This window comes from Rathayibacter sp. AY1A7 (assembly GCF_002930845.1).
In the GTDB taxonomy this organism is placed as follows: Bacteria; Actinomycetota; Actinomycetes; order Actinomycetales; family Microbacteriaceae; genus Rathayibacter.
Window position 1 is genome coordinate 1 of sequence record NZ_PSTL01000015.1, and the last position, 56579, is coordinate 56579.

A 56579-nucleotide genomic window follows, 5' to 3' on the forward strand; every position below is an offset into this window, starting at 1 on the left:
CCCGGTCTGATCCAGGTCCGCACGAACGCCGGCCTGAAACCCCGACACCGAGCAGAGGAAGGCGATCACGACACCCGACGCGAGCAGGCTCACGCCCTTAAGCACTTCCACCATGACCACCCCCGGTCGTGAAGCTACCGCAGAGTGTTCCACCCCGCGACCGCCTCGCCCCGTAGGAGGATCGATCAGCGGGACGCTTTCAGCGGACCGCTCGAAGAGGCTTGGCGTCGTCGTCGCGTGCTGGTGATGCCGCCAGGGTTGACCGCAGGTCTTCTCGTGCTCGTTGATAGCGGGTGCGTGCGGTGGACGCGGGGAAGCCGAGGAGTTGTCCGGCTTCGGTGATGGAGAAGCCGTCCCAGTGGATGAGGCGGACGAGCTCGGCCTGTTCTGGCGCGAGCCTGGCGATCGCGTCGCGCACGTCGACTCCTTCGTCGGCGGGGCGTCCTTCGGTGGGAGCGGTCGCGAGGACGCCGCGGAGCCGGCCGGAGAGGTCGGTTCGTCTGTTCGAAGTGCGGGTGCTGTTCGAGAGGACGTTCCGGGCGATGCCGAAGAGCCACATCCTCGACTCCTCCGCGGTGCGGGGGAGGGCGCCGACACGGCGCCATGCGGTGAGCATGACGTCCCCGAGCGCGTCGGCGGCGTCCTCGAGAGGGAGGCGGCGTTGCAGGTACTTGAGCAGGTCGGGCGAGGCGACGCGCAGAGCCTCACTGAGTCGCTCCGCCTCATCGGACTTCTGGCGGGTCACCAGGTCGCTCCGGGGCAGTGGGCCTCGCCGGCGATGCTGAGGTTCGCGGCGTCGACGGCGACGTCCTGCGCAGCAAGTTCGGCGTCGAGAGCGTTGCTGATGATGCGCCCGACGGCGGTCGAGTACTCCCGGTCGGCGTTGTAGAACTCGGTGCCGTAGCCGGCCGGCGTGCGGGATCCGTCAGCGTTGATGAAGGATCGGTCCTCGGTACGCAGCTGCGCGATGGTCGCCTCGAGCGCGCCGTCGCTGAGGAGGGCGTCGACGTCGGTCGTCTGGTAGAAGTTCTCGACCACGGCGACGGCCGCCGGATCGGTCCCTTGAACGTCTCCCATGCGCTCCTCACACTGGACGCCGCTGGGCAGCGAATAGGTGATCGAGGCGTCCGGCGTCTCCGCCCACGGCGACCACGCGCCCGTCGCCGCGGCGGCCGCGGTCGCCATGCCACCGAGCAGTACCAGCGACGCCACTCCGGCGACCGCAGGACGCGCCCAGCGGTGACGGTTGACGCGGGCCTCTGCCGCCGCGAGCTGCTGAAGCTCGGCCAGCTCGACAGCGACGTCGTTCGTCACTGTCGATGTGCGGGGGCTGGACTCATCCAGCAGGACGTCCAGGGGGTCTCGGTCAGGGGCGGCAGTCATGACGGGCTCCTTCGAAAGCGGGTTCATCCTGTACATGTCCACCCCACCCGCAAACGTCTGCCGCAGCATGAAACCGGCTCGCCGCCCTCGTCGCGGTGCCAGCGCCGACGCCGGACGTCAGGTCGCGAGGGAAGAAGCGAGTTCGGCAGGCGCTCCTGCGGAGCGGGGCTGCCACGACTCGAAGACGCCGTAGGCGATGATCCGCTCCGCGGTCGACAGCAGCGGATTGCAGCTCGTCATCGTGATCAGACGATCCGTCGGAACGACGTCGCTCGTCCAGGGGACCGGATCGATGACCTGCACTTCGGAGGGCTGCACGTATTCGAGGTTCCGGAACCGATAGGTGTACCAGCCGTCGGCGGTCTCGATGTAGATCGCGTCACCTAGTTGCAGCTCATCGATGAGGTGCATTCCTCCGCCGGCGGCGGAGCGGTGCGCCGCGATCGCGAAGTTCCCCATTTCGCCGGGCATCTGCGTTCCCGGGTAGTGGCCGATGCTGCCCACGTCGAGCACGTTCTCCGCGTCGACGCCCTCAGCGATCGTGCGCACCCACCCCTCGCCGTACCGGGGGATGTAGAGGTTGCCGAACGTGGTGTCCAGAGCTGCGACCGGCGCGATCACCGGGTCACCGGGGACGGCCGGCTCAGCGGTCGGCTCGGACGGCGCCTCCGCGGACGGCGCGTCATCGCCCCAGCTCTGGCGCAGCTCGGCCGCTTGATCTTCCTGCCGCCCTGCGATCACCGCATCGTTCCACCACAGCTGCCAGGCGAGGAACAGCAGAACGAGCACCCCTGCGGTCATCAGCAGCTCACCCAAGACGCCGAAGAAGGACAGGCGGCGACGAGCCGGACGACGTCGGCGCCGCGACACGTCCACGGATGACGAAGCAGTCATGCGCAGGAGTCTAGGTGTGCCGCTCTCACCCGCATCGCTGCTGGAGATCGTTCACCGAACGAGCGATCGCCCTAGTGAAGCTAGCTGCGCGGAGAGGCGTCGTTGTGCCAGTACGCGGCAATTGCCGAGGTTCGCCGCACTACCGCGTCCGCCGAGGCAGGCGCCGGCCACAGATACAGCGCGTACCGGTCAGGCGCCGGATGCGCTTCGTCGGCGACATCTTGTCGCCGGCCCTCTTCCATGCCGGAAGCGCACCACCGGGCCCGATAGGCGGACGCCGTGAGCTGGAACGACGCGGCGGAGTCCCCAGACCATCCGCTAAGCACCGCATCCGGTCCTTCGGGCTGGAAGCTCGCCTCGACGATCTCCTCCCACAAGCCGAGCTCAGGCGCTGTGTCCAACGTGCTGACTCGAACCTGTACGTACCCGGTGTGGATACCTGTCCGCATGAAGAGGGCGCCGGGCAAACTCGCTCCGCACAGCCCATTCTCTTGTCCGTCGAACGCATCACGAGGATCCTCAACCGACGCAGCGCCGGTTGTGAGTTGCAGCTGGGAGTAGTGCGTCCACACGGTTCCATCGAAGACGACTGGCATAACAGCCATCCTCCTCGACGTTCCCAGCGTCGCGTCCCATATGGGGATGGTTCAGCGGGCTGCTGAGCCGGCGGGTGCTGCTCTCTGCCGCGCTGTGCGTCGCGGCCGAGAGCAGGGCGACACCGACGGCTCCCCGCCGGTCTGGCGCGTGCGGCGTCAGCAAAATCCCCACTTCTCGACCGCACCGCCACAGTGGAGCCACCTGCGCACTGCCCGAGCGTCATCCGAGCTGGATGCTGCTGCGCAGTTCACCGCCACTCCGCGTCTCGAGCGTTCACCGGTCAGGTCCGGGCGATGCTCCTGGGGAGTGATGCCGTGTCAGCTGGTGGGGGAGACGTCCGGTGCGACGGTTTCCGGGAAGTCTGCCGGGGTGTGCGCCGTCTCGTGCGTGAGGGTGTCGACTGACCAGGTGCCCGCGTGTAGGCGCAGCGTCGCCTCCTGCGGGAACGAGTAGGCGTACTCCGGAGCCGCTTCGCCGGTCTCGTACGGGCTCCGCTGAAGGGTCGTGCTCTCGGTGAACGTCACCGTGGCCGAGTCGCCCGTGATCTGCACCGAGTCCAGCGACACGTCGGTCTCGAACGCCGTGAAGGACTCCCCGAGCTCGAGGTAGCGGTCTCGCTGAACGCGCAGCCGGGCGTCATCCTCCATGATCACCGCAAGCCGCCCCGGCGTCGAGGTCGATTCCGGGACGCCGAGGCCGGTGAGCTGCGGCGATCCTTCGACCAGGCTCTGAGCGTTCCGGTGCTCGAGGTCTGAGATCAGTGCCGTCGAGATAGCCTGGTTCTGCGACGACGAGGATGCGAGGCCGGCGATCACCGCTGCGCCGGCTCCCGCGACGCACACAGCGCTCAGGGCTAGGACAAGCACTCTGGCAGGGCGCACAGCTCTCTCCTCACGGGAAGCCGATGACCGGCTGCTGCGAGCCTATACACCACGGTGTGACTACCCGAGGAGGGACAGCGTCGTCGCCCCGATGAACGGGCTATGACGACGTCGGTTCGGAGGGCGTACGGTGACGGGCGTGGACGACTCCAGCGACCGAGCGAACCGGTGGGCGGTCGGCCTCGGTGTCGTCGTGCTCCTACCTGCCGCTTTGTGGACGATGGTGAGCAGCGTCCTAATGGGCTTCGCGACGGACTCGTGCGCAAGCGCGAGGCCCTGCGACCGCGGACTGGCTGATGCGGGCATGGCGGTCGGCTTCTTCGGCGCCCTCGGCGTCTCCGTGGCTGTGATCGCGGCGTTCCTCTTCAAAGTCGGGCCGCGCGGGGTCAGCGCGTGGATCCCGTGGACGGGCGTCGGGCTCATCGTCCTCACTGGCATGGCTGCCCAGCTCCTGGTTCACGCTGCCACCTGAGCATTGTCGCGGCCTTGAATGTGCACGCTGCGGTCCCTGCCTGCCCTAGCGTTGCCTCATGGTCGCGTCTCGGCCTGAAATGCGCAGCGCCGTTCCGAAAGGGGAGTGTCTGTCGCGGGTCATCAAGAAGCCCACCGGCTCTTAGGCTGACCCGATGAGTTCCCCGGCACCGACCCGCCCGTTCGTGGGCGCTGCTCGCGTCGCCGTCGGTGCAGCGGCGATCGCGGTGATCCTCCACACCTACGCCTTGAGCATCGCGGCCGGCGATCCGAATCCGTTCGACTACTTCGGCTACTTCACGAACCAGACCAGCCTCCTCGCGAGCGCGGTGCTCATCGTCGCCGGATCGGTCGCGCTCGCCCGCCGTCCGACGCCGGTGTGGCTGAGCTACGTCCGCGGCGCGGCGACGGCCTACTCGATCGTCGTCGCCGTGATCTACAACACCCTCGTTCCCGGTACCGGAACGGCTCCGCCCTGGGTCAGCGCCGTCCTGCACGTGGTGCTCCCCGCGCTCGTCCTCCTCGACTGGATCGTCCTCGCCGACCGCGGACCGCTCTCCTGGCGCCGGCTGTGGGTGGTCCTGCCCTACCCGATCGTCTGGGTCGTCGTCGTGCTCGTCCGCGGAGCGACCGACGGGTGGGTGCCGTACGGTTTCCTGCTCCCCGAGAACGGAATGCCGTCGCTCGTCCTGCACGTCGCCGGGCTGACCTGCGCGGTGCTCCTCGCCGGCGCACTCGTCTGGGCACTGAGCCGACGCCGCACCTTCCACCTCATCTAGTTGATGTCCCAGCGGAGTAACTTCTTGACTCAGCTCAGTTCACAGATCAGACACTCACCCGCAGGTAGGGGCGCTGACCGGCCGCGGCGATTGAGGCGAGTGTCGAAGCGAGATCCTCGACGAGGCGGTGCACCTGCTCGGGTGACCATCCCTCGAGCTCGGACGACGCATCCTCCCACTGCCGCGCTGCGGCGGCACGACCCGTCTCACCTGCGGCGTCTAGCGCGCCACCCAGGCCGGTGCTGACTGCGATGACGAAGCTCTCGTAGTCATCGGTCGCCGCAACCGGCTGGTACTGCGCCGCGGGAACCTCGAGCGCTGGTGTCGAGGTCAGGATGCCTTCGAGCTCCCAGAGTCCGGTCGGATCTATGTCGCAGACGAGACCGTCCGATCCCGACAGCGCCGCGCCCGCCTCTTCATCGGAACCAGCACCAAACACACTCGCAAGAATTCCCATAGCAGTCAGCGTCTCACATAGCACCCAGCGTCTCACGTAGCACCCAGCGGTGCGCATGTGGCGGGGGACACGCGGTCGTGCGGTGCTACCTCACCTACGCCGAGGAACCAGGTCCGCAGGCTTCGCACGGCGGCTAGCGGAAGCGGTGACCCACCGTTCGTAGCACTGGAACAGCTGAATCGCGCCGACGGCTGAGACGACAAATCCGATCAGAATTCCCATGAGCAGGACTGGGCTGAGCTGGCCCCCTGTCTGATTCAAATCTGCACGAACGCCGGCCTGAAACTGCAACAGCGAGCAGATCACGGCGATCACAACACCCGACGCGAGCAGGCTCGAGCCCTTGAGCACTTCCACCATGACCACCCTCGGTCGTGAAACTACCGCAGAGTCTCCCACCCGACACCGCCTCGACCCTTATGGAGATCGTTCAATGGGCCGCTGCCGGCGGGTGTTGATCTCAGTCGCGCTGTGCGTCGCGGCCGAGAGCAGGGCGACACCGCCCCCCGCCGGGCTGTCGCGTGCGGCGTCAGCTCAGCGATGCCAGGATCTGGCTGGCGAGTGGCAAGCGCGCTAGGTCTCAGGCGGGTATTCTCCGCGCGTGGACCTGAATGACCGATCGAGCGCGGAGTTGGAAGAGATGATCACGGCAGTGTGCCGTCGAGTGCGTCGACGAGCGCGGGCCAGTTTTGACTTCGGTCTGGCGGCCGGTCTCGCGGGAGGCCTGCTGCTGGGCAATCTTTTCTTCGGGGGCCCCTCCACGCAGGCTCTTACCCCGATTTCCGTCGGCTTGCTCGTCATTACGGCGCCGCTCGCGGTAATCGCTACCTACATGAACACGGTGAGGCGTGCCCCGGACTTACAAAGCATCCATGACCTGCAGGAGATTCTCTTGCGCCGAGAATCTGCTTCCTGAGCGCGCCAGGTCCACATCGAATCGTTAGGCTTCTCACCTGCTGTCTGGCGACCCTCCTCTCGGCCGCGGTTGTTAACCAGTAATAGGGTCGGCTGGTGGTCGTGCCGTGCCGTCATACTGAGCACGTGTCCATCAGTTCGCGGGTGTTGCGTTACGCATCCGCCTATGCGCTACTGCTCGTCGTCGTCGCGATCGTGTCGCTGAACACGTGGCCCGACTTGTGGGACGAACCACTCGTTCTCGTCGTCCTCGTTCCACTCATGATCATGGCAACGGCTTACCCGAGCTTGCGTCACCAGCTTCCTCCTGAGAGGAGCGTGCGCGAAGGGCAACAGGAGGGCCGTTCCATCCGCGCCGCTGCGTCCAAGGGCGCTCACTCCGCTGACCTAGAGCCGGACGAAGCGCCGGGGCTTTTCGACTCGCCCGCTCGCCAAGCACTCATGGCAGCAACAGTCACCGCCGCCGTGGTGATCGTGCTGGCTCTCATCAGCGTCGTGCAACCGGCGCTAGATCGAGGGTGACGTCACTGTCGCTCCTGGAGCCAGGAACGTCCCGTTACGGGATCGTTGACCGGCAGAGGGGGCGCTGCGCTATGTCGTCGCTCGTTCTTCCTTCGACTCGGTGATGAGCTCCTGCTTGCGTTCGGCTCTGAGCGCGACGACGGTTCCCGCGAGAGCGAGTGCGGCGGCTGCGGTGAAGAGGGCGGTGGCGTCCCACCTGTAGTGACGGATGGTGATGCCTGGTGAGGTCTCGCTGGCTGCGTAGGTGCAGGACAGGCCGAGCGGGTAGAGGATCTTCTCGCCCGACACGCGGCTGGAGTAGAGGTCGATCCCGTCGGGGTACTCGCTGTGCTGGCACTGCACGGCGGCCGGGTCCCAGCCGGTCTGGATCCAGCCGATCGTGTGGGTGAGGAGGGCGACTGGGGTGCCGATCACCATCGCGAGGATGCCGAGGGTCTTCGCGGTCCGCAGTTCCATCCCGTCAGAGTAGGGCGGACGCTACCCACCACGCGCGTCCCGAAAGGGGATGGGTGGCCGGTCACCCACTGAGCAGCCCGGTGGCTGTGGCGTATTCGGCGCAGTACCGTCAGCGAATGTTCTTCCACTCGAGTAAGCGCGATTCGCCGCAGTTGCGTCCTGAGCTCGAGCGGTTTCGCGAGGCTGTCGCTGAGGCGTCATTCGAGGGTGAGCTAGCGGGCTACTTCTCGGTGCAGGTCGGTGCTCACCTCGCGGCCAGCGGCCCGTGGTGGAGGCGGGAGCTGAGTGATCCGCGATGGGGGATCGCGTGGACGTTTTTCTATGAGCCTGCTTTCGATGAATCCCATCCGCGCGTGGGCCCGCCGTACGAGGACGGTTTCGAGCTGGGTGATGAGTCGGTCTTCGATGAACTACTCGGAGGTTCGGTCGACGTCCGGGGTCGGGTGTACTCGCTGCGTTGGATCGACCGCGCGAGCGAGCCGGAGCTGTGGGCGGACAACTACGGGTACATGCCAGCGAAGCCCGGAGTTGGAATCCCTGTACGCGTGTCGAGAGTGCGTCGTCGAGACCGTTGAGCCGGATCTCTCGTCGGCAGGCGGCGTCCCGTATGGGGGTCGTCCACCGCGTCACTTCGGCGAGCGGGATGCGTCGCGCGCGGGCGCGGGCGGCAGTGTCCCGTTGGACCCGCCCGATGAAATGCCCGGTGACGGGGCGGCTATCGGGACACTGGAGTGGTGGATCAGAAGGCGATGCTGCGCACCCGGGCCGAGGCGCTGGATGACCTCGAGCAGCAGATGCGTTCCGAGGCCGACTTCGCGGGGGAGCGGATCGTGCGGACGGAGAACGGCTTTCGGCTGCAGGAGACGGAGACCTTCACGGTCGAGGTGTGGAAGATGCTGTTCAACTGGCGCCTCGTGGTGATGCCGCCGCACCAGCAGGTCGAGACGACTCACGGGTACTGCTACTTCGGTACCGGCCTTGAGAGCTTGGCTCGCGCGGTCGCCGCCGGCCTGCAGTGGGCAGACCCGATGAACACAGCTCCGGAGGGGTTCGACAAGCAGGCGTTCTGACGTCGCTCTAGATTTCGGTCGTGGCGAGTTCGTCGGGTTGGGGGAGTGCCAGCGCTCGGTAGAGGGTGGTGCGGTCGACGCCGAGCTTGCGTGCCACTGCTGCTTTCGGGATGCCGGCGGTGATGTCCGCTCGAGCTGCAGCGATTTGGTCGGCGTCGAGCCGGCGTTGCCGGCCCGTGTACTTCCCCGCGGCTTTCGCGATGCGGATGCCTTCGGCTTGCCGCTCTCGGATGAGGGAGCGCTCGAACTCGGCGAACGCGCCGAGCAGGTGCAGCATGAGCTGTCCAAGTGCGTCGTCGCCGCCGGGTCCGTAGGTCTGTTGTTCCTTGATGAACTCGACGGAGGCGCCCTTCGCGACGATCTCGTCGACGACGTCGCGGAGATCTCGCAGCGAGCGCGCGAGGCGATCCATCGACGCGACTCGGACGAGGTCGCCATCTCGGACGTAGCGGATGCAGTCCGCGAGGGCGGGGCGGTCGGTACGGGTGGCGCCGGAGACCTTTTCTTCGAAGATCCGGTCGACGGCGCCGATCGCCTCGATTTGCCGATCGAGGTTCTGGTCGGTCGTGCTGACTCGGACGTAGCCGACGGTCTGCGTTCGTTGCGTCACTCCTAGACCTTGACACAGATGTGTAGCGAAAGGGGGAGAAGCGACCCTACTGCTACGCGCGTCGCTTGGTCTCGCTGGTGTTGCTTTGGGGTGTACCCCAGTCATACGCGAGTGCCCGCATATTGATGTGTCCCGATGTGGAGGGGGGTCGGGCGAGAGCATGTCCGAGTAATCTGCAGCGGCTGGTGCACGGGCGGTGATGCGGTGGTGGTGGCGGTCGGTATGGGTTTCGCGGAGGAGCTCACCGTGCGGGGTCTGCTCCTAGTCGATAAGCGCGGCTACCTGGCGGAGGGGTGGGTGCGGTTGATCGTGTCCGCCGGGTTCGGGGCCATGCAAGGCATCGTTGCAATGGTCATCGCTCCGATGATGGTGGGTATCGCAACGAGGATCGCGGGCGTGCCTTCGACTACGGCTCCCGTGATCAGCAACGCAATCGATACGACGCATACGAAAACGATGGCGAAGCTCAATTGGCGACGGCTACGCAGAGTCGGCCGATGGCGATGAGTCTTCGGAGTTGTCACTAATCTCACCCCGCTTTGTTCGTCTTACCTCGATGACGTTCCACTCGGTGGTCGCGTTGTGTCCTCGCTCCTTGGCATGAACCTCACGTACCTTGATCCAAAATATGTCGTTCTTATGGATGGCCTGGCCAGGTCTGTCCAGAGTCGCCAGGAAAGCCGTGTCTTCAATAGTAGCCTGACGATTGCCCTCGTCGGTGGTCTCTATGCGCCACTTCTTGTTGTTGTCGAAGTCCAGACTTCGAATCCGTGCTTCCGTCTCGAAGAATCGCTCGTTTTCGAACGGCGAATCGACCTCAATAGACGCTTCGAGGTAGTCTTCACGACGAGCCACCGCCTCGGCCGGCTTCTTGAGGATCTCTTCAGTGCTGGCGTCGACAGTTGCGTCCCTTAGTTCAAGCTTGGACGCCTCGCCGTCCAGCGGGGTTAGCAACTTCTGGAGCGCCTTTCGCGTTGGGCGCTTCATCTGCTGCAACTTATCCCATGTCTCTTTTCGGACTTCGCTTACCGAGTCGTCTGGCCACTTCACCTTGACGTCTCCGTCCGCGAGCCTCTCGAAGTCGACGGGCTGCTCTCCTCGTAGGCGTCGGATACCAACTGACACTGCGTCAACGACGGCTTTGCCGGCCGCTGTGCCGACCTGCTTGGCTCCAGCAACCCCTGCGACACCGGCGAGTGCAACTCCGGTGCCAGTGATGGGATTTGCCTGTAGCCACACCAGAGCTTCGATTACGAACGAACCCTCGCTGGGCGGGCGAACGCGAAGTATGGGGGTGGGACCGGATCCGAACTCTCCAGAGGAGTTTAATTCCCTCGTCAGTTCGACGAGACCCTCGAGCGACTGAGCCAGCGCGAGCGCCCCGATCTCGTTGCTGTCGTCGCTCTCTCCAACGAAGCGCAGCTGAACCACGCCGTTCGCGATCTCCTCGCGATCTCGACCAATCGTCACCATGGTGCCCCCTCATGCATGAAGATCCAATCTATCCCGCTGGGCCGACATCGGTCCCTCAGACACTGCGCACGCGAATCCTCACGGGTCGTTCCTCGGAACTCGTCCCGCACCCGCTGCACCGCGGGTGATCGGGGAGGACGTTGGCGCCGTGATTCCGGTTTCGACCGCACGCCCGGCATCAGTAGATCAGGCGTGGCAGGTTGACTTTTCTGACCCGACTTTCACTAGTTCGTTCAGGCCCCGCCGAGCGGCTGCGCGCGGAGAGTCCCGGACCGGCCTACCTCAACCCGTTGGCGCCGGGCGCTACATGCGGTGAAGCTGGGAACCCGTCTCTCCAACTGACCGCCAGAACACGAGACGCACCAGCCCAACACATCATGCGACGTCGCACACACTCGCACCCCTGAACACATGTTGAGGTCATGACGTGCTGGTGGTACTCAGTGGCTATTTGGACCCGTTTGGCCAGTTCTCGGAGATTTGTCGCTTTCTCCGAGTCGCTTAACAAGCCCCGGGTTTGGAACGCAGTTTCCTGACGAGGTTCTGATCTGTCCTTCGGGGCAGGGCTTGTCATTTTTTGGCATTATTACTCCATGATCTCGACTTGTACGGGTTCGGGCTGAATCGGAACTACTGAGGTGGCAACACCAATTGTAACAGCTACTCCGAAGCCGATCGCTAGAGCGATAAATCCGACGACGGTAAGCATGGAACGGAATCTGACAACTGCGGCAGCCTGTTCATTCGCTTCCAGCTCTCGTAGGAGTACTACCTCCAGAAGGTCGACGGGTAGCGGATAAAGAACCTGCAAATCGTAAATTTCTCGTGTGGGAACCGCGGTGCCGACCGTGGGTATCAATGCCCAAATTCCGGCACCCACCGCAATAAAATACCCGAGTAAAGGAATCCAAGAGAAGCCGGACTCAATTGTTACTGCGGTACCGACGAGGCCAGCGGCGCCGATCAACACTCCGGCACGTGTTTGGGTGGCCGCTGACCGCGTGGCCGTCAAGTCGCGTTCGCGGCGCGTGGCGTCCAGCAGCACCGACAACTTCGTTTCGAGCGCGGCAGCTCGGTGGCTACTACGACTCATCAATGCGCCCCGGCAGTGACCACGAGGTGCTCTCTGCACTGCGAGTGCAAGCTTTATACCCGTTCGGCGGTGAGGCAGGCCCATGACCGGTGCGACGCGAGCGGGACTGGCGTCTCCGAGGCCGGCGCTGCCACGAGACGGACCCATCTTGAATGTTCACGCGGCCAGCGTAGATCGCTTGCGGCAGTTGCGGCGGTCTCCGTGTGGCCTATGGGCGGTTGTTGAGCATGGTGGGGATTCTGGTGCGTGCGCCGATCCAGGTGCGTAGGTCGGGATCAATGGAGCCGGTGATGTCGAGGATGTCGTTGTACCTGGCGGTCAGATCGAGCGCCCAGATGCGGTGATGGTGACCGATTCGGTTTCGCAGAGCGCGCAGTCGCGCCGTGGGGTCGTGGATGGTGGCTTGGCTGCGGTTCGGAGCGTATGGAAAGGCGGCTGCGAGGTCGGGCCAGAGCGCGCGACGTGCTCTGGACACCATCTGGTGCCAGAACCCGAAGGAGATCTCGGAGATGATCTGGCCGGGGTCGAGGGGCATGCCGTTGCGGCGGACGCGGTCGATGGCGGTCTGGACATCGGTGTAGGGCTGGTTGTGTCGACCGGGGCCGCGGGCGTCTCGGCCGAGTTCTCGTGCGTCGTCGAAGATCCAGTGACCGGGGCGCATTTTCGTGGCGTGGATGACGGTCATGCGGGCGTTGATGGCGTTGCGCAGAGCTACCTCGAGGTAGCTCAGCGACTCCCAGAACGCGGCGGAGGTGGCAGTGTTCCACTCGTAGAGCGCGACGGCTCGGGTGTGGTCGCCGCTGCTGTCGGTTAGGTAGTGCCGAAGGCGGGCAGCGGCGAAGTGCTGTTCGTAGAACGGCCAGTCGCTCGCGTTGACTGAGGTCACATCGCCACCTAAACTCGTATCGAACACCCCGGAGCCGTCCCTGTAGCTCTCCTCGGAGAGCCGATCACACGACCGGGGTTCTGCTTTTAACGCGATCACGCCATCTCAGGCCCGGTCGTTCCGCACCAGGTGTCAGCGTTACGCGGTTCAGCGACGCGACATCTCCTGGGGTCACGGCGGCCGCATCGCATCATCCCGGAAACCCTTGCTCCTTCACGAGGGACGTGCAGAGCAGCAAGGTGATCTGCGGCATCCGCGGTCCAGTACGGTCAGGGCATGTTCGTGACGACCGGCTTCCTCAGCAAGGACGTCAAGACTCCCGGTTCATCCATTGGCGCGTTCCTGCGCGAACGATTCCCTCAGACCAGGGCGTTACAGGTCGAGCACAAGGCGCGGGCTGGCAAGCTGCTCGTACCCAGCGCTGATACCGCGAGCAGCAGCACCGTCGGCGCAGGCATCGATCTGGTGTATCGGCTCCTCCTGGACCCCGACGACATTCCGTCTGCGCTGACCCGCTTGTTCCCCTTCAACGACGCCTACCAGGCCGCGATCGCCACCCTGTGCCATTGCGTGAGCTTCGAGAAAGACCGCGAGTACCAAGCTCGAGCGGCGTGGGCGCTGGGCCTCACCGTCAACAGCTACCGGGCGGGACCGCTCCAAGCCCCGCGCATCTTCGAGATGGTCAAGCGCGGGATGTACACGTTCCCGTACCTCATGGCGGAGGCGCCGGAACCCGCCGTTCGCGAGTTGACGAAACTGCGCAGCTGGGGCGAGAAGCGGCTCCTCCCGAAGCTGCACCGTCCCCTGCAACTCGGACCCACTTTCGATCTCTCCACGCCCGGTGACGAGCAACGCATCGCCGCGGAAGCGGACCTCATCGCCGACGGTCTCCTCCTGGACATCAAGACCACACTCGGCCAGAAGGCCAGCGACGGCATGTACTACGACGCGCTCAAAGCCGATCAGCTCTACCAACTCATCGGCTACGCACTGATGGACCATTCCAACGCCTACGCCATCCGCGACGTCGGCATCTACTCAGCGCGGTACGGGACGTTAACGACGTGGCCGCTTCAGCAGCTCCTCGACAGCACAGCGGGCCGACTTCTCGTCGTTCAAGACGTGCGCGAGGAGCTGTGGGCTCTGATGCACCAAGAGCACCAGTTCCTCTAGGACGCACCCGCGTCCGACGTGTCCGGACGCCCTAGTGGGCGGCGTCGAACGCGGCCTGCACGTCGGTGGGGACGCGTCCTGAATGGGGGATGTCGTGGCCGTGGCGGGTGGCCCAGTGGCGGATCGCGGCAAGGGTTTCGGGGCTCTTGCGGCCGGCGCTTGCGGGCACGGCGGTGACCCGGTGGCGCGGTCGAGTGACGCTCGCTGCGTTGGCCGGACGTGCCGCGGCTATGTAGGGGGCGAGGGCTCGGTGTAGGTGCGCGACATTCGCGGGCCGAAGGTCGATCTCGTAGTGGTCGTCGTCGAGGGAGAAGGTGATGGTGCCACCGCGACCGGCCTTGATAGGGGTGCCGTCGAGGTCGTCGATGAGGGCGATGCGCTGCGCCATGGGGGTTCTCCTGAGAAGGGTCGTGCCTATTCGGGCCAGCTGGCCAAAGGCGGCCGCGGCGAGAAGGTGCCGCGGACGGCGTTGTCGTCTGCGGTGGTGAATTGGGTGTAGCCGGCGCTGTGCGCGAGTGCGATCATCACGAGCTCCGCGTGCTCGTACTCCAAGGACGCGAGGAGGGTGCGCAGCTGGAGCGGAGTGTCGTCGGCGAGAGCGGCGGCGATGTGGAGGATTGCGAGATGGGAGGGTGTGAGGTTCCATTCACGTTGCTCCGCGGTGAGTGCCCGGGTGGTCTCGGTGAGGGTGTCGAAGTCGACGGCCCAGGTGTCCCAGGCGCGGTCATGAATGACCCACGGGTAAGTTTCGTTCGCAAGGCCGGTGCGTAGGAGGAGCTCGACGGCGGCGGAGCGTGCGTTGTCTCCGAACGCCCAGTGCCGTAGTTCGTGTGGTCGATCGGAGGGCACGGTTCCTTTGCTCCCAGTAGAAGATCGAAGTGGAGTGGCACTGCTGGAACCGGTACGTCCGCAGTGTCAGCGCTCGGCCTGGTGGTGATGTCTGTAGTGCTCTCGGGGTCCTGCTGTCCACCTGTGTGCAGGCCAGCCCGAAGGTGAGAGCTGGGCTGTGCACAGGTGGTCAGGGGGCGTCTTCGCTTTAGTCCACCCGCGAACGACCTCGGACGTTACTCGCCGTACGTCTCGTCCGTGGTCGAGACGTGGTCTGCGGCCGGGGTGGTCTGCTTCGGAGTGCGCTTACTGCGGGTGCGCTTGATCTGGTCACCGGGTGCGCGTGCACCGGTCGCGCGCAGATCCTTGTCGCTCCATCCGGAGGCGAGAGCTGCGTCCCACGCCTTGCTGTGAGCGTCTCGCGCATCCCGTGCAGCTTGGTCAGCGGCGTCGACGTCGTTCGTCGCCGCGACGAGGGAGCGCACAGCCGCGACCCGCTCCTCTACCGATTTCTCGAGGAGCGCCCGCGCTGAGGCGGCTGCGGAATCGGGATCAATCGTTCTCTCTGTCATGCCCCCAGATTAATCGACTCCGGTGCGCACCGCGATCACAGATCGGGCTGCGCGGAAGCGACCACATCCACCCTTGGTGCTGTGGTGCGCTTGGTATTGCTTTTTGGAGCAAGCTGTCCGTTTACCGCTGGTAAATGGCTTGCCGGGCTGGCGCTGCGCTTGGCCCGGGTGCACACTGGTCGTGTGGTCCCCGCTGGTTGGCGGGTTCGCTGCGCTGGCTTGGAAGGGCGGTGGTTCAGGTGTCGGATGGGAATCCTCGACGGCTGTTCGCTCGGAAGCGCCGCGAGAACGCGACGGAGGGCGCACGTGAGAAGTACTACCGCGTGTACGTCACCGCCGAGGAGGACGCGGCGTTGCAAGCTCGTGCCGTCGTAGCCGGCGACATCACCGTGCCGCGACTGCTGTTCGAGTCCGCGATGAACGCCCAGGTGCGCACCGACGCGGAGTGGAAGAGCGTTGTAGCTGAGCTGATGCAGGTGCGCGCCGATTTGGGCGGCATGGCGAGGAACCTCAACCAGCTCGCCCGGTTCGCGAACGCGGAGGGTCAGTTCCCGGCGCAGGTCGAGGAGTTCCGTGCGCAGTTCGCGGAGTTGGTGCCGCAGATCAGTGCAGCGTGCCGGTCGGTGGCGGGCAAGTGATCCCGAACGTCACGTACGGTTCGCAGATGGGCGGGCTGATGAGCTATCTCGCCGGCCCGGGCCGTTCGAACGAGCACACGGAGCAGCACTTGATCGCGGGGGATTCCGCGATCATGGCGCTGTACGGGTACGAGGTGCTGGACCGTGCTGCCGCGTTGGCGATCGCGCGCGATCTTGACGAGCCGGCCGAGCTCTACGGCACGAAGGTCATGCGGTCCGTGAAGCAGTTCGACCGCGAGACGGGCGAGCCGATCATGGACCTTGCGACGGGCAAGCAGGCCGTCGTGAAGCAGGACGCGCACGTGTGGCACTGCTCGCTCTCTCTCAGTGCCGAAGAGGGCACGTTGACGGATGAGAAGTGGGGAGCGATCGCCACCGATTTCGTGCAGCGCATGGGTTTCGCCGGCGACGACATCGGGAAGGCGAACGCGCGATGGGTCGCCGTGCGTCATGGTGCGTCGAAGAACGGGAACGACCACATCCACATCGCCGTTTCCCTCGTCCGTGAGGACGGTACGAAGGCACACATCCCCTACGACAAGCGCCTGAGCCAGAAGGTCAGCCGCGAACTGGAACGCGATCACGGACTGACGCAGCTCCACCCCGAGGGGCGCGAGCTGGGAGAGCGCGGGGTCGTCCCCGGAGCGCGCGAGGCGGCACGCTCGCGCAGCGCCGTCGAGCCCGACGTGCGCCGCTTGGAGCGCAGCGTCCGAGCTGCTGCCTCGTCCAGCGTGGACGAAGGCGAGTTCGTGCGCCGGATGCGTCAAGAGGGACTGCTGGTGCGCCCGCGGTTCGCGGTCGGACGCAACGACGTCGTGCAGGGTTACAGCGTGGCACTGCGACCCGAGAAGGACGAGCCGGTGCGCTGGCACGGAGGCGGCACTCTCGCCCGCGACCTCACCCTCCCGCGGCTGCGCGAGGGGTGGCCGGACGATCCCGCGAAGGCGTCGGAGGCTGCCGATGAGTGGCGTGCGACGTCGAAGAACCCGTGGCGGTACGAGCCCGTCAACCCGGGCCGTGAGATCACCGAGCCCTCGCCGGAGCTGTTCGAGTCGTACGCGGCGGACATGAGCCGGCTGCACGACTACATCAACTCCGTGGACCCCACCGATCGGGCGACATGGGCACACGTCGCCCGCGAAACCGCCGGCGCCTACGCGGCATGGTCGCGTCGGATGGAACCGACGCCCGGACCGCTCGCGGATGCCGCGCGATCGCTCGCCCGGTCGGCGCACCTGCGCGCGAACGAGTCCCGACCCAGGCCCGCAGGGATGCCCTCCAGCGCATCGTCTACCGCGCTGATCCTCGCGATGGCCGGAACGAAGAACACCGCCGCCGCTGAGCTGCTGCTCTTTCGTCAGCTCGCCGTCACGAGCCGAGCGATCATGCGCGCTCACAAGGCCGCCGGAGACGCACGACGCTCGGCCGAGCTCGCGTCGACGCTCACCCGCCAGCTGTCGCAGGTTCGCGACGGCTACCAGGGAGCCATCGTGACGCAGCGCGCGGCGGAGAACGAGCAAAAGTGGCAGGCGCTTCCGGAGGAGCTGAAAGACATTCGCCGGCTCTCCGAGGCCAATTTCGGAACGGGTAGCCCCGTTCCGAACACGCTCACTCCGCGGGAGAAGGAGAGCGAGGAAGCGACCCTCGCCCGGCGTGCTCGAGAGCTGCGCGAGAGGCCCGGTCAGGACCGCGGCGACCGCGGCCGCTAGAGGATTCACGAAGGCAAGGGGGAGGACGTCATGAGTGACGACGAGGTCGGCCAGGAAGTCGGTCAGAACGTGAGGGTCGCGTTGACGATCGCGATGCAGATGGGCGAGAAGTTCGCCCGACTGCGCGAGGAGATGGCCCGCGACGCGCAGGCACGTTCCGCGGCGCAGGCGCGCGAGCTGTCGGCCCGATTCGACGCCGAGCGCGGCGCTGCACGAGCGAGCTTGCAGGTCGTGGATAGGCCCGACTGGTGGGAGAAGGCGAGCGTCCAGGACATCGCGAAAGTCGCCGAGACGGCGCAGGCGTGGAAGAGTCACGACCCGATCGCGGAGCGCGCCGCGGCCGTTGTGCAGCGCGAGGTGCTCGACCGGTACGGCGTCGACACCGCCGTACTCCGCGACGCGGCCGGTCAGGGGAAGTCGGAGTTGGACCTGGCGAAGGAATGGGCCAGCACCTCCGCGCCCGAGCACTACCACCGCCACGAAGACGATCGCCTCACCATGCAGGTCGGCGACCGCGCCGAGCCGGACGTGAACGCGGAGCGCGCCCTGCTCACCGACTACCGCGCCGCGCTGGCCGGCGATGCCGCTACCGTCGAGCTGTCCGCGGCCGAGGAATGGAAGCGCGACACCGACCCCGCCGGGTTCCAGGACTACCGGGTGCAGACGTCGATCGACTGGAACGATGCCGGCCAGGTCAGCACCCCCGACCCCGCCGCCGTCGCCACCGCGCGAGCGGCGCTGGTCGAGGAGTGGAAGGATACGGTGGCCCCGGAGCGCGCCCGTGCCGGCGCCGACGTGACCGAGGCGCAGCAGCTCATCGCGGAAGCCGATTGGCTCGACCGCGCCAACGACGCCCGCAGCGAAGCCGCCGCCCGAGAAAACCCCGGCGCGGCCGATGTCGACAACGGTCCGGCGAACATGGCAGCCGAGCTCGAAGCGCGCGCGAACGACTACGACCGCGATGCCGCCGCCGGCGGCACCGCTGACGCGACTCCCGACGAGCTGCGCGAGCTCGCCGTCGACGCACGCGCCCAAGCGCAGCTCTTCCACGACGATGTCCCTGTCGAACGCCAGGACGCCATTCAGAGCACCAATACATCGGCCGACTCCGCGCCCGCGGCGGCCGATCCTCGCGCGTCAGCGGCTCGGGAGGCCGGCGAAGTCGCATACGACAGCGCCGAGCGGCGTCAGTCGACCATTCAGGCGATGGAGGCCAAGGGAGTGCCCCCGCACGTCATCGAGGCGAGGATGAGCGCGGATACCGCGCACGCCACCCCGCCCAGCGCCGCCGTCACATCGAAGGCGCCGATGAGCACTGTGCCGCAGACGCGCCGAGGCCGCGGTCAGGGGCAGGGTGCCGACCGCGGAGACCTTAGCCGGTAGCCGACCCGCCACAATGAAGAAGGGGAGTACCAGTCGGTACTCCCCTTCTTCGTGCTCAGGCTTACACGCCGCCCGTTAGCTTTCAGACGCAGCGAGTGTTGTCGACGCCAGCGGCTGGCTGTGTCAGGGCCGGGCAGTCGCCGGCACACGGGCCTTCGACGAGCTAGCGGCTAGTTGCGCTTCTCGACAAGGATGTGCGGTCCGCCGGGAATGTCGTTCCAGAGCCACCCGCCCACGCCGCACGTCGCGCTCGCCGGCGTTCCGGCATTGCGCCAAGTGCCGTAACCGGTGTACCCGTAGCCGAGTGTCTGCCACGACTTGCACGGAATCCCGAGCCGGTACTGCCCGCTTCCTGAGGAACACGTCCCGTACGCGACACCGTTTGAGCCCCAGCCCGTGGTGCAGTTGCCGGGCGCGGCATTCGCCGCGATCGGTCCCGCAGCAGTGAGACCGGCAAGGAGCAAGGCGAAGATACCTGCTCGAGCGAAGACTGATCTGATCGACATTTGATCCTCCAGGGGGCATTCGTTGAGTGGTTGGGCAGTGTGTGGGGTTCTCGTTCGCCTGTTCGTGGCCGACCCACGCATCCGGTGGGTCAGACGCTAGTTCCGACATCGACGCCGTTGTTGACGCTGAGGTCGTCACCGGAAAAAGACGTTGTTCCTGGAAAGCGCCGGAATTCCGTTTCGGCGCAACAGGCGCGGCTTTGAGCGTCTTGCGCCCTCGTCAGGGCTTGAATGGCGACGCGCCTTGACCCGCGTGCGCCCCCTGCTCCGTGAACGAGGATCTGCCGGGCTACGCCGACGAACGACTCGACCGCCGTCTCCCATCAGGACCCGCCGGCCGTCCCGATAGCGGATCGCTACCCGGGCGGCTGGATTCAGGAGTGCGTCTCTGGTTGACGCTGCGCTCCGGGATCCGAGCCGTACCTTTGACAGATGATCGTGGCGGTGGAGGGCCGAGTACCGCGGGAGAGACCACATGCTGTCGGGTTTTAGGGGGGTGACTTCGGGCCGGAGTACCTTTCCACGGGGCAGGAGCCGGGAACGGTAATCGAGATCGCGTACAGCAAGCGGCTCAACAGGACCAGCACCTCAAGGGACCAACGGGCTGCGAGCACCTGGGTGTCGGATAGCCGGTGGGCGACCAGGCGATTCGGTGCGGGACGTCATCCGGCGCGCGCTGCTGGCGGAGCGACCGCTACTCGATCTGCGGCGGGGTGGAGTGTCGTGGGACGAGTGATTGGTCACGTGCAGAGGGGATCGCCCATGTCGATCGTGACTCCGTCGAGCGTGACACTTCCCTGCGCGCAGAGGCGCGTGTCCCCGTTCGTCCGAACGATCAGGTGGGTGTAGGCGCCCTGTACGTCCGCGACGTCGGCTTCTTGCCGCTGACTGTCTTGACCCTCGTTTCGAGGGGCGATCTCGACGTGAACGCTGTTGCCGCTGCTCTGGTTGTCGTACCGAGTGAGGCGGCCCCACGCGGCCTGGCAGCGTTCCGACCACATGACCTCGAGGAAATAGTCCTCATTTCGGGTCTCTCCTGCAGCTGTCTCCGCATCGTCAATGCAAGAAGTCGCTGCGGGGTCGACCCCGGTAGCAACTGGGATCAACGAACGGCCGTTTGTCGTCACACCCGTGTCCACGACCGTGCCAGCACCATCATTCAGCGTGGTGACGGCGACGGTGGCCGCGATGCCGGCGCCGAAGGCGAAGACCATGAGTAACGCGGCTGTTCCCATCGACAACGTTCGCCGAAGCGGGCGAGGCTCTTGTGGGTCGGGTGAATCGGCTGCCGATCGGGGCTGGGGTGGGAGAGCGGCCGCTCGAGCACGGCGTGCCAGCCACTCGGCCGGTTCGGCGCCTAGTGTGCGGACGAGTGAGGCCAATGTGCGCTCAGAGGGGAGCTGCTTGCCCTTTAATGCCTCGGAGAGGACGGATTTGGAGATGCCCGAGCTCCCCTGAAGTTCCACCAGCGTGGGGTTGCCTGCCTCTAGCCGAAGCCGACGAAGATCGGCGGCCATACCCTCGACACTTGTGTCCTGTTCTGACGAACGTTCTTCGTTCATTCTTGGACCCCTTCAGACCCCAATCACCCGCGTGGCGCATCCAAAGTACCGTCCGGCAAGTTGGCGTCACCGCGAGACACTGCGTCTGGAGCGCCGCATCTCGCGTCGCGTTGCTGACCACTGTCCGTCTCGGTATTTCAACTATCAACATGCTCGCTAGCTCGAGGCGGCGAGACGGTAGGTGCTCCTCGAGGGGCAGCGCGGAGGAGCGGCGAACCCGCAGGCGCAACATCAGTGCCGATACTCGTAGCTCCCGGCTTCCGGCGGTCGAGGTAGCACTCGTTGACCAGCGCCGCGGTCGCGGTCGCGAGCCCGTCGTGCCGCCGCGCGGCGGAGGCGCGAAGTTCCGGCCACGCAAGAATCACGGGGCGAGCAAGGTCGATCGTCCTGGTGCCATGCAGAGAGCCACTCGGACGGTCCCGCGATGAAGCCGTTGCACGAACCTCAACTCAAATGGCGCGCCCATCGTCTCAAGCGGGACGCCGGCGTAGGCAGCCCGCCGTTCATCATTCGATCTGCCTCCGGCGTCGTTCCTCCGCACGGTTGGCGCAGCCCTTGCTGCGTCTACCAGCGGCTGATCACTGGCCTGAGGCGGTCGTTGGTGGGTGCTCGGCAAACGCGCCCCGGACGAATCGTGATTCGGAACGGGGTGTCATCGCCCGCGGTCACGCCGTGCGAAGAAAAATCCGACCGTCACTGCCGCGAGGGACTGGAGGGGCGCGAGTGCCGCCACCAGCTTGATCGAAGACTCGACGCTGAGGGCGTCGATGATCACGGCAAAGACGAGACCGGCGTAGATGACGACCGTGGAGCCAACGATGCCGATCGCGAGGCCGCGACGCGTGTCCGCGTCGTGCTTCCAGCGCTTGGGCTTCAGCGCCTTGATGGGGGCCTTCGGACCGAGGGAGGAAACGGGTACGGGATCTCGACTCGGGTCATCGGCTTCGTTGAACTCGTCAGCGGTCATCGTCGGTCCTTAGCTGGAAGGAGATGATGAAGGGCATGACCTCGGCCGTGGGCGTGATGTCCTCGTCGAACTCGTCGATGGAGTAGGTCGGATGCGTATTCGCGGTGGAACCAGAAGAGTCAGGAGTAGGTGACGCCCCTGGCCCCGTCGCGATACGGATTTCCTCGATGTCGTGCGTGTCGAGCTCGTTCAGCAGCGGCCCGAGGATCTTCATCGGGATGTCACAGGGTCCGTCGTGCCGACCTCCGCTCGCTCCGTCGACGACCGTGAAGATGCCGAGCTGTCCAGGCGCGTCGGGAGGTTCGTCACAGAGGAAGTGAGCATCTGGCTCACTCGGCGGCCGGGTGAGCAATGCCGTGCAGGTGGAGGGGCTGGCGCGGATGAGGAGTGAGGTCGCGTTGTTCGCAGCCATCCACTCGAGCAGGGGCTTGAGAAGGGGTCTCAGGTAGAAGTTCGGGTCTTCGGCTGTCACGGGAGCTCCAGGGTGGGGGCGGTCTACGGTTGTCGGGTCACGTCCTCGAACGTAGCAGATGCACATCGGATCCACACGCGATGTACATCCAAAATGTAGAACTCTGGCAATCCGGTGTGTACTGTGGGTACATGCAAGCGTGGTGCCGCCTACATTGCACACATACGCAGACCCCGACAGCCCCTGGTCGAGTAGGACTCGATTCGGCGTAACTGATCCTGGTTCCATATGGAACCCGGATCACACCCGCTCTTTGCAGAGAGCGGGCCTGCGGCGTACCAGGAATCAGAAAGAGGAGCCAAGTGCCCAACGCAGAGACCACCCCAGGAACCACCTCAGGCCAGGACGCCACGACGACCGAGCAGCTCGTTCGCCTCAGCATCAACATGAACCCGGAAACCGCCGCTGCCCTGAAGGAATTTGCTCAGGCCAAGCGACTCTCGTACACCGAGGCGGTTCGACGGGCGATCGCCATCGCCAAGTACATCGAGGACGAGGTCCGAGAGGGGCGAAAGATCCAGACAGTCGACGCAGACAGGAACGAAGTCCGGGAACTGATACTCATGTAGTGGTTCTGCCCAACGTCTTCCTCGACGCCGGCATGAGGCGCCGTACCGCCGCGATCCAGAGATGCGGAGAAGCCATGGAACCTTCAGATGCCGCCAAGGTGCGTGAATGGACACGCAGCCGCTCGAAACGGTTGGGATACTGTCCTCGACATCCAGGCCTTTTGCACCTCAGATCGCCGGCCCGGCGACGTAGCTCACGGCCCGGCGTCGTTTCCCCAATCCGCCAAATGCCCGCTTCGGGATCGTCTCGGCGAGGGCGGGTACGGGGAGCCCCGCCCCCGCGGTCCAGCCACGGCTCTTCGGGAGCAAGTAGCGCTTCGCGCTACGCGGCAGCACACAGTTAGTCGGGACCGCAGTGACTCCGAGAGGGAACGTGCGCCGAAGGCGAGCTCTGCGCGAGCGTCGACGACTATTCACGAACCGACGAACAGGTCTTCGACACTCGGCGACTCGGTCTTCGAACACTCTTCACCCCTCGCGTAGCGTGGATCGGTTGCAGGGTGATCACGCCCCAAATTCGGTCCCGTGCGGCCTCAGGGGCCCCACTGGCGCCCTCAAATCGTCTTCTGAGACCGATTTGCATCCGTATATCGGAAGCGCCGCTTAAACAGGCATGCTCGCCCGCGGGCGGAGGTCCACTCTGGTACCCTTAAACAGAAGAACCCCGGCGACACCGCGTCATCTGGGGGGATGCACGGCCACACGGGGTCCTGATGTTCTGTGGAAGGAACTCTCCAACCCTACCTGACCGGTAGGGCTCGTCTACAGATGGACGAGCCCGAGCCGGTCAGGGTGGTCGGGCGCGAGGAAATGATCATGGCCCGTTCTATGTTCGCCTGCCCGCACTGCGGGGCAACCTACGCTGCAAGGATCGTCCGGCACGGACCCGTTCTCTGCAGCAAGTGCCGCCGGCCGTTCCGGATCTAGCTACACGCGAAGGGGTGCAGTCCTGAGGGACTGCACCCCTTCCTCATGCCCGGGCGGGCAACGGTGCGCGGCCGGGGTGTGAGTGGTGCGGCTACCGGTGGCGGTGGTCTGGCGGACGATGCTTGGCAAGCTGGTTACCCAGCCAGTCTCGAAGGGCCGCTCCTACCGGGCAAGTTCTCGCGCGCGGTCTCGAACATCTGAGGCTGTCGACCGAGCTTCCTCGTTCTGTCGGGGTTGGTATGCGCGAAGACCGACCACGCAGGTGAAACGCTCTGCAAGTTCGCGCCTGGCGATCAGATCAGCCGCAGTCGCGGAGGTCGAACGTTTCCGCGGGCCGTCTCCCACGCGCGCGCGGCTTCGAGGTACGGGCGAGACCAGTCGGGGAGGTCGTCGGTGTCGCGCACAAGCTCGCCCCACAGGTCAGGTTCGTCGCTGAAACCGAACCCCTTGGTGCCGCCATGTGTTCCGTCTGCGCGAACCCGCGCCCCTTCGATGAAGACGTGCAACGCTCCGGGGGAGTCGTGCGCCGCCCAGTGCTCCACCCGCAGTGCTTGCGGTGAAACCACGAGCCGGCGGCCAGGACTCTCCAGGCCTGCACAGTCAGGCAGTCCGCCGGGGAGCTTCCAGGAGTACACGACGTCACAGTGCTCGATCACCACTTCACCCACCCACGTCACTAAGACCTGACCGTTTCGCGTCCGCCCTCACTATGGCGCACCAGGCTTCGCACGAGGGTTGAGCCATGCGGACGGCGCGAACTCGATTGCGCTCGTCAAAGACTGTCTCCGTAACTTCAGTTGCGCCTCGCACCTGCCACGTGATGGCCGCACAGCCAACAACTGAGATACCTGAGCCTCTGTCATGCAACCGAGTGCGTGTCAGTTCGCTTTTTCGGAGCCCGAAAGAATTGCGCTTGGAACGGCTTTACTGGTTTCGCGTGCGCGTCAAGATGTAGGCCACTTGTCCCCAATATGAGCACCGATTATGGTTAGCGTGTGCTCGCTAGCAGGCGCAGTGAAGCGTGGTACTTCTTGATTGAGATAGTCAACGCCCCGACGAATGTCGATGCCCGCAGGGTAGCCCATCGCTAGGGAGAACAGGCTTGCACCCATTAGCGTGGGTTCAATCGAGTAGATTTTCTCTTCGCGATCAATCCATCCCATTCTTCCGATGAGTCCCTCGCGTGCTAGTCCTCCCGTCGCCACGCCCATTCCGCGGGCGCTTGCCATGTCGTCAGGTGCGCGACACGCCGCTCGAAAACTGTTAATTGGCGCTCGCACGGAAAGAGCTGAAAGGTCGCCGGCGCGGGTGAATTGAAGTTCGGCTGTGGCATCGTAGCTTCCCCTGTATGCGCTATAAATGGCGAAGTGAAGACGGAGTTGGGAAGGCGTCAGAGCGGAGATTATCCGCGCATAGTAGGCAGCTTCTTCTGTCGTCTCTGTAATAATCGCTGAGAAAAGCATGCCCGCATAGTAGTCTTGCTGAAGCTCGTCGTCGATCCAAGACGCATCTTCGACTAAATCTTTTGCTAGTCGAGGGTGTATGGACGGTTGGGCTGGCTGCGTATTCAGTTGAGCTAAGCGATCCTGAGTCTTTTTATCGATGCGGAGGAGGTTTCGCATGCGGTACTGGGTCCATTCGCCGAACGCGTTTCCAACTGCTTTCAGAGAGGGGCCCACAAGAAAGTACAGGGCTAACGCGCCAGCGCCGGTTGCGCTGGGTATTCCAATTTCGCTGAGATCTGGAATATCTTCTTCGGCCATGTCCCTACTCCACTCGCTGCAACGCCGGCTTCGTCTGCAAGGCGGTAGCTCGGCAACCGTCTTCCCTTTGCCGAAGCGTACTGGTGCGCGCCGCATCCCCGACCGGTACGACGCATTCGTACATCTAAACGTGTTGGCGTCGTTGCGCAGTGGCACTACTCGAGCCGTCAGGCACGACAGTTAGGCCCCGATGCCGGTTTCCGGAGTGGGGGCAACGATCTCAGAGGTGTCCGCGGTGCGAGACGATGCGCTTGTACCCGACAGCAGCGGCGTCGGCGCACGACGTGGGACTGCCTAGCGCCCGGAGGTGACGGCCGACGTCGTCGACCGCGAAGAACTGGACGAGCATCAAGACGAGATCCACTGCGGCGACCCGCACTTCGACGCCGGCGAAGTCTTCCCCGATGTCCAGGACATCGCTCAGACGCTCCGCGAGATACGCCTGGCTCGCCTGCCGCCCGTCCTTCCCTCCGCGGCGCAACCGCGGCTGCAGGAGGTTGCCCGTTCGCGTGAGGCGCCCTGCGAGCTGCGACCGAAATCTGGTCTTCACCTCGAACGCCACCAACTCGCCCTCCATGATCGCAACCAGGTCGAGATCCTGACGACCCGCCGTCCGCGGCAATCCCGCATCCCCGAGAGCGACGATCGTCGCTCCCAGCTCCTCCTCCAAGAGAACAGCGACCGTCTCCTCACCGAGGCCACCGATCTGCGCATCCGTCGCGCCAGCAAGCACACCCGCGAGCTCGTCATCTCCGGCGCCCACCGCGTCGAAGCGATTCTGGAAGGTTCGCGTGTCGACCGAGGCGTCGGAGACCAAGCCGAGCTGGATGCGTGCTGGCATCGCAGACAGATCCTCGTAGATGGGTCGCGCGAAGAAAAGTGATCCCGCCGGGCTCGCGACCGCTCGCCGCTCCAAGGCCCGATACTCCCGCCCGTCCACGGACCACCCGCGGTTCAATGCGCGATCCTGCGGGAATAGATTCGGGCCGTAGCCGCCCCCGGACGCATGAGGGAAGAAATGCCCGCGGTCGAGGGGCCGACCCGCGGACATTTCGGGGATCGGGTGGTCGCGCTGATAGCTGGCCTCCCGTGACCGAGGCGGCGCGGAGGGAGTTCCGCAGACAAGGACACTGCGGTCGGTCTCCATGTCGAACAGGTAGGAGGCGCCATGGTGGTGGAACTCCACGAGCATCGAGTCCGGGAACTCAGCCTGGTAGAGATCTGCGACCGCATCGCTCAGCCACTCGGCGACGGAAGCGCCCTGGTCGGTCGCCTGGGAGACCAGCGCGCACACGTCGAACTCACGCTCGTCCGAGTTCGAGGACGGTACCAAGTAGCCACTCCAAGGTCTCGAGACACAGAGAATTAGTCGAAGAATATCGTTGTTCCGCTCGAGGCGGCAGCTGTTTTCGGGCACCTAGAGTGCGATTTAAGTTCGCTGAGCCGAATTGTAAACTCTCCGCCAGCCCCGTTCGAGGTGCGAGTAAAGGGCCGACATACAGTGGTGCCGGCTTTCTGCCGGACGGCCTGCGAGGAGTCGGCCGGGCCCGTGGTGCCGCCGCCGACCCTAGCTAGTGTCTGTCGCGCGCCAAGGCGGCCACGGATACCCGTTGAATCACCTACAAAATTCTCCGTAACAGCGGGAGGGCCGGGTCGCATCGACGCCCTGGCCCTCTTCGGTGGACGTGCCTCTTCCGCTCGGCGGCGGGTTCTGCGGCACACCTCATGCACGACCGATCCAGTGCCGTGGAGGGTCCACGTGTCGCAGCGACGCCGTGTGAGCCGCGTGGTCGTTGTACCCAAAACGTGGGTCAGGCACCGGCGCCCAAACAGGGAGACGAGGTTCGGCTGCCCCTGCAAACTGGCACATTTCACGAATCCCGAGCGCTACACGCAATTTCAATCCGCAGTCCCCAGGTCTTGCTTCGAGAAGTCTCAGGAGCATTTACGCTGCTGCTACTTATGCTCAGGCTTGGGGATGCATGTGAGAGGCGCTACCTGTCTGAGTTTTATCACAGGTAGGGGTAATGAAGTGGCTTCACGTGCGTTTCGCCGAGGCGTAATCAACAAGCACAGCCGTATTCAGGGTTTGGCGCTAATCACTGTCACGGCTTTGACTGGCGTGTTGATGGCGCCAATTGCCAGTGCAACTTCAGAGCATGCTGCACAACAGCCGGCCGCAATCGGGCCGGTGGATTCATCGGGTGCCTCGACCGCAACAGACGCAGCGGCGATCGCAGCGAAGTTCGATCACGATGTCGTGGTCAGCAGCATGACAACCGCGACTGAAATCACGACAGCGCTGCCTGATGGCACCATGCAGTACGTCACGAGCACGGAACCGCAGCGTGTCGAAGAAGACGGCTCGTGGATTGATGTGGACACCACGTTGTCTCGGACACCGAGTGGGGCGGTCGAACCCGAAGTGGCTGTGGTGCCCGTTCAATTCTCTGGCGGCGGTAACGACACTCTCGCGCAGATCCAGACGATCACGGGTGCCTGGCTGACGATGACGTGGGATCACGGTGTCCTGCCGAAGCCCGTTCTTGATGGCTCGACTGCACTGTATGAGGACGTGTTTCCTGACGTGGACCTTGAGGTCGCGTCGACGAACGTCGGTATGTCTCAGGTTCTGATCGTGAAGACGCCGAAAGCGGGGGAGAACCCCGAGCTGGATGCCGTTCGCTTCGAATTCGATGGCGGCGAGGTCTCGCAGGCCGACGACGGCGGCTTGTCGGCAGAGGTTGACGGCGTGGACTCGGCCCTCGTCTCGAGCGAGCCCACATGGTGGGACTCATCTTCCGTCGATGTGGACGAGCAGCCGACAGGCGACGCACCAGCGCCGAGCTCCGTTCCCACCGAGACGACCGGCGACTCGATTTCTCTCGACGTCGATTCGGTACTCGAGACACCGAACCTCGAATACCCCGTGTACATCGATCCGGACTTCAACGGCGCCAGCATCCACTCCTGGTGGATCGCTTCCAACCTTGCAAGTTCGTCCTTCCTCGACGGGCAGAACAACGATGGCCGAGGCCAGTCCGTCGGGTCGGTCAACGACCCGGCCGGCAACATCCGCAACGCGCGATCCTTCTTCCTGATGAACACCAACGGCATCAAGGGCGCAGACATCATCAGCGCGAGCTTCAGCGCACACGAGATCTGGTCCTGGAACTGCACGGCAACCCCGGTCGAACTGTGGTGGACCGGCAGCATGCGCGAGGGCGCAACCTGGAACGAATCAGGCGGCGGGAACTGGATCCAGAGACTCGACACCGTCAACGCATCAGGACGACGCGGCGCCTCCGACTGCCCGGAGAAGAACGTCGGATGGAACGCCTACGAGGGCGCGAAAGCCGCCGCTGGAGCCAGTGCTGACTCCATCACCTTCGGGCTGAGGGCACCGAACGAGGGCGACTACAGCCAGTGGAAGCGATTCGAGCCCTCCGTCTCCATGACCGTGAGCTACGACCGCAGGCCGGACACTCCGACCAACGTCACCATGTCGACGCCCGACCGAGGCTGCGGCGTCGCCTCCGACCCCGCCTGGGTCACGAACAACACCCCCCTCGTCCTGCGCGCCAAGATGCACGACACCGACGGCGACCAGATGTACGGACGCTTCCAGATCGTGACCGCCAACAGCGGGGGAAACGGCCACGACGCTCCGCCGAACTCCTCCCGGGTCTTCTTCTCGACCACACCGGTCGAACCCAACGACTGGGACCGGAACATGACGATCAACGCCGGCACCCTAGCCGATGGGAAGTACGCATGGTCCGCTCGAGCTGACGACAACCGCCTCCAGTCCGACGACTCGCCCTGGTGCTACTTCAACGTCCGCAACAACGGCCCCTCGAATCTGCCTGAGATCAAGAACGACTCCAACCCGACCAGCTACACGGTCGGTCAGCCGTTCAACGTCCACTTCGAGGCCAGGACCGACGACGGAGTGGACCGGTTCCTCTACCGTTGGATTCCCACCAATGGCGTACCGAGCAACTACAACCTCAAGACGGAGGCAGGACCGCTACCCGCCTGCGGTTCGAAGACCGGACTGATCTACGTCGTGTGCCCGGACTCCTCCGGACGGTCCGCAACGATCACCGTCGCGCCGATCTCGGAGATCTCCACCCTCATCGTGACAAGCGTCGACAAGGTCGGCAGCTGGGCGAATGTCGGCAACTCCGACGGCACCCGATCGACTGTCGCGCAGCTGAAGATCGGCGCATCCATCGACCCTGCAGCGGCCAGCTACAACGGCGGTCACGGATGGCTCACCCAGAAGCAAACCTCGCTGAGCTCCCCGATGGCCGACGAGAACACGAACAACGGCACGGGAACCACGGCAGCACTCCCGCTCTCCTTCGGCGTGGGGACGGACCTGACGAAGAAGGCGGACCTCGCAGCGAACACGGTGACCGGGTTTGGCCCGTCGCCGGCAAGCGTCATCCAGGCCTCAGGCGCACAGCCTCTGACGAGGTGGCTCGCCGGCTCCTACCACCGCGCCGAGATCGGTGACGGCTCGGGAACACTCGGAAGCTTCACCTTCCAGGGCACGACAGGATGGCTCGCACCCCCTGGATCGACCATCACCGGGACGACCGCGCTCTACCGCTGCGCCGGCACGAACTCTGCATTCGTCTGGACCGACTCAGGCTGCCGCGGCGTCACCTCGACGTCGAAGCTGCTCGGATACTCCTGGCCGAGCGCCGCCGCCACCGGCGACGCAGCCTCCGGTAAGGAGCTGTTCCTCTGCCAGAACGGTAGCAACGCGGGCACCGCCGACTACCTGCAGTCCACCGCCACGGACTGCGAGGGCCTGACGAAGGTGAAGTCCCTCGGCTTCATCTGGTCCAAGCCTGGATCGACGCTGGAGCACTCACCGATCAACGGCACTACCGGCCCGGCAGTGGACACGACAAAGAGCTTCACGGTCAGCGCCTGGCTGAACCCCGACGCCTTCGTCCCCGGCGAAGACATGAACGCGATGTCTCAGGTGGGAACGACGAACGGCGGCTTCTACCTGCAGCTGATCAACAACGGAACGAACAACGGAAACGGCACCTGGCGGTTCTGCGTTCGAGCACAGGTCGCCGGAAGTGGAGCTGACTGCGCAACGACGCCGAACACCAGCGGCACCGACTGGACGCTGCTGACCGGTGTATACGACTCCGTCAACCGCCGCATCCTCCTCTACACCGGCACAGTGCTCGCCACGACGGTGCTGCACTCCGTGCCGGCAGGGGACTCATCCGCGACGGGCCCACTAGTGATCGGCACCGGATTCTCGGCAGGGACATACCTCGCATCCTGGAAGGGCCAGATCGCCAACCCGGCGATCTTCCCGGGCGTGCAAACGCCCACCCAGATCTCCTCCTTCTACAACGTCTCCCACTAGCCCGTCTCCGACGGCACGTACTCGAGAAATGGGCAGTTCCGTGGCATCTCCGCATTCCCTCCTTCGGCGCGCTCGCATCCGCCGCAACGTTGCTGTGACGATCAGCGCTGTATTGGTCGCGACCGTCCTCACTGCGACGCCGGCATTCGCCGCTGATGCCGTGCCGCCGGTGGATCGTGGCGTGCTCGTTGACGTCGACTCGATCGTCGGCAGCACGCCTGATGTCAAAGCGGTTCCGGCGCCGCTGTCGGAGGAGGCGACCCTGCCAGAACCGGAGTCGTTCGACGTCGACTTGTCGACGGACGAACCGGCGCCGACGGATCTGGCGGAGGGCGGCGAGGAGCCGTCTCCGTCGGCCACTCCGGCGCAACCGGAGCCGACGACCAACGGGCCCTCCTCCGAGGACCCGTCCTCGTCACCCTCGTCCTCTCCCGCCGATTTGTCGACTCCGGCCATGCACCTCGAAGCCTTCCGCGAGACGTCGGGTCAGACTGCCGAGGGAACGGCGTCTTCAGAGGAGCTGGGAGACACGGGTATCACCGTTCAGGCGGTGCCTTCGGATGGCGCCTCCGCGGTGGACTCTGTGTCGGTTGCGATTCTCAGTGCGGAGGATGCCGCGGCGAAGGGCGCTACCGGGCTAACTCTCGAGGTCACGCGGACGGACGGTGCCTCGACGCCGGGAACGATCGAGCTCTCCGTACCGGATGCGCTCACGTCCGCCCTCTACGGCGGTGACTACGCCTCCCGGGTGTCGTGGGTGCAGATCCCGGCCACGTCCTCGAAGAAGACGGCGGCGGCCACGCCTCTCGAGACGGAGAACTCGGAGGGCGCGAATGTGATGAGCGTCCAGACGAGCTCGACGCCGACTCTGGTGACGGCCGCCGCGGCGACGAGCTCGACGCAGGGCAGTGGGGACTACAGCGCGACGTCGCTGGCCTCGTCGAGCACGTGGGACGTCAGCGCTCAGACGGGTGCTTTCGTGTGGAGCTATCCCCTCGCCGTGCCGCCGGCCGCGGCCGGCCCAAAGCCGGATCTCGCGTTCGCCTACAACTCGCAGAGCATCGACGGCCGCACATCGTCGACGAATAATCAGACTTCCGTTGTCGGTGAGGGCTGGGACCTGGCCGGCAGCGGCTTCATCGAGCGCAGCTACATCCCCTGCGCCCTGGACGACAACGCCTCCAGCGACGCGAAGGCGTCGGGAGATGAGTGCTGGAAGACCGACAACGCCACGATGTCGTTCGGTGGCCACTCCGGTCCGCTCGTGCGGGTCGGGACCACGAACGTCTGGAAGCTCGAGCAGGACGACGGCTCCCGGATCGAGAAGCTCACCGGCTCGAGCGAATGCGCGAACAACGGCGCCAAGGACGCCGAGTGCTGGCGGATGACGACCACCGACGGCACCCAGTACTTCTTCGGCCGAAACCGTCTCCCCGGCTGGGCATCCGGGAAGACCGAGACGAAGTCGGTGTTCACAACGCCCATCTTCGGCAACGACACGGGAGAGCCCTGCCACGCATCGACATTCGCGGCCTCGTCGTGCTCGCAGGCATGGCGGTGGAACCTCGACTACGTCGTCGACACGCACGGCAACGCGGAAGCGTTCTATTACGCGCAGGAGACGAACCACTTCAAGTCGACGGCCGGCACCGGGTCGACTGGCTACGTCCGCGGCGGCGTCCTGATGAGCATCGAGTACGGCCTGAAGGTCAGCAACGTCTACACCGCGAACGCCGCGACTGGGAAGGTCAGCTTCGGCTACAACGCCAAGGGTCGCTGCAACGCCTCGGACACCAGCCAGTGCGCCCCCCTCGCTCTCGGCGGCGATGTCGAAACCCCGGGCGTGAACGGTACGGCGGGAAGCGCGAGCGTCTATCCGGACGTTCCCTTTGACCTGAACTGCAAGACCGGCACCTGCGACAGTCAGCGCTCACCCACGTTCTGGTCGACCGCGCGCCTGGACACCGTCACCACCCAGGTCCGCACCGCCTCCGCCTACACGACGGTCGACACCTGGACGCTCGGTCACTCCTTCCCAACCACGGGAGACGGCACCGACCCCGCTCTGTGGCTCGACTCCGTCGCCCATGCCGGCGGCAGCGGCGCCAGCACGCTGCAGGAGGGCACGACGACCTTCACGGGCGCGCAGTTCCAGAACCGGGCGCGGGCGGCTATCGGCTACGCGCTGCTGAATAAGATGCGCTTGAACGCGGTGAAGCTGCCCACGGGTGGCGGCATCAGCGTCACCTACCTCGCGCCGGAGTGTGATGACGCCACGGTGCAGTCCGCGGTGCTCGGCAATCTGACCGGGAACACGAAGCGCTGCTTCCCGCAGTGGTGGACGCCGAAGGTCACCGGCGCCGTACCGCGGCTGGACCTGTTCAACAAGTACGTCGTCAGCACCATGCTCGAAAGCCCCCAGACCAATGGGGCAATTGATGCGACGAAGGTCTCGACCTACGAGTACAGCGGGGGAGTGGCCTGGCGCTACGACAAGAACCCGCTGATGCCCGAAGCCAAGCGCACATGGTCGGACTACGCCGGCTACGCGCAGCTCACCATTCGCGTCGGCGACCCGAACACCTCCGACAAGCGGATCCGGACGGACTACGTCTTCTACCGCGGCCTGGACGGCGACAAGGACAAGTCAGGCACCCAGACCGTCCCCGGCACGAGCGTCACCGACGACCGGTGGTTTGCCGGGCGCGTGCGCGAGGTGAAGTCTTACGTCGACACGACCGTCCTCAACGACACCGTGACAACGCCGTGGGCGTCCGCTGTCAGCGCCGCTGACGGCGTCCGCCAGTCGCGCAAGCTCGGCGACGGCACCGTCCAGGTCACGGAGCCACTCGCGAGCGGCACCAACCGGGTGACGACCACCACGACGACGTTCGACGCGACCTACGGTTACCCGACCAAGGTCAGCCTGGCGGCGCCGACCGGCGAGCTTTCCACCTGCACTACGACCAGCTACGCGACCCCGAACACCACGGCTTGGATCATCGGACTCTCCAGCGAGGTTCTTAAGGTCGGGAAGGTGTGCGGGACGCCCCCGAGCTACCCCGGTGACGTCATCGTGGCGACCCGGGCCGCCTACGACGGCGCCGCGGTCGGAGCTGCAGCGACGCTCGGCGACACCACGGCCAACTGGGTCGCGAAGTCCTACTCCGAATCCACGGCCACCTGGCTCAAGACCAGCGACACCAGCTACGACAGCCTCGGACGCGTAACCTCAGTCGCCGATGTCGGCCAGCACACGACGACCACGGCATACACACCCGCTGCGAACGCGGCCGCAGGATCCGGCGCCCCGTCGCAAATCGTCGTCACGAACCCCAAGGGGTGGCAGACCACGAACGTCCTCGACCCTGCACGCGGCCAGGTGATCACCAGCACCGACCCGAACGGCCGCATCACCTCGACCGACTACGACGCCCTCGGACGGCTGAAAGCGGTCTGGCAGCCCGGATGGCTGAAAGCAGACAACCCCGACTACCCGAGCGTCAGCTTCACCTACGCCATCAACTCCACCGGCATCTCTACCGTCGAGACTCAGACCATCAAGGCCGGCCGGATCCTGAAAAAGCTCGACGTGTATGACGGGCTCGGGAAGATCGTCCAGTCCCGCACGCCGGGACCAGAGAACAGCACGATCGTCGCCGACACCCAATACGACTCGCTCGGACAAGTCACCGCCACCAATGGCCCCTACGGAGCCAACACCGCCTACTCAAGCAGCGCGGTCGTGCTCCAGGCTTATTCCTCCAACAACATCCCCACCCGCACAGTCAATACCTACGACTCCGCCGGGCGCATCACCACTGCTGCCCTGTATGAGGTCGGCAACCACCTGCGCTCCAAGACAACGACCGCCTACTCCGGGGTCGACCGTGTCGACGTCACGCCGCCAGCCGGCGCCACAGCGGAGACCACCTACACCAATGCGCAGGGCCTCACCAGCAAGCTCGTCCAGTGGCAAGGTGTCGTGGGATCCGCCTCACCCGTCACCACGACCTACAGCTACAACGCCCAGGGCCAGATGGCGACGATGAAGGACCAGAACAACAACACCTGGTCCTGGACCTATGACGTCCGTGGCCGCACGACCGCCTCCAGCGACCCCGACACCGGCTCGTCGAACTTCACCTACGACGACTCGAGCAACATGCTCACCTCCGTCGACGGACGCGGCATCATCCTCAAGTACACGTACGACGAACTGAACCGAAAGACCGCGCAACTCGATGGCTCCGATGTGGAGCTAGCCGACTGGACCTACGACGCCCGCGCCAAGGGTCAGCTCACTGCCTCCTCGAGCACGGCTGCAGGTAAGACCTACACCAAGACCATCAACACCATCGATGACGGCTATCGGCCCACCAGCATCACCACCGCCATCCCCACCGGAGCAGCAGCGTTCGCCGGCTTCACCTACACCGAAGGCGCCGAATATTACGCAGACGGAGCACTGAAAAAGACGATCCTCCCCGCCGTCGCCGGCGCCGCAGGACAGCCTGGACTCCCTGCCGAAACGGTGCAGACGACGTACGACTCCCTAGGCGCCGTCGCCGGGTCGACCGGCCTCCGCGATTACGTCGGAAGCGTCGTCCTGACCAACGTCGGTGAAGTCGCACAGTTCCAGAGCAACCCGGATCCGAACGCCGCCGGCCGCACCACCATGTACACGACCACCGACCACGACGATGCAACAGGGCAGATCACCGCGATCCGTAACCTGACCATCGGCACCAACGGAGTGTTCACGGTCGCCGACCGGACCATCGGACGCAACCTCGCCGGCGGCGTCACCTCGATCCTCACCAAGATCGGCGACCCCGGCATCGACACCGTCGCACCGTCCTCCGCAGACACCGCGGCACAGGAGATGCAGTGCTTCGCCTACGACCCGCTGCAGAACCTTAAGGACGCCTGGACTCCCGCCTCTTCCTCGGGAGCATGGTCGTGCGGCTCAAGCGGAGCGGGAGCAACCCTCGGCGGCTCGGCTGCATACCGGACTACCTACGCCGTAGATCCGATCACTGGCAACCGGACGGCGCAGTCGACGGCGGCTGCAGCCAGTGGAGGGGTCGCTTCCACCACGAGCTACACATACGGCGCAGCCGGACACGCACACGCAGTCAGCGCCGCCGCGAAGACCGTCGGCACCGCTTCACCGGCAACCAGCAGCTACACCTACGACGCATCCGGCAACACCCTGACCCGCCCCGGCCAGACACTTACCTGGGACGCACGAAGCAAAGTCAGCACGATCACCGCCGGCTCCGCCACGCAGTCCAATATCTACGACGCAGACGGCGGCCTCCTAGTTCGCATCGACTCCGCGGAGGGCGGACGACTCCTCCTCGGCAGCACGGAACTACGCCGCAGCCCTGGCTCGTCGACCACATTCGGCACCCGCACTTACAGCTTCAACGGCGCCGCCGTAGCCGAGAGAACGACAACAGCAGCGGCACCTGCAACAAACACCGTCGTCTGGCTTGCGACCGACACCGTAGGGACAGCATCAGTCTCGGTCGACCAGGCAACCGGATCGATCCGGCGCCGTTTCATGGACCCCTACGGTAATACCCGCGGAGCCGGAATCGCCTGGACGTCGAACCATTCATACCTGAACGCATTGCTATCAGCGACTAGCGGGCTTTCGCATCTTGGTGCTCGCGAGTACGACGCCATCCTTGGGAAATTCATCAGCCCAGATCCAATCTTGGCGCCGTTCGAGCCGCAGCAAAACAACGGCTACTCCTATAGCCAGAACAGCCCGATTAGTCGATCAGACCCATCAGGACTTCAATCCGCTGATTCTGCGGAGCGTTCACACAGCACGGCCGCCGTCCCCGCAGCGAACGGAACAGGCCAGATGGCTCCTCCCGGTCCTGGCCCTGCAAACCCACACAATGTGCCCGGCAGTAAAAGCGCGCCGAAGTGGCTTACCCAGAAGGTCCTGAACAATTGGAACTGGAAGTCTGGTGCAACACCATACCCGCGGGTAGGTGTCTACAACGACAATCAATACTGGGTCAATGAACAGTGGGCGCACGTTCTTGAACAGCGATCCATCGCAAGCATGCCCGACTGGCAGCAAGACCTTCTTCTGAAGAACAAAATGGCAGCCGATGCCGCACGCCCCGCGGTCTCGCTACTTCTGGTGGCTCTTGGTGGAGTCGGAGGGAAAAGTGTTTCTGCTGAGGCACAAGCATCGGAACTGGGTGGGGCCCTATCTTCAGCGAACAAGAACCCGCAAAGCTTCACAAACCTCGCCTCCGGGTATCGAACGAAACACATTATTGATGGCCATATGGTACCAGGCGAGCCCGGCAACTCTCTCTTTCCCGAATCATGGTCAGCCGAGAAAATAATGCATGAAGTCTCGGATATCGCTACGGATCCTTCTTTAAAGTGGCGGAAACAGACCGGGTCGGGCGGAGACTACACGAAGCGCGGTGACGCCGCTAGATTCATAGTGACCGGTGAGCGGGATGGCGTTGTGATCGATGTGATTGTCGAGCCTGCCGGCGAAGGAATAATTTCCGGGTATCCCCACAGATAAAAGGTGAGAAAATTGAATGAAGAACTATATTGGATGATATCTATTCCCAATCTGCTCACTGCAGACGAGGTTGAAATTGCCAAATCTCTCGTAAGAGCTGGAGAATTTCAACTGGCATACGAAGGCATAATTACGCAGGGTTTCGAGCGAGATGTAAGGCTGACGACATCACAAATTGAACGTATATATGCGTTCGGCGCTCGCTATAACTTCGACACTGAACGAGGCGGAACTTGGCTGAGTGATACGAAGCTTCGCAACAACTACTAGAGCTCCGTTCGGAGTATGTTCGCTTGGCCGCCGACGTCGGTACACCTGGCCGCACACCAAGCGCCAAGTAAACCTCCGATAATTGATATTATGTCAGTTTGTTGCCGCTCGACCGGGGTCGAACGGCCCTACCGCCGCGGTCCTGGCGTTCCTCCTCGCGTCCGGCTCTCTCCTGCGCACGACGAAGGGCTGCCACCCGGCAAGCGGGTTGCAGCCCTCCGTTGCATCGCTTTGGGATCGGTCAGAATCGCCCAGCCATGACGAAGCCGTTAGCGTCGACGTGCTTTTCGATGATCGTGATGCCGAGAGCGCCGGCGATGGACGTCCACGCGTTGAGCTCGTCGCGGTTCCCCATTCCGGTGCTATGTGGGGGTCCAGGTGGAAGAACGGCAGCGAGCCCCTCCCCTGCCGAGAACGCAGTATGCAATAAGTGAGATTATGTCAGTTGTGCGATGCGCGATGCCCAGAAAATAGTGCTGCCTGGTCGGCCGCCAGGGTCCCCTGGTCCGTCGTCCATACCCAGTCGCTTAGGCGCTGATCGGCGCGCTAGCCTCGGCCTCGGCAGCGAGATCTCGTTCAGCGCGGGGCGCAGGGCACACCTTTCCCATCCACGAGCGGATCTTCCCGCTGCACGTCTCGTTGAGATTCGGTACGCGGTGTCGGTGCTATGGACGGCGGCTTCAAGCAGCTACCGCACGCGCACCATCGGTCAGCTTGCGCGACTGAATTAGATCCACGCCCACGTCCAATTGGTGATGTGGATGTCGGGGACGCTGGCTAGGTAACGACCGTTCATCTGCTTATAAGCGGTGCAATTGCTGGTCCAGTTGGAGCACGTGCGCTCGAATCTGTTAGGCACGGTCGATGCCTGGGCGGAACTCGCCACCCCTCCAACGAGGAGGGCGGCGCTCAGCCCGAGAGCAGCAGCGGTCTTGGTGGGGAACTTCATCTGAGGACCTTCCGTCGTGCGTGCAGGCGCGGGACCGACCATCTACGGACAGGTTGAAGCCAGGCATCGTGGAGGTCAAGTTTCGACGGGTAACGAACCCGTCTCAACTGGGGGTGTTCCTACGCAGCCAGGGGCCACAGAGCATTTGCCGACGCAACGCCCCCAGCAACCGATCCTCGGGCGCCAGCCATACGGGAGCCCGGCGAGGTCGCCGACGACGGGCCTGGCTGGCGTCACTCGGCTATTGCTGTGGTGGAAGCAGAGGGAGTACCCACCCCCACGTCGTCAAGGCGCGTATGAGTGCCGACACCGCCCACGCGATGCCGGCCAGCGCTAATGTCACATCAAAGGCGCCAATGCGCACGATGTCCACATCCGCAGAGGCCGCGGTCGGGTACATGCCACCGGTAGTGGTTGCTTCAGCCGCTAACCGAGCTCCGGGAACGAAGAACGGGGAGCACCGAATAGTGCTCCTCGTTCCTGATTCGCGCTAACGATCAGTCGTCTTCGCCCGCACCATGAAGGAGCCATTTTGCGCCCCAGATGTGTGCGGCAAGGAAGACGATCGCGAGACCGATGAAGCCGACAAGGAAGAAAGTCGGGTCCGTGTCTGCCGATGCAGGGTTGGCTAAACTCCATGCCACCTCAGGTAGAGCGTAGGAGGCCATCAAGCACAACGCAAAGGTCAGCATCAAAGGCAGAATTACGACGATCTTCTTCATCAACTGATTCTCTTCTTTAGAGGACGGTTCTCTCCGGTTGAACGGAATGTAGCACCTCAGCAGGCGTAGGTGTGCATCGTGTAGTTGAAGCTGTTGTGAATTTGGTGCCACGCGCTGTCGCCGCGAACGCGAGCGGGCGCCTGGGTGGTGCCGGCTTCGGTGTACCACCAGGCGCAGACGCCCACGCCGAGCTTGTAGCCGTCCGCGTCGGCCATGTACGTCTTGGACGACTCTCCCTTGTTCAGGGCAGCGACCGTGCCTGTGGGCCCTCCGTTGTTCCACCCCGAACCGACGAACACCGTGCGCGTGGAGTCGCTGGCGCTGTGGACGATGCCACAGAAGCCGAAGTTGCACTCCGACGCCTGCGCCGGAGTGGTCGCCACCGCTCCTGCGCCGAAAATGCCGAGAAAAATCGCCGCCGCCGCGCCCAGCTTCACGACGTGGTTCTTTCGAGTGGGCTTGTATTTCATGAACATGTGATCCCCGATCCCCTAGTGGTGAGACGAGGTTCGCAGACAGCGATCCTGCTGCGACCAAATTATTAGAAAAGCGTATCTGTATGGAAAATGAACGCTTTGCGTTGGTTCGAGTAGCTGCCCCCAAGTGGGTGAGGGTAACTCTTCGAACTTCTTCAGTTTGGCGAATGTCGATAGGGCTGGTGATGTCGATGTTAGCCGGTCGTTCACGTCGCGTTCGAATGTCGAGGTGAACCTCCTTTCTCGGATTTTGCGAGGTTGCTGCTGGGTGTCGATGACTATGAAGAGGGGGGCGACTGGTGCTTCCTTTCTTGTATTCGCGGTGGGTCGTGTCAGCGGTCTTCCTTCCGCGGGCGTTGCGTGTACAGCGGCGGTTGCAGGTCGGGCGGGAACGCGCCCTCGATCGGCGCTTCGTAGGGCAGCGCCTCCCCGATCCGGTTCTCGTCCGTGGAGTCCGCGAACGGCCCGTCTGGGGAGAGTAGGACCCTCATGTGCGGGTCGCAGTGGTTGATCCACCATGCACTCATTCCGGCTTTCGGGTCGGCGCGTGCGGCCTCCCACGCTCGCCACAGCGCCTCGATGCGCTGCTGCGCTTCCTTTGACTCCCACCAGGCTGCTTTCCACCGCGAACCGCCGCCGGAGCCCTGTGCCATGACTCGGCGCCGGTAGGTGCCGATGAGCTGCTTGCGCACGAACTCATCCGCCGATCCGAAGTGCGTCGTCGGCTCCTCCCCCGCCTCGACGTCGACGCTCACCGCTGCGGTGGCGGGCTCGTCGACGCCGAACGGGTCGTCGTCGTCGTAGCCGCTCATGTGTGAGTCACCGGCGTGAGGTCGTGTCCCTGCCCAGGGGACGGAGTGGGCGCCGGTGCCGGCGCTGCACCTGGTCGGTGGTTCGCGAGGGAAGCGTTGATCGCGGCCACGAGCGGCTTGGGGCCGTCGAACCACGGGATGGTGCGGAGGATGGCGGCGCGGGAGCCGGAGGACATCAGGATCGCCCTCCCGATCTTGCGCCCCTTCTTGGGCGTGGGGAGGTTCGCGAGCTCCGCGACGTCGAGGATCAGTTCGCGCTTCAACGCGCTGGTGGTCGAGCGCACGCCCTTGTTCATGCTCGCGGAGGTCGTCTCGCGGTCGTAGGTGCCGATCAGCTCCGACACCATCCGCAGGAAGCCCGTCTCGGAGATTCCGCCGGCGTAGATCTTCGCGTTCGCGGCCGACCAGAGCTTGTCCATGCCCTCCTTCCCGAACACGCTGACGCCCTGCGACCAGGACTGGAACACCGACATGATCGGGATCCCCCGGGAGCCGTAGTGGCTGTAGAGGTCGGGGAGGTCGCGCCAGCGGCAGACGTTCGCCGCCTCATCGAGCACGCCGAGCATCGGGGTCTGCATCCGGCCGCCGGGCGACACCGCTGCCAGCTCCTCCGCGGCCTCGACCGTCGCGGCCGTGAGCGCGAGGACGAGGGGGCCGGCGCTACCGGCACCCTCCTTGGACAGGCTGTAGAGCGTGCCGGTGGAGCGCACGAACGCAGCCGGATTGAACTCCGGCCGCGTGTCGTTCTCGCCCGTGCGGTTCACCCACTGGCGGGTGCCGGAGTCCTTCAAGCACGACGCCATGCGCCGGGCGGTGGAGTACACCGATCCGCGCTCCCGGTGCTCCAACCGTGTCGCGCCCTGCAAGCTCTTGGCCATCAGTGGGAAATCGCTCGAGGCCAGGATGTCGCCGGCCGTCTCGTCGCCAGGTTTCGTCGTCCACTCGTAGACATCCGTGATCGGGCGGCCGTCGAGGGCCGCGGCGAGCAGGAAGCCTGCCAGCAGCTCGCGACCGGAGGGCTCGAAGTGGGCATCCGAGCGGGCGCCGACCTCGCTGGATCCGGATGCGAAGTGCTGCGCGAGCTTCGCCGCCTTGGTGTCGTCGGTGACGTAGGAGAGGGGGTTCCACCACCACGACGGCGGCTCGACCGCGACGCGCTGCGGGTCGAACACCCACACGGCCCCGCGAGCTGCGCGCAGGTCGCGAGTCGCGTCGAGCACGTCGCGCTTGTTCGAGGTCGTGACCACGGACCCGGGAGCGTTGACGATCGCGGGGATGACGAACGAGGTCGACTTGCCCACGCGGGGGCCGGCGAGCAGCAGCACCATGTCCTCGAACGAGGCGTGGATAGGTCGACCGTCGCTGAGCAGGTCACCCAGAGGGACGCCGAACGAGTCGGTCACTCCCAGTCGGGCCGACTTCTCCTTCGCCTCCTTGCCGCGCATATGGCTCATCTCCGCGGAGGTCGCGGTGTGGCGGGCGGTCCAGTCGATCGCGGTCCGGTTCTTCTTCCCGCCGTTCTTCGCGATCAGGAACAGGGTGCCGAAGAACACGACCACGGCGCCGATCCCGGCGACGATGAGCGTCGCGGTGCCCGGCCAGACGAGTCGGCCGCGGAACACGTCGACCACGACGGAAAAGAAGTTCGACGGGTCGGTGTCCATATCGGGATTCACGCCGTCGACCTGGGACCCGACGCGGACCGCGATGTAGATGGTCAGAGCGATGATCAGGACGCCGCCCGCCGCGAACGCGACCCCGAAGCCGTTACTGGCCTTCCCGGGCTCTTTCCGGCGGTTGTTCGTGAGGCTCATGGTGCAACTCCTTCGGTCGGTGCTGGGCTGGTGAGAGTGGTCTGAGCGGGGATCGCGTGCTGCACCGTCGCGGTGAACGCGAGGGTGGCGGCCGCTGCCACGAGGACCGCGGCGGCCAGGAGCCCGGCGACCACGCCGACCTGGCCGAGAGGACCCCGCAGCAGCGCGCCCCCGGTGCGGGCGGCGATCACGACGTCGCCCGCTCGAGCAGCGGAGCGGATACCGGCAGGAAGCGGCGCGGCTCGCACCGCTCGTAGATCGGCCCGTCGTAGCGGGCCGTCGTGTCGTCGGTGGCAGCCTGTCGGCTGGTGCCCCAGGTGAGGAGGGCCTGGCCGTTGTCCGCGTACTCGACCGGCAGGTCCGTCATGTGGTCGGTGTGCGGGAGCGTCGTGGTCATCGAGCAGCCCCAGAGGTAGCCGTCGTAGACGACCGTCGACGTGCAGCTCATGCGATTACCCGGTCCCATTGGTCCCAGGCGACGAAGCTCGCCATGAGGGCGATCCCGGTCCAGCAGCCGGTGAGCAGGAACCGATCGCGCTCCGCCGCCCTCTGACGGCGGGCGGCGATCACGCTGACGATCGCGGCGCCGGCCGCGCCGGCCGCGCCGAGCGCGACGCAGCTCGCGCCGAGCGCGACGCAGCTCGCGCCGAGGGCGACGAGGGCGGTCACGGCAGGATCTCCACCATGACCGGATCGGTCGCCAGGGGCTCGTTCGCGCGGCCTGCGCGGCTGGTGGTGTGCCAGAGCTTGTTGGTGTCGTTGACGTCCTTCTCTGCCGCGGTCAGGTGGACGCGGACGGGGATGCCGGGGCGGCCGCCGACCTTGATCAGGAAGAGGCCTCGGCCGGGTGGGTCTGCTTCCTTTCCGGAGACGCCGTCCCAGGCGGGCGGGTCTTGCCAGCTCGTGAGCATCTCCTGCTCCTTCGCGGACAGCGGCACCGCGGAGGTCAGTAGCGGCATCTCCGCGCCCGGGAGGCCGCCGCAGATGACCATGCCGGAGCGTTCCACGAATCCGCGGGCCTTCATCCGGTCCTCTTCGCTGGAGAGCGCGAGGAGGTCGGACATGGTGTGGCTGATCATCGCGAGGCCGACGCCGCGGGCACGGTTGAGGCGGGTGAGGGCGTCGACGCGATCGACCATGCCCTTTCCCGCGCGCAGTGCCCGCCATAGCTCGTCCAGGATCACGAAGTAGTGCCGGCGGGGCTCGATCCCCGCGTCGGCCAGCGCGGCGGCGACGTTGACCGTCCCGAACCCGGCGGACCAGCATGCGAGGAGGATCGCCGCTTGGAGGTCGCCTTCGGAGTCATCGATCGAGGACACGTCGTAGACGACGGGTCGGTCCCGACGCATGGGGGTGGTGGTCTGTCGGGAGAAGATCTCGCCCAGCCGGCCGCCGGAGGTGAGGCCGATGAGGGACGCTTCGAGGTTCTCGGTGATTTCCTTGTACCGCTTGAGGTCGTTGCGGTCGAGGGCGACCTGTCGAATCTCGTCCGGCGCGGCCTGGATGACGGCGAGGAGGTCCGCGAGGACGGGGATGCCCTCGTGGTGCTCGTCCAGGTACTTGAGCGCCCGGTCGATGATCGTCTCCTCCCGGTCCGTGGGCGGCTGGGAGCGGAGGATCGTCAGGAGCGCTGCGATCATCGTGTGCCGGCGGCCGTGAGCGTCCGCGAGGACCTGAGCGGCGAGGCGCTGCGCTTTCACCGCACGCAGGTGCAGTTCCTTGGAGTCGCCGCCGCGGGCGTCGAGCTCCGCGGCTTGCTCGAGCGCCTGGTCGGCGTCGTCTCGGAGGCGCTTTGCCGCGCTGGTCGCCTCGCCGGGGTCGAGGATGTTGAGGTAGCCGCGGTCGCGGCCGAGGGTGATGACCTGTCCTTCCATCGCGCGGATGAGGTCCACGTAGTCGGGCTTCAGATCCCCGAGGACCAGCGGGATGGTGCCGTACCCGGCGAGCCCGGTCGCCATGCGGCGGGTCAGCGAGGACTTCCCGAGACCCGGCTTGCCGAGGACGAACATCGACGGGTTGGAGATGAGCTGCGCCCGCTGGAACCAGCTGATCGGGTCGCACAACACGGAGGCCCCGGTGGTGAGGTTCTTTCCCAGCGGTACGCCGATCATGGGCGTGCCGGTGCCGACCGAGAAGGGGTACAGCCCGCACACCTGAACGGTCGTCGCGCGGAATTCATCGGCAGGTTGGATCGAGACGGCCTGGCCGCCGCCGCGGCCGAGCCATCCCGTCGACGTCGGCCGCATCGGGCGCTTCGGCGCCGACTCTTTCTCAATGTTCTGTCTGCCGCCCTGGTGCGGGATCGCTCGCTTCTTCCGCGACCGCTTGGAGGGCTTCTCGCGGGCGAGAGGAGAGCTGGCGGCGCGAGCTGCGGCGGCCTCCTCCTCAGCCTTCCGCGCGCGGCGTGAACGGGCGCGAGCGTCCGTCGATGTCGCCGCGGCCTGCGCCGTCGTCGGGGCTCCGACCGCGCCCGTGGGCGTGGCGGAGTCGAGCGCGTCGACGTCGCCGGCTTCCTCGCTCTGGTCGACGTCGACGGCACCGGTCGGCAGCTCGTCGCCGCCGACGTCGCCGTCGACGTCGGCGGGGGCGTCGACGGGCTCGGTGTCGCGGTGGCGGGAGAAGAGCTTGGTGGTGCTGCTCACTGGGGGCCTCCAAGAAGGGTCGGAACGACGACAAAGACGGGTGAGGGCTGAGGGTTAACCCGGGACGGCACCGGACGTGTGTCCAGTGCCGTCCTGGTGGTGGCGGGGTGTGTCACAGGATTTCCCGCATTTCGTTGGGGATGCGCAGGTGCCGGGGCAGGACCAGCCCCAGCGGGAGGGCGGCGGCGAAGGCGGAGTCCTGCGAGCCGAACGCGGGCCGCATCCGCAGTCGGGCAGCTGAGGTGAGGGAGTCGATCGCGGCGCGCGCTTCGGGCTCCTGACCACGCTGCAGCGTGGTCGCGGTGACGATCAGGCCGAAGTTCATCAGCCCGGCGCCGGAGGCTTCCTCCGCGGCCGTGGCCTGCGCCGAGCGGGTCGAGAGCGTCGAGCGGGCCGTGGGCTTGGTGGATGCGGAGGAGTTGAACTGGGCGGCGTTCAGGTCCGCCTCCACGAGCGCTGCGGCGCGAGCGGGGTCGATGGGCCGGTAGAGCAGCGTGACGCGCTTGCGGGCGATATCGCGGTGCGGCGCGAGCAGGCGAGCGAGGATGTTCGACTGGACCACGCCGCGCGGCGGCGCCGTCATCGTCCACGACGTCGACACCGCTCCGTCGTGACGGTAGGAGTCCCAGTGCGCTTCGGCGCCCGCGGGGCCGACGTCGGTCCAGGACAGGTCCGCCGTCTCGCCCTCTGCGCGCGCCTGATCGATCAAGAGCGCCGCGTCCGGGTCGTACGCGGTGCGGATGACCTCGCACAGCTCCTGAGCGCTCAGGGGCCGCGCTGCGCCCGCCCCCGTCGCCGCGAGAGAAGACGTCAGACCGGGGATGCGGGCGGAGAGGTCCGCGGCGACCTCCTTGGCATTGCGGCGCTTCCCGTTGATCCGCGCGGTCGCCGTGAACGTGAGCGCGATGTAGGCGTGGATCGTGGCCGATCCGACCGGGTACGTCTCCACGACCTCCTGGAGCATCGCTCGAGCGAACAGGGGTGCGTCCGGGTCCATCGACCCCTCAACCTCACCGCGCAGGCGCGTGCCCGTGTCAGGAGCCGTCTCGACCGTCACGGAGGCCGCCTCGATGCCGGGTTCGTCTCCAAGGTTGGCGAGCCAGATGCCGTACTCCGCGACCTGGTTGTTGATCTGCTCCTGATCCACCAGCGCGGCGCCGTCCGGCTCCGTCGCGAGAACCACGGTGAAGTGCTTGGTCATCGGAGTGCTGATCAGCGCGAACCGGCGGCCGTGGGAGTCCTCGTGCTCGGTGAGCTGCGAGGGCGCGGCCAGGCCCGGGAGCTGGAACGTCCCCCACTTCGCGCGTCCGATCGGACCGGAGCGGTAGATGTTCGCTCCCTTGCTCTTGGTACGCCACCAGTTCACGCGGACCACCATCCTTCCGAGGGCGCTCTGCCCGTGCTTGTCCTTGACCGAGACGGTCAGGAGAATCCCGCCGAAGATGGCGGCGACGATGAGTGCCGGCCCGAGGCCGGAGAACATGGACGCGATGATCGAGGCGACGATGCCCACGAACATCACGAGGGTGGCGAGCTGCCCGAGCCCGCCAAGACCGGCGGTCTGAGGCTTTCGCCAGTTGCCGTAGGTGCGAGCCTTGGTCGGCTCGGTTGCTGTGCTCGACATGGGTTAGCTCCCGCTCTCGTTGCTGCCGGTCGCCTCTTCGGTGCCGGCCTTCACGGCCTGCGCGGCGTGCTTCGCGCCCTCCGCGGCCTTCGTCGCGACGGCGATACCGGCGCCGATCGGTCCGGCCGCGGCCGCGGCGCCGCTCGCGGCTGCCCCTGCACCGGCGCCGCTCGACGCGGCGGCTCCTGCACCGCTGGTCGCCGCGCTTCCGGCACCGGCACCGGCACCAGCGCCGCTTCCTGCCGTCGACGCCGACCCAGACGGGTCACCGGCCGGCGACGACGCGGGAGAGCCCGGCGTCGACGTGCTGCCGGACGGTCCGTCCGTGGACGAGCTGTTGCCGCCTCCACCGCCGCCATTCCCGCCACCGTTGCTGCTGGCGCGGATCGCGCCCGTCGCGACGTCACCTGCGGCGGAGAGCGCCGCGGCGCCCAGCAGCAGGCCCGCGGCGCCGCCGCCGCCGACCGAGGAGACGGCCGGGACGAGGAAGCGCATCAGCGCGGGCAGGGCCACGAGCGCGATGAGCATCAGCGCGAGGCCTGTGACGATCTGGAAGAGCCCGGTGCCGTCCGACTTGAACAGGTCGGTGCCGGTCATGCGGAACGCGATCGCGTAAACGATCGCCGCGGCGGGCTTGTAGAGGATGAATGCGAGGGTCCAGGCCATCGCTTTCTTGAACCACTGCCGACCGATTTCGGTGTTCGTGAAGGAGGCCGCCAGGGGGAAGATGCCGGCCAGGACGACGAGCATCGCGCCGCGGAACACCATCAGGGCGATCTGCACGTAGGTCATGAATACCGCGAGCATCCCCAGCAGGAAGAGACCGATCAGGCCGATTCCGGAGGTCGCGGTGAGGCTGATCATCGCGAAGATGTTGGTGCCGAAGCAGTTGCTTTCTCCCTGCTGCGACACGTCGCAGTCGGTCGAGTTGTTGAGGATCCAGATCGAGAACGCATCGCCCGCTTGGGTCGCCAGGCGGATGACGACGAGCCCTGCGCCGGCCACGGCGATCAGCGTCAGGACCGATCCCGCGAGCTCGCGCAGCGGCACCGCGCGCTGCGTCCACACCATCCGAGCGGCGGCGACGAGGATCGCGAGTATCGCGAGTCCGCCGGTGTACCACTGCAACTGACCCTGCACCCAGCCGACAACGCTCGAGGACTCGTTCAGGTGCATCGCCAGCGGCAGGAACCCTGTTACGAGCGCCGACGCGGAGGAGAGCAGCAGCACGGCCACGAGGATGACGCCGATGCGGCCCATGTGAGCTTCACCGTCCCCGTGCCGACGACGGCTCGCCATCATCACGCCCGCGACGATCAGGGACATGACGGCCAGGCCCGCGGACACCCACGTCACGTAGCCGAGAATCGTCTCGAACGCCTCCGGTAGCGGAGGTGTGCCGCCACCGTTGACGCCGCCGCCCTGGTCCACGACGGTGACCGGGGAGGGCACGTTCATCCAGACGGTGCCGAGAGAGGCGATCGCCTTGCCGTAGCCCTCCAAGATGTTGTTGACGAACTGCTGCAAAGCGTCGTTCGACGCCTGCGACACGACGTCGCCGACGGCGACGCCGGTCCAGCAGGCGACCTCCCACGGCATGCAGGGGTCGGCCGGTGCTACGGGGGTCATTCGGTGCCTGCCCAAGGGATGTAGCCGCCCAGATTCTGGAGGGTGACGGGTCGGAAGGGCGGGAGGCCGTCGTCGGTGAGGACGGACTTCCAGTCGCCGTCCGACCACTGCACGGGAGCGGCGAAGCTGACCATCTGGCCGGTGGTCGCGCGGAACGCGATATCGATCGCCGCGTCGGTCGCGGAGTAAGAGTTCACGCGGAAGCCGACCATCTGCACTCCGGTGCCGGTGTTGCTCGGGCGAGCGTCCGAGGCGAGTGCGGCGTCCCTGCCCGGGCCGGGCACGGTGAGTCGGTCGAAGACGGGGGTCGCGAGGCGTCCGTCCGATCCCATCGCCCACAGGTTGGCGACCGCGAACAGCGCGCCCTCTGGGGTGTGTGCGTAGCAGCGGCGGAGGCCGTCATCGTCAATGACGCCCGGGCCGGCAGCCTCCGAGCTCGGAGCGGCCATTGTGCCGACGAACGTCCATTCCGTCGTCGGCGCAGCGGTCAGCGTTCCGGTCTCCTCGTAGCCGGGGAGTCCGCACACGCTTTCGGCGTCGGCCGAGACGGTGGAGGTCGGGGTGGGGGTGCCGGGGGCGGCGGTCGTGGTGCCGCCTCCCCCGGTCCCGAGGGACGTCACGCCGAGCACGATGCCTGAGAGGGCGAGTGCTCCGACGATGGCGGCTCCGATGATGAAGCCCTTCTTGGTGAACGGGTTACGCGGTTCGGAGTCGTTCATGACGTCCCTTGCCTTCCTATCGGTGCTGTCGTGATGGTCTGCCGGACGCTAGCCGCCCATGAGGAAGCCGACGATCGTGAACGCGGCGGACACGATGATCACGCCGACGAGGAGGCGTCCGAGCCAGCCGCCGATCTCTCCGCCTTCGCCGCGGCGGGCGGAGACGGTCATGGTGACGCCGAGGATGATCAGGCCGACGACGGCGACGCCGAGGCCGACCCACTTGGCCCAGCCCATGACGACGGTGAAGGACTCGAATCCGGGGGGCATGCCGCCGGGGCCCGGGTCGGGGACTACCGCGCCGAGCGCGCCGGCGGCCGTGATCAGCTCTGAGGTGAGAGCGAGTGCAGACATGGTGTGTGCTCCGTTTCGTGGTGGGTGGTGCGGGGTGATCGGCGTCGCGGTCGCGGCGTCGAAAGGGTCCGGTTATCCGGTGGTGAGGGGGCCGTCGGCGTAGGCGACGTCGAAGTGCAGGTGGTTTGCCGTGTCACCGAACTGGGTGATGTGCTGATAGGTGGTCGAGCGGCATTGGATCTGGCCGGCGCGGGAGCCCTGGGGTACCTGGGGGTCCAGGACCGTCAGCAGTTGCAGGGCGTTCGCGTCGCAGCCGGTGGTGGCGGTGTTGTTGAAGGAGAAGAAGTCGACGGCGTTGCCGCCGCCGTTCATCCAGTGCGACGAGCCCGTGCCCGCTCCGAGGAGGGAGCCGGTGCACTGGCGGTTGAGGTCCGAGACGCCGACGTGCTCGAACGTGTTGAGGGCGATCGTGATGATCTGAAGAATGCGGACGTCGATGCCGCAGTTCTCCTTTGCGGTCCCGGCGGCCATGTCGTGGATCTGCTGCGCGTATCGGTCCTCGAGCAGCCGCAGCCGGCCCTCCTCCATCGCCGTCATGAGGTCGGCCGCGAGTGCCTGCGCGTCGCCGGACACGGGGACGCATCCGCCGACCGGCGCGGCCGTCGACGTCGCGGTGCTCGTCGGCGTCGACGGGACGCTCACCGGCGCAGTGGTGGCCGTGGGTGCGGTCGTGCTGCTGCCGAGGCTGTTGAGGTAGGTCATGACCGCCACGGCGTCGGTGCGGTACTTCGTGTAGTGGTTCGGGTCGGCGTTGCGCTGAACCTTGTTGATCGCGATGGAGGGCTCCATCGCCTGCCAGCCCTCGACGGCCACGAGGCGGTCGTAGAAGAAGCCCGCCGAGGTCGTCGGGTCCATGCGCTGCTCAACGGTGCCCCAGCTCGACTGCTGCTGGAACAGTCCGATCGAGTCAGCGACCGACCCGTCCGGGTTGATCGCACCGTCCCCGTAGCTGATGTTCACCAGGGATGACTCCCCGATCGCCGTCTGCACGCCCAGCGTCTGCCCATCGGCGCCGAGGCCCTTCGCGGCTCCCGCGTTGACGATGAGTGCGGCGTTCACGAGCTGGTCGTGCCCGTAGGCCCCGACCTTCGCGTCCGCGGGGATCGCGGACACGTTCACCGGTCCGCCGCCAGGCAGGCATGCTGCAGCCGCATCCTCAGCGGCGCCGAAGAACAGCAGCCACAGCAGCAGTGCGATCGCGAGAAGCGGTGCCAGGACCGCCGCGAGAACGCCCATTCCCCCCTTCGCCACCGGGCTACTCCGATGCCAGGGGGGTGATCTGCTCGACAGCCCACGGACCTGTCTCGACGGTGCGGTGGACGTAGACGGAGTAGTCGCCGGCGTCAGTGGGGACGAGGATGCGCATCGTGTAGGCGCCGTCCCCGTCACGGACCGTCGCGGCACCGGTGAGGGTCGTGCAGGGCACGTTTGCGGGGTCGACCGCTTCGTAGGCCACCGCGGCCTGCTGCGAGAGGAACGGGTAGAGCTCAGCGATCCATGTGTCGTAGTTCAGCGACGGTCGGCAGAAGGCCGTCACCGCCGACGTCGCAACCGCGAGGGTGTCTCCCTCGACGCCTGGAGCCTGAGTCGGCTCTACATCGACGGGGATGTCCGCAGGCGGGGTCGGGGGGCTGGTGGGAAAGGCCGGCTCGGTGTTCGGGTCTGCCGGGGTTGCTGTCGCGGCAGACGGCGTTTCGGGCGTGGCGATGGTCATCGGCGCAGCACAGCCGACCAGGAGCAGTGCGCTCGATGCGACTACTGATGCTGACAACTTGCGACCGCGCACGACGTTCCTCCGCTCAACTTCCGTTACGTCCAGTGTATCGGTTACCGAACTAGCAACGCACCGGTATCGAATCAGAAATTGTGCATAATTGAGCTACCTACGCTTGGTCAGCAATCAGCGAATGTGCAGCGCTGATCGAGCTGCCGGTGTCGCGGCGACGCTGGAGGCCTCCACCAAGGAAAATGGAGCGCATGTCTCCAAGAGTCGAGTGGCCAACCCCGGATCCGAGGCCCGTGGACGTCGAGATTGCAATCCTGGTCAACGGGAATCGTTCGCGCGCCGAAGTGCTGCGCTACCTGGACACCGTGACCGGCGCTACCCGCGGGATCATCGCTCGAGAGACGGGTATCCCCTACGGATCGCTCGGACGTGTCTTGAAGGAGCTAGAGGACTACGGGGTCATCACCGTTGAGTACGGCCGTGATGCCGAGGCTGGCGACAACGCAGCTCGCCAGCAGAACGGGCTCTACTCGCGTAATCACTACCGAGGGTGGGAGCTAGACCTGGCCTGGCACAACTACACCAACCCGTCACGACCGCGGACGCTGGAACAGCAACTCGAACTCGCTCTGCGCGACGCCGCCGACAATCCCACGCTGCGCCACCTTGCAGAAGAACGCCTCCGCGAACTACGCGGCGCGTCCTCCGCCAGCTCTACGAGCTGAGGCGATCGCGCACGACGCTCTCGAACAGCCGCCTGTGGACATTCCACTCCATCAGGTGAGGGACGGGCGGGAACTCGTGGACCGTTACCGTCGACGGGTTCAGCCGCTCCATCTGGCGACTCTCGGCAAGGTCGTTATCTCGATCGCCGGCCGAGTGCAGCACGAGGGTCGAGACATCGACCGACCGGTCCCCTCGAAGCCAGTTCAACCGCGCAAACGACGTCGGCTCGGCCATCCGCGCGAGCCTGCTCAACCATCGCGATTCCAACGAACGGAACAGGGGCGCCCCGATCCAGGCAGGCAGTCGAGCCGCTGCTATTCCGCGTTCGATCGAAGCCTTCCACTGCACGGCCGGCCCGATGAGCACGAGCTGCGTGATCCGGTCCCGGTACTGCGAGGATTCCGCAAGAAGCAGCGCAATCGTTCCCCCCATCGACCAGCCGAACAGCACGAGCTCCTCAGCTCCGCTCGCGATCGCGAAGGCGATGGCGCGGTCGACGTCGCGCGCCTCCCGGAGTCCGAGAGTCGCCCCCTCTGGCTCGGCACCAGGTGCGGCATCCACCTCGACATCGCCGTAGAACGAGGGCACGAGTGACGTCATCCCCAGTTCAACGGCGATCGGTACCGATCGAAGGGCCGAGGCTCGCGAAGACTTGATCCCGTGGAGGTGGAGCGCCCAGCGGCGACCGTCGCCGGCTGCGAACAGCCATGCCGGTCGGTCACCGTCCTCAGCAGGGATGTCGACGTCTTCGTAGGCGAACCCGAGCGAAGAGGCGTGTGCGAAAGCGTGGCCCGTCCAGCGCCCCTCAGTCGCTTCGGCTACGTCCCCGCGCGCGTCCTCGATGCGGCGTTCCACGGAGTCGTAGTCGTCGTGGATGACGGCCCCTACTTGGAGGTGTCCCCGGCCATCGTTCACCCACACGCCGTACTCCCCCGGCGCCCGCGTCCCGTCCGTCGACGGCAGGCGGATCGTCCGTTGCGCCATGTCGATCGTGACAGGCAGCACCTTCGGGCGTCCGCGCAGAACGGCTCTGCGCATCAGGGCGACATCAGCCGCGAGAGCACCCATGCCGAGAGCGGTGGCTGTCGCCGCGCTTACTCCCCACGCGACCGTGGAAAGTCCCGTCACTGCACAACCTCAGCCATCGCTCGAAGTTCGTCCTCGAGGCCAAGGTGACGCAGGATGCCCGAATTCGTTCGTTCCAGCAGGTGCCGCTCGCTCGACGTGAGCAGCGCGTCCTCCGCGTTCGTGGCGTCGTAGAGGACGGTGGATTCCGAGTTTGCACGAGCGCGCGGCTCCGGCAGGAACAGGGCTCTGCACGCCCCCAAAAGCGTCAGAGGCGTGTCCGTCACCTTCCGCCGGATCAACGCCAGCCGAAGCGCTCGCACACGCCATACCGGCTGCAGCAGCTTCCGTTGGCGCTGCACGAACACCTTTGCGAACGCGACAATCAGAAGAAGAATCCCGGGCCCGAAAATCAGGTAGAACAGGCCGCGCAGCGCCTCGCTCTGCGATTCCTGCCCCCACTCGAAGTGAGCCATGGTCAAGTAAACGACGTGAGTAGCGCAGGCGAGAGCGACGAGAGCGAAGCCGGCGAAGAAGACGATCGATGTGCCCCGCAGCTTCCGCGCTCGAATGAGCGCTGATCGGCCCGTGAGGACTCCGATCGTGACGATGTAGAGCATGAGGTAGGCGTAGCAAGCGGGGTCAGTGATGTAGTCCCGTACGAACGTCTCGGACGTACCTCCGCGGTGCTGAATGAGGGCAAACAGGACTGTCTGCCCTCCCAGAACAGCGCTGAGCGCGAACCAGCGCGGCTTCTCGGGGCCGGGCAGCCCCGCCCCCAGTCGTGTCGCGCGGTAGAAGAACCAGAAGGCGATAGTCGCGCATAGGGCCTGCGCGAGGTTCCAGAAATTCGACCCGCCAAGGGCGGCATCGACCCATCGCAGCGGGATGACCATGCCGAGCGTCAGGATCGCGATCAGGCCGAAGAGAGACGCGATCCACGCTGGTCGTCGGGCTGGGTCCTTGGTCGAGCCGACAGCGCGGCCGAAGAAGAGCGCGACGCAAAGCGCGAGAGAGACGATGATCGCCAGCCTCACCCACACGAGCGCTTCGCCCGGTATTGATCCCATCATCCGAAGACGCTCTCCTCTGCTTGCAGATTGGTGCCGAGCAACCAGGTCATGAGACGGTACGCGAATTCCTCCGCAACGATTTCCGAGCGGCTGCGCGTCAGTCCACGCCCCTGCGCCTTGATCACCGCCTCGCCCAAGGTGCCACCGTCCGTCAGATCAATATCAGCGCCGCGGAGCACGTCACAGTCCTCGTGGTGGAAGCATGCATGGCCGAGTTCATGGCAGATGCAGTGCAGCTGATATGACAGCGGGTCGGTCAACCGGAACGAGACGTAGCCCCGGCTGGGGGTGTCGCGAAACAGTCCGGTGAGCTGCCGGAGACGATCGTCCGAAACCGCTTGCAAGACGATGGGTTTGCGGTAGACCGCGGCCACCCTGTCGACGATGTCTTTGAGCGACATGCCTGGTTCGAGGCCAAGCCGGTCGATCATGGCCGAGACGGTCGCGGAGGGGTCGAAGGGTTCTTCCGTCTCAGCTTCTGCCGGCCACACGCTCACTGGTGATCCCCCGCCGGCCCACTGTCGCGGACCAACTTGGCGATTGCCCGGATCTCATCCGGGCTGAGGCTCGACAGGTTGCGGGCCGCGATGCGCAAGGTTCCGGTTGATCGCATGGCGTGGGCCAGCTCTTCCTCAGCCTCCACCCGAGCAACGAACTCTTGGTCCCCTGTCGTCAGATAGTCACGAGGCACCCCGAGCGCGGAGCTGATAGCTCCCAGAAGCTCATCCCTCGGGAAGGCAGCGATCGCGCCGTCGAGGAGGTCATGCCACTCGTTCTGAGACAGGGCGACGCCGATACGGCCGGCGGCGAGAGACACCGCACGGTACCCACCGTCGTCCTGTAGGCGTGCGAGAGCGCCCATCCGACGACCGAGCTCCCGTACGTCCTGGTTCGCCGCAGCCCCGGGGGCAGGCGCGACGTCCGCCGCGGTCAGCGTTCCGTTCTTCGCGGCACGCAGCGTCTCGACGGCATCGATTTCGAGAAATCGGCACAGGAGGTCGAGCTGTTCGACGTCCATGCGTCGCTTCGCGTGGAGCATCCGAGAGAGCTGTCCCTCGGACACGTCAACCGCTCGTGCCGCTTCGGCCAGGGATACCGCGCGGTCGACCATGCGGGCTCGGAGCACCCGGCCCAGGGATCGTGTGAGCGCTCCGGGGAGAGCTTGGGGGGCTAGTGGCATGTGTTGTGTCCTTCGGGTCGAACAGTCGCTTGCCGTCTGTTACGGTCTTGCCAAACGCAAAAGCATTGTCAGGATACCGGTTTTCGGGAGCTTGCTGTGAACGACCTCAACCAGACGTCGAGGAGACCATCTGTGGCTGACCTTTCATGCCTCGAACTACAGCTAGCTCTGAACACCGTCGAGGGTGTCGAGCTGATGCGCGCGCTCGACTGCGGCCCGCTCACCCTCAGTGACCTTGGTCGACACACTGGCGTCGACGTTCTTCCCCTTGCGCGCGTCACCCGCACGCTGATGAGCTACGGCGTACTCGTGCGCCGGCAGAACGGCGAGTACGCCCGCACGGACATCTCTGCTCGCGAGGCGGTTGCGCATTAGGACCCGCCGCCGCCCGGGTCCGCGTAGCAGCGGCCGCGTGACGACGAGGCGCCGGCGACTGATGGATCGATTAACGATCAATCTGCGCGTGTCGCGTCGTCTTAAGCGCAGTAGTAGCAATAGCGTGTCCGCATGGCTGCACCGCGACGCAAGCGAGGGACGATGGTCCGACCTATCTCTCTGGGCTGGACCGTCGAGCAAGACGCGCGTGATCGCGTCGACAGCATCGCGCAGCGCGCGAACGTGTCGTCGGCCGTCTTTTTCGAGCGCATGGTCGCCCACGTAGAGACGGAACTCACCGACCAGGGCATTCCGTCGTGGTGGCCTGTTGACCCGACTCTGACGAGCGAGGAGCTGCTCATCAACCCCACTTAACGCATTAGGCCCGCCGCTCACGCGACGGGCCCAGAAGCTCTCGCTTCACACCACTGCTTACCAGGGCGACAGGTGTGAAGCCATTTCCCGAAGTACCGGTTTCCTAGGCCGGGCCTTCGTCATCGCCACCCGAGGGAGGAGAAGTGACCTCATCGTAAGCCATGCCGCTGTGTCTTCGCACGCCCAAAATGCCGAAGTTGACTCCTTCTCGGCGCCCTGGGCACTGACGCGCCGGTTGAGCCCCCGTGCCGCCGTGCGCACGATGCGCCCGGACGCCTACGGGCGCTTGGACGAGAACGCCTATCCGGCCGCGTTCCCCGTCTCCGCCGTCGCGCCAACCGCCCCGTGGGCGATCTACCTCACCGACGACGCCGGAGCGTTCCGGTTGCTGTGCTTCGACTTCGACGGCAAGGACTCCCGCGGCGTCGACGCCGACCTCATGGAGCAGGCCGCAGACGACTGCGACGCGCTCTCCGCCGTCCTCGACGCGCACCAGGTCGCTCACCTCGTGTGCCAGTCCTCC

General features: G+C 65.6%; 56 protein-coding genes and 1 pseudogene (1 of these 57 running past the window's edge). 17 read left to right on the forward strand and 40 right to left on the reverse strand.

Features of this window, described 5'->3' with window-relative positions:
- Nucleotides 1-199 precede the first annotated feature (199 nt).
- From C5B95_RS11865 to C5B95_RS11885, 5 genes are all read right to left on the reverse strand, one after another.
- Complete coding sequence (locus tag C5B95_RS11865) at nt 200-745, reverse strand: RNA polymerase sigma factor (RefSeq protein ID WP_104336190.1); 546 nt, start codon at nt 743-745, stop codon at nt 200-202.
- Nucleotides 742-1383, reverse strand: a complete 642-nt coding sequence (locus C5B95_RS11870) for a hypothetical protein (protein ID WP_146076578.1) — start codon at nt 1381-1383, stop codon at nt 742-744. The genes C5B95_RS11865 and C5B95_RS11870 overlap by 4 nt, the downstream gene beginning before the upstream one ends.
- Nucleotides 1384-1500: 117 nt before the next feature.
- Entirely contained in the window at nt 1501-2277 is a 777-nt protein-coding gene (locus tag C5B95_RS11875; RefSeq protein WP_104277483.1) for a class E sortase, read from the reverse strand.
- An 80-nt stretch (nt 2278-2357) separates the two neighbouring features.
- Nucleotides 2358-2873, reverse strand: coding sequence for a hypothetical protein (locus C5B95_RS11880; RefSeq protein WP_104234405.1), 516 nt, complete (start codon nt 2871-2873; stop codon nt 2358-2360).
- A 318-nt stretch (nt 2874-3191) separates the two neighbouring features.
- Complete coding sequence (locus tag C5B95_RS11885; RefSeq protein WP_146076579.1) at nt 3192-3689, reverse strand: hypothetical protein; 498 nt, start codon at nt 3687-3689, stop codon at nt 3192-3194.
- Nucleotides 3690-3894: 205 nt separating this feature from the next.
- Between C5B95_RS11885 and C5B95_RS11890 the strand changes: the two genes are divergently transcribed.
- Nucleotides 3895-4227, forward strand: coding sequence for a hypothetical protein (locus C5B95_RS11890; RefSeq protein ID WP_146076580.1), 333 nt, complete (start codon nt 3895-3897; stop codon nt 4225-4227).
- A 154-nt stretch (nt 4228-4381) separates the two neighbouring features.
- On the forward strand, nt 4382-5005 hold the full coding sequence (locus C5B95_RS11895) for a Pr6Pr family membrane protein (protein WP_104250060.1): 624 nt from the start codon (nt 4382-4384) through the stop codon (nt 5003-5005).
- A 46-nt stretch (nt 5006-5051) separates the two neighbouring features.
- Here the strand turns inward: C5B95_RS11895 and C5B95_RS11900 are convergent, their stop codons facing one another.
- The gene (locus tag C5B95_RS11900; protein ID WP_104248174.1) at nt 5052-5462 is read right to left on the reverse strand and encodes a hypothetical protein; all 411 of its coding nucleotides are present in this window, start codon (nt 5460-5462) and stop codon (nt 5052-5054) included.
- A gap of 90 nt (nt 5463-5552) precedes the next feature.
- Entirely contained in the window at nt 5553-5822 is a 270-nt protein-coding gene (locus C5B95_RS11905) for a hypothetical protein (protein WP_104250058.1), read from the reverse strand.
- A gap of 241 nt (nt 5823-6063) precedes the next feature.
- Here C5B95_RS11905 and C5B95_RS11910 point away from each other — a divergent pair, with 241 nt between their 5' ends.
- Both C5B95_RS11910 and C5B95_RS11915 read left to right on the forward strand, forming a co-directional pair.
- Nucleotides 6064-6378, forward strand: a complete 315-nt coding sequence (locus C5B95_RS11910) for a hypothetical protein (protein ID WP_146076581.1) — start codon at nt 6064-6066, stop codon at nt 6376-6378.
- Nucleotides 6379-6503: 125 nt separating this feature from the next.
- The gene (locus tag C5B95_RS11915) at nt 6504-6899 is read left to right on the forward strand and encodes a hypothetical protein (RefSeq protein ID WP_104349253.1); all 396 of its coding nucleotides are present in this window, start codon (nt 6504-6506) and stop codon (nt 6897-6899) included.
- 69 nt (nt 6900-6968) lie between these two features.
- Here the strand turns inward: C5B95_RS11915 and C5B95_RS11920 are convergent, their stop codons facing one another.
- Nucleotides 6969-7355 carry a hypothetical protein gene (locus C5B95_RS11920; RefSeq protein WP_104250056.1) on the reverse strand — a complete coding sequence of 129 codons (387 nt, stop codon included), beginning with the start codon at nt 7353-7355 and terminating at the stop codon, nt 6969-6971.
- A 116-nt stretch (nt 7356-7471) separates the two neighbouring features.
- Here C5B95_RS11920 and C5B95_RS11925 point away from each other — a divergent pair, with 116 nt between their 5' ends.
- A complete protein-coding gene (locus C5B95_RS11925; protein ID WP_146076582.1) occupies nt 7472-7930 on the forward strand; it encodes a hypothetical protein in 459 nt (152 codons plus the stop codon).
- A gap of 159 nt (nt 7931-8089) precedes the next feature.
- Nucleotides 8090-8425 (forward strand): hypothetical protein, encoded by a 336-nt coding sequence (locus tag C5B95_RS11930; RefSeq protein WP_146076583.1) that lies wholly within the window; start codon nt 8090-8092, stop codon nt 8423-8425.
- A 7-nt stretch (nt 8426-8432) separates the two neighbouring features.
- On the opposite strand, the gene C5B95_RS11935 is transcribed toward C5B95_RS11930, so the two are convergent.
- The 4 genes from C5B95_RS11935 to C5B95_RS11945 all read right to left on the reverse strand — a co-directional run bounded on the left by C5B95_RS11935 (nt 8433) and on the right by C5B95_RS11945 (nt 12487).
- Entirely contained in the window at nt 8433-9035 is a 603-nt protein-coding gene (locus tag C5B95_RS11935; RefSeq protein WP_104336010.1) for a recombinase family protein, read from the reverse strand.
- Nucleotides 9036-9515: 480 nt separating this feature from the next.
- Nucleotides 9516-10508, reverse strand: coding sequence for a hypothetical protein (locus tag C5B95_RS17205; RefSeq protein ID WP_146076585.1), 993 nt, complete (start codon nt 10506-10508; stop codon nt 9516-9518).
- Nucleotides 10509-11094: 586 nt separating this feature from the next.
- Complete coding sequence (locus C5B95_RS17210; protein WP_146076586.1) at nt 11095-11553, reverse strand: hypothetical protein; 459 nt, start codon at nt 11551-11553, stop codon at nt 11095-11097.
- Nucleotides 11554-11809: 256 nt separating this feature from the next.
- Complete coding sequence (locus C5B95_RS11945) at nt 11810-12487, reverse strand: Abi family protein (RefSeq protein WP_181068066.1); 678 nt, start codon at nt 12485-12487, stop codon at nt 11810-11812.
- A 276-nt stretch (nt 12488-12763) separates the two neighbouring features.
- Between C5B95_RS11945 and C5B95_RS11950 the strand changes: the two genes are divergently transcribed.
- Nucleotides 12764-13660 carry a hypothetical protein gene (locus tag C5B95_RS11950; RefSeq protein WP_104349257.1) on the forward strand — a complete coding sequence of 299 codons (897 nt, stop codon included), beginning with the start codon at nt 12764-12766 and terminating at the stop codon, nt 13658-13660.
- A gap of 31 nt (nt 13661-13691) precedes the next feature.
- Here C5B95_RS11950 and C5B95_RS17525 read toward each other — a convergent pair whose 3' ends face one another.
- The 3 genes from C5B95_RS17525 to C5B95_RS11960 all read right to left on the reverse strand — a co-directional run bounded on the left by C5B95_RS17525 (nt 13692) and on the right by C5B95_RS11960 (nt 15060).
- Entirely contained in the window at nt 13692-14048 is a 357-nt protein-coding gene (locus tag C5B95_RS17525) for an Lsr2 family protein (protein WP_181068067.1), read from the reverse strand.
- A gap of 26 nt (nt 14049-14074) precedes the next feature.
- Nucleotides 14075-14509 carry a hypothetical protein gene (locus tag C5B95_RS17530; protein WP_181068068.1) on the reverse strand — a complete coding sequence of 145 codons (435 nt, stop codon included), beginning with the start codon at nt 14507-14509 and terminating at the stop codon, nt 14075-14077.
- 215 nt (nt 14510-14724) lie between these two features.
- Nucleotides 14725-15060: a hypothetical protein gene (locus C5B95_RS11960; protein ID WP_219813847.1), complete on the reverse strand. Its 336-nt coding sequence runs from the start codon at nt 15058-15060 to the stop codon at nt 14725-14727.
- A gap of 134 nt (nt 15061-15194) precedes the next feature.
- On the opposite strand from C5B95_RS11960, the gene mobC reads away from it, so the two are divergent.
- The 3 genes from mobC to C5B95_RS11975 are packed head-to-tail and all read left to right on the forward strand — an operon-like array spanning nt 15195 to nt 18790.
- Nucleotides 15195-15698 carry a plasmid mobilization relaxosome protein MobC gene (gene mobC, locus C5B95_RS18095; protein WP_104349260.1) on the forward strand — a complete coding sequence of 168 codons (504 nt, stop codon included), beginning with the start codon at nt 15195-15197 and terminating at the stop codon, nt 15696-15698.
- Entirely contained in the window at nt 15695-17407 is a 1713-nt protein-coding gene (locus C5B95_RS11970) for a relaxase/mobilization nuclease domain-containing protein (protein ID WP_146076588.1), read from the forward strand. The genes mobC and C5B95_RS11970 overlap by 4 nt, the downstream gene beginning before the upstream one ends.
- Nucleotides 17408-17437: 30 nt before the next feature.
- The gene (locus C5B95_RS11975; protein ID WP_104349262.1) at nt 17438-18790 is read left to right on the forward strand and encodes a hypothetical protein; all 1353 of its coding nucleotides are present in this window, start codon (nt 17438-17440) and stop codon (nt 18788-18790) included.
- Nucleotides 18791-20036: 1246 nt separating this feature from the next.
- Here the strand turns inward: C5B95_RS11975 and C5B95_RS17540 are convergent.
- The 4 genes and pseudogenes from C5B95_RS17540 to C5B95_RS11990 all read right to left on the reverse strand — a co-directional run bounded on the left by C5B95_RS17540 (nt 20037) and on the right by C5B95_RS11990 (nt 22297).
- Nucleotides 20037-20510, reverse strand: a complete 474-nt coding sequence (locus tag C5B95_RS17540; RefSeq protein ID WP_181068070.1) for a DUF2690 domain-containing protein — start codon at nt 20508-20510, stop codon at nt 20037-20039.
- A 135-nt stretch (nt 20511-20645) separates the two neighbouring features.
- Nucleotides 20646-20858: pseudogene (locus C5B95_RS18100) on the reverse strand (helix-turn-helix domain-containing protein); the annotation flags it as partial.
- A gap of 652 nt (nt 20859-21510) precedes the next feature.
- A complete protein-coding gene (locus C5B95_RS11985; RefSeq protein ID WP_104329082.1) occupies nt 21511-21825 on the reverse strand; it encodes a hypothetical protein in 315 nt (104 codons plus the stop codon).
- Nucleotides 21815-22297, reverse strand: coding sequence for a hypothetical protein (locus tag C5B95_RS11990; RefSeq protein WP_104329081.1), 483 nt, complete (start codon nt 22295-22297; stop codon nt 21815-21817). Before C5B95_RS11990 ends, C5B95_RS11985 begins: the two co-directional genes overlap by 11 nt.
- Nucleotides 22298-22599: 302 nt before the next feature.
- Here C5B95_RS11990 and C5B95_RS11995 point away from each other — a divergent pair, with 302 nt between their 5' ends.
- Nucleotides 22600-22866 carry a CopG family transcriptional regulator gene (locus tag C5B95_RS11995; RefSeq protein ID WP_258059977.1) on the forward strand — a complete coding sequence of 89 codons (267 nt, stop codon included), beginning with the start codon at nt 22600-22602 and terminating at the stop codon, nt 22864-22866.
- 1220 nt (nt 22867-24086) lie between these two features.
- On the opposite strand, the gene C5B95_RS17215 is transcribed toward C5B95_RS11995, so the two are convergent.
- The 3 genes from C5B95_RS17215 to C5B95_RS12000 all read right to left on the reverse strand — a co-directional run bounded on the left by C5B95_RS17215 (nt 24087) and on the right by C5B95_RS12000 (nt 26973).
- Entirely contained in the window at nt 24087-24461 is a 375-nt protein-coding gene (locus tag C5B95_RS17215; protein WP_146076589.1) for a hypothetical protein, read from the reverse strand.
- A 276-nt stretch (nt 24462-24737) separates the two neighbouring features.
- Nucleotides 24738-25556 carry a hypothetical protein gene (locus tag C5B95_RS17220; protein ID WP_146076590.1) on the reverse strand — a complete coding sequence of 273 codons (819 nt, stop codon included), beginning with the start codon at nt 25554-25556 and terminating at the stop codon, nt 24738-24740.
- Between the two features lie 220 nt (nt 25557-25776).
- Entirely contained in the window at nt 25777-26973 is a 1197-nt protein-coding gene (locus C5B95_RS12000; protein ID WP_146076591.1) for a hypothetical protein, read from the reverse strand.
- Nucleotides 26974-27588: 615 nt separating this feature from the next.
- Between C5B95_RS12000 and C5B95_RS12005 the strand changes: the two genes are divergently transcribed.
- Nucleotides 27589-30957, forward strand: a complete 3369-nt coding sequence (locus C5B95_RS12005) for a LamG domain-containing protein (protein ID WP_181068071.1) — start codon at nt 27589-27591, stop codon at nt 30955-30957.
- A gap of 94 nt (nt 30958-31051) precedes the next feature.
- Nucleotides 31052-37525 carry an RHS repeat-associated core domain-containing protein gene (locus C5B95_RS12010; protein WP_146076593.1) on the forward strand — a complete coding sequence of 2158 codons (6474 nt, stop codon included), beginning with the start codon at nt 31052-31054 and terminating at the stop codon, nt 37523-37525.
- A 1716-nt stretch (nt 37526-39241) separates the two neighbouring features.
- On the opposite strand, the gene C5B95_RS12020 is transcribed toward C5B95_RS12010, so the two are convergent.
- From C5B95_RS12020 to C5B95_RS17225, 14 genes are all read right to left on the reverse strand, one after another.
- A complete protein-coding gene (locus C5B95_RS12020) occupies nt 39242-39466 on the reverse strand; it encodes a hypothetical protein (RefSeq protein WP_104349268.1) in 225 nt (74 codons plus the stop codon).
- A 56-nt stretch (nt 39467-39522) separates the two neighbouring features.
- Entirely contained in the window at nt 39523-39942 is a 420-nt protein-coding gene (locus C5B95_RS12025; RefSeq protein ID WP_104349269.1) for a hypothetical protein, read from the reverse strand.
- 332 nt (nt 39943-40274) lie between these two features.
- Entirely contained in the window at nt 40275-40754 is a 480-nt protein-coding gene (locus C5B95_RS12030; RefSeq protein ID WP_104349270.1) for a DUF4913 domain-containing protein, read from the reverse strand.
- Nucleotides 40751-42568: a type IV secretory system conjugative DNA transfer family protein gene (locus C5B95_RS12035; RefSeq protein WP_104349271.1), complete on the reverse strand. Its 1818-nt coding sequence runs from the start codon at nt 42566-42568 to the stop codon at nt 40751-40753. The genes C5B95_RS12030 and C5B95_RS12035 overlap by 4 nt, the downstream gene beginning before the upstream one ends.
- Nucleotides 42565-42759, reverse strand: a complete 195-nt coding sequence (locus C5B95_RS12040) for a hypothetical protein (RefSeq protein WP_104349272.1) — start codon at nt 42757-42759, stop codon at nt 42565-42567. The genes C5B95_RS12035 and C5B95_RS12040 overlap by 4 nt, the downstream gene beginning before the upstream one ends.
- Nucleotides 42756-43016 (reverse strand): hypothetical protein, encoded by a 261-nt coding sequence (locus C5B95_RS12045; protein ID WP_104349273.1) that lies wholly within the window; start codon nt 43014-43016, stop codon nt 42756-42758. Before C5B95_RS12045 ends, C5B95_RS12040 begins: the two co-directional genes overlap by 4 nt.
- A complete protein-coding gene (locus C5B95_RS12050) occupies nt 43013-43237 on the reverse strand; it encodes a hypothetical protein (RefSeq protein ID WP_104349274.1) in 225 nt (74 codons plus the stop codon). The genes C5B95_RS12045 and C5B95_RS12050 overlap by 4 nt, the downstream gene beginning before the upstream one ends.
- Nucleotides 43234-44814, reverse strand: coding sequence for an ATP/GTP-binding protein (locus C5B95_RS12055; protein ID WP_258059986.1), 1581 nt, complete (start codon nt 44812-44814; stop codon nt 43234-43236). The genes C5B95_RS12050 and C5B95_RS12055 overlap by 4 nt, the downstream gene beginning before the upstream one ends.
- A gap of 508 nt (nt 44815-45322) precedes the next feature.
- Complete coding sequence (locus C5B95_RS12060) at nt 45323-46834, reverse strand: SCO6880 family protein (RefSeq protein ID WP_181068072.1); 1512 nt, start codon at nt 46832-46834, stop codon at nt 45323-45325.
- A gap of 3 nt (nt 46835-46837) precedes the next feature.
- The gene (locus C5B95_RS12065; protein ID WP_146076594.1) at nt 46838-48463 is read right to left on the reverse strand and encodes a hypothetical protein; all 1626 of its coding nucleotides are present in this window, start codon (nt 48461-48463) and stop codon (nt 46838-46840) included.
- Nucleotides 48460-49182, reverse strand: coding sequence for a hypothetical protein (locus C5B95_RS12070; protein WP_104349276.1), 723 nt, complete (start codon nt 49180-49182; stop codon nt 48460-48462). Before C5B95_RS12070 ends, C5B95_RS12065 begins: the two co-directional genes overlap by 4 nt.
- A gap of 48 nt (nt 49183-49230) precedes the next feature.
- On the reverse strand, nt 49231-49536 hold the full coding sequence (locus tag C5B95_RS12075; protein ID WP_104349277.1) for a hypothetical protein: 306 nt from the start codon (nt 49534-49536) through the stop codon (nt 49231-49233).
- Between the two features lie 72 nt (nt 49537-49608).
- Entirely contained in the window at nt 49609-50772 is a 1164-nt protein-coding gene (locus C5B95_RS12080) for a hypothetical protein (RefSeq protein WP_104349278.1), read from the reverse strand.
- Between the two features lie 19 nt (nt 50773-50791).
- Nucleotides 50792-51250, reverse strand: coding sequence for a hypothetical protein (locus C5B95_RS17225; protein ID WP_146076595.1), 459 nt, complete (start codon nt 51248-51250; stop codon nt 50792-50794).
- Between the two features lie 305 nt (nt 51251-51555).
- Here C5B95_RS17225 and C5B95_RS12090 point away from each other — a divergent pair, with 305 nt between their 5' ends.
- The gene (locus tag C5B95_RS12090) at nt 51556-51987 is read left to right on the forward strand and encodes a helix-turn-helix transcriptional regulator (protein WP_104329592.1); all 432 of its coding nucleotides are present in this window, start codon (nt 51556-51558) and stop codon (nt 51985-51987) included.
- Here C5B95_RS12090 and C5B95_RS12095 read toward each other — a convergent pair.
- Genes C5B95_RS12095 through C5B95_RS12110 form a run of 4 tightly spaced genes read right to left on the reverse strand, consistent with a single transcriptional unit; the run spans nt 51977 to nt 55306 of the window.
- Nucleotides 51977-53056: a S9 family peptidase gene (locus C5B95_RS12095; protein ID WP_104349280.1), complete on the reverse strand. Its 1080-nt coding sequence runs from the start codon at nt 53054-53056 to the stop codon at nt 51977-51979. The genes C5B95_RS12090 and C5B95_RS12095 overlap by 11 nt on opposite strands.
- A 56-nt stretch (nt 53057-53112) precedes the next feature.
- Nucleotides 53113-54126, reverse strand: coding sequence for a hypothetical protein (locus tag C5B95_RS12100; protein WP_104349281.1), 1014 nt, complete (start codon nt 54124-54126; stop codon nt 53113-53115).
- Nucleotides 54123-54623 carry a hypothetical protein gene (locus C5B95_RS12105; RefSeq protein WP_104349282.1) on the reverse strand — a complete coding sequence of 167 codons (501 nt, stop codon included), beginning with the start codon at nt 54621-54623 and terminating at the stop codon, nt 54123-54125. The genes C5B95_RS12100 and C5B95_RS12105 overlap by 4 nt, the downstream gene beginning before the upstream one ends.
- Nucleotides 54620-55306, reverse strand: a complete 687-nt coding sequence (locus C5B95_RS12110) for a helix-turn-helix transcriptional regulator (protein WP_104349283.1) — start codon at nt 55304-55306, stop codon at nt 54620-54622. The genes C5B95_RS12105 and C5B95_RS12110 overlap by 4 nt, the downstream gene beginning before the upstream one ends.
- A 96-nt stretch (nt 55307-55402) precedes the next feature.
- On the opposite strand from C5B95_RS12110, the gene C5B95_RS12115 reads away from it, so the two are divergent.
- The 3 genes from C5B95_RS12115 to C5B95_RS12125 form a co-directional block, all read left to right on the forward strand.
- On the forward strand, nt 55403-55681 hold the full coding sequence (locus C5B95_RS12115; RefSeq protein ID WP_146076596.1) for a hypothetical protein: 279 nt from the start codon (nt 55403-55405) through the stop codon (nt 55679-55681).
- A 132-nt stretch (nt 55682-55813) separates the two neighbouring features.
- Nucleotides 55814-56056 carry a hypothetical protein gene (locus C5B95_RS12120; RefSeq protein WP_104329598.1) on the forward strand — a complete coding sequence of 81 codons (243 nt, stop codon included), beginning with the start codon at nt 55814-55816 and terminating at the stop codon, nt 56054-56056.
- A 262-nt stretch (nt 56057-56318) separates the two neighbouring features.
- Nucleotides 56319-56579: the 5' end (the start) of a hypothetical protein gene (locus tag C5B95_RS12125; protein WP_374954258.1), read on the forward strand. 1590 nt of this gene lie beyond the right edge of the window; only the first 261 of its 1851 coding nucleotides appear in the window; the start codon lies at nt 56319-56321; the stop codon falls past the right edge of the window.

Coding starts and splice junctions, on each gene's coding strand:
- C5B95_RS11870 (WP_146076578.1), bottom strand. CDS start 1,383: ATGACTGCCGCCCCTGACCGAGACCCCCTGGACGTCCTGCTGGATGAG.
- C5B95_RS11875 (WP_104277483.1), bottom strand. CDS start 2,277: ATGACTGCTTCGTCATCCGTGGACGTGTCGCGGCGCCGACGTCGTCCG.
- C5B95_RS11880 (WP_104234405.1), bottom strand. CDS start 2,873: ATGCCAGTCGTCTTCGATGGAACCGTGTGGACGCACTACTCCCAGCTG.
- C5B95_RS11895 (WP_104250060.1), top strand. CDS start 4,382: ATGAGTTCCCCGGCACCGACCCGCCCGTTCGTGGGCGCTGCTCGCGTC.
- C5B95_RS11900 (WP_104248174.1), bottom strand. CDS start 5,462: ATGGGAATTCTTGCGAGTGTGTTTGGTGCTGGTTCCGATGAAGAGGCG.
- C5B95_RS11905 (WP_104250058.1), bottom strand. CDS start 5,822: ATGGTGGAAGTGCTCAAGGGCTCGAGCCTGCTCGCGTCGGGTGTTGTG.
- C5B95_RS11920 (WP_104250056.1), bottom strand. CDS start 7,355: ATGGAACTGCGGACCGCGAAGACCCTCGGCATCCTCGCGATGGTGATC.
- C5B95_RS11925 (WP_146076582.1), top strand. CDS start 7,472: ATGTTCTTCCACTCGAGTAAGCGCGATTCGCCGCAGTTGCGTCCTGAG.
- C5B95_RS17205 (WP_146076585.1), bottom strand. CDS start 10,508: ATGGTGACGATTGGTCGAGATCGCGAGGAGATCGCGAACGGCGTGGTT.
- C5B95_RS11950 (WP_104349257.1), top strand. CDS start 12,764: ATGTTCGTGACGACCGGCTTCCTCAGCAAGGACGTCAAGACTCCCGGT.
- C5B95_RS17525 (WP_181068067.1), bottom strand. CDS start 14,048: ATGGCGCAGCGCATCGCCCTCATCGACGACCTCGACGGCACCCCTATC.
- C5B95_RS11960 (WP_219813847.1), bottom strand. CDS start 15,060: ATGACAGAGAGAACGATTGATCCCGATTCCGCAGCCGCCTCAGCGCGG.
- mobC (WP_104349260.1), top strand. CDS start 15,195: ATGGCTTGCCGGGCTGGCGCTGCGCTTGGCCCGGGTGCACACTGGTCG.
- C5B95_RS11975 (WP_104349262.1), top strand. CDS start 17,438: ATGAGTGACGACGAGGTCGGCCAGGAAGTCGGTCAGAACGTGAGGGTC.
- C5B95_RS17540 (WP_181068070.1), bottom strand. CDS start 20,510: ATGGTCTTCGCCTTCGGCGCCGGCATCGCGGCCACCGTCGCCGTCACC.
- C5B95_RS11985 (WP_104329082.1), bottom strand. CDS start 21,825: ATGACCGCTGACGAGTTCAACGAAGCCGATGACCCGAGTCGAGATCCC.
- C5B95_RS17220 (WP_146076590.1), bottom strand. CDS start 25,556: ATGGCCGAAGAAGATATTCCAGATCTCAGCGAAATTGGAATACCCAGC.
- C5B95_RS12020 (WP_104349268.1), bottom strand. CDS start 39,466: ATGAAGAAGATCGTCGTAATTCTGCCTTTGATGCTGACCTTTGCGTTG.
- C5B95_RS12025 (WP_104349269.1), bottom strand. CDS start 39,942: ATGTTCATGAAATACAAGCCCACTCGAAAGAACCACGTCGTGAAGCTG.
- C5B95_RS12030 (WP_104349270.1), bottom strand. CDS start 40,754: ATGAGCGGCTACGACGACGACGACCCGTTCGGCGTCGACGAGCCCGCC.
- C5B95_RS12035 (WP_104349271.1), bottom strand. CDS start 42,568: ATGAGCCTCACGAACAACCGCCGGAAAGAGCCCGGGAAGGCCAGTAAC.
- C5B95_RS12045 (WP_104349273.1), bottom strand. CDS start 43,016: ATGAGCTGCACGTCGACGGTCGTCTACGACGGCTACCTCTGGGGCTGC.
- C5B95_RS12055 (WP_258059986.1), bottom strand. CDS start 44,814: ATGCGGCCGACGTCGACGGGATGGCTCGGCCGCGGCGGCGGCCAGGCC.
- C5B95_RS12060 (WP_181068072.1), bottom strand. CDS start 46,834: ATGTCGAGCACAGCAACCGAGCCGACCAAGGCTCGCACCTACGGCAAC.
- C5B95_RS12065 (WP_146076594.1), bottom strand. CDS start 48,463: ATGACCCCCGTAGCACCGGCCGACCCCTGCATGCCGTGGGAGGTCGCC.
- C5B95_RS12070 (WP_104349276.1), bottom strand. CDS start 49,182: ATGAACGACTCCGAACCGCGTAACCCGTTCACCAAGAAGGGCTTCATC.
- C5B95_RS12075 (WP_104349277.1), bottom strand. CDS start 49,536: ATGTCTGCACTCGCTCTCACCTCAGAGCTGATCACGGCCGCCGGCGCG.
- C5B95_RS12080 (WP_104349278.1), bottom strand. CDS start 50,772: ATGGGCGTTCTCGCGGCGGTCCTGGCACCGCTTCTCGCGATCGCACTG.
- C5B95_RS17225 (WP_146076595.1), bottom strand. CDS start 51,250: ATGACCATCGCCACGCCCGAAACGCCGTCTGCCGCGACAGCAACCCCG.
- C5B95_RS12095 (WP_104349280.1), bottom strand. CDS start 53,056: ATGGGTGCTCTCGCGGCTGATGTCGCCCTGATGCGCAGAGCCGTTCTG.
- C5B95_RS12100 (WP_104349281.1), bottom strand. CDS start 54,126: ATGATGGGATCAATACCGGGCGAAGCGCTCGTGTGGGTGAGGCTGGCG.
- C5B95_RS12110 (WP_104349283.1), bottom strand. CDS start 55,306: ATGCCACTAGCCCCCCAAGCTCTCCCCGGAGCGCTCACACGATCCCTG.
- C5B95_RS12120 (WP_104329598.1), top strand. CDS start 55,814: ATGGCTGCACCGCGACGCAAGCGAGGGACGATGGTCCGACCTATCTCT.